This window comes from Tistrella arctica, from assembly GCF_039630945.1.
In the GTDB taxonomy this organism is placed as follows: Bacteria; Pseudomonadota; Alphaproteobacteria; order Tistrellales; family Tistrellaceae; genus Tistrella; species Tistrella bauzanensis.
This window is the reverse complement of the sequence record NZ_JBBKTV010000021.1, coordinates 1-45,339: the sequence shown is the minus strand read 5'-3', so window position 1 is coordinate 45,339 and position 45,339 is coordinate 1. Positions and strand designations below refer to the sequence as shown.

The following is a 45,339-nucleotide window of genomic DNA, read 5'->3' as shown; positions in this document are numbered from 1 at the left end:
GCGTGTGTCCCCAAACCGCGCCCGGCCGCCCGCCCCCCCCCCGGCGCGCGCCGGGGCCGGGGGGGGGGCGGCCCCCCCCGCCGGGCCCCGGGCCGCTTTCCAGGACATCAACCAGAGAGGCGACCATCATGGGCGTGATGATCGACGGCGTCTGGCACGATCGCTGGTACGATACCGCGAAATCCGGCGGTCGTTTCGAACGCGAGGCCAGCCGCTTCCGCGACCGGCTGGCATTGACCCCGGATGACGACGGCCTGCCGGCGGTGCCCGGCCGCTATCATCTGTATGTGTCGCTGGCCTGCCCCTGGGCGCATCGCACGCTGATCTGGCGCAAGCTGAAGCGGCTGGAGGATGCGATTTCGGTCAGCGTCGTCGACCCGCGCATGGGCGGCGCCGGCTGGACCTTCGGCGCGCCGGTGGAGGCAGGGCCCGATGCGCCGGCCTTCGCGGGCGCGACCGGCGACCATCTGGCCAGCCACGCGGCGATGCATCAGGTTTATGCCGCGGCCAACCCCACCTATACCGGCCGGGTGACGGTGCCGGTGCTGTGGGACCGCGAGCGCGCCACGATCGTGAACAACGAGAGCGCCGAGCTGGTGCGGATGCTGGACCGAGCCTTCGACCATCTGGCGCCGGCCCATGGCAATCCGGATCTGGTGTTGTGCCCGGATGACCTGCGGGACGAGATCGACGCGGTCAACGCGGTGGTTTATGACGCGATCAACAACGGCGTCTACAAGGCCGGCTTCGCCACCACCCAGGCGGCCTATGAGGACGCGGTCGAGCCGTTGTTCGCGGCCCTCGACCAGATGGAGGCACGCCTGGCGGCCGGCGCCGGCTGGCTGGTCGGCGGGCGGATGACCGAGGCCGATCTCAGGCTGTTCACCACCCTGATCCGCTTCGACCCGGTCTATCATGGCCATTTCAAATGCAACCGCCGGCGGATTGCGGATTACCGCATGCTGCGCGCGCTGACCGCCCGTATCGCGGCCGTCCCGGCCGTGGCCGCGACCATCGATGACACCCATATCCGCTGGCATTATTACTGGAGCCACACCACCATCAACCCGACCCGGGTGGTGCCGGTGGGGCCAGACGACCCGCTGGTGGTGAACCCGGCGTTTCCGGCGCCGACGCCGCCGGGGTTGTGAGGCCGGAGATGCGGTCGTCGGGGCCCTCGCCCATCACGCGTGCGTCCCAACCAGAGGCGTCCTGATGGTATACCACATGAAGCGCGGGCGTGTGTTCCACTGGCGTTGACGGTTGTATCGCTGCTGGCATAGGCTCGATGGAAATCCGCGGGCAGGAGAGGGGCCAAGGGTCACCGGCATCTTGGGGGAGATGCTGCCGAGGTCAGTGCCGGCGGAGCGATTTCCGGAGGGAGACTTCATGTACAAGGCTCTGATGGGTGCGGCGGCTGCCGTGGCCCTGCTCGGTGCGGTTGGTGCCGCCGAGGCGAAGACGATGGTGTACTGCTCGGAGGGGAGCCCCGAGGGGTTCAACCCGCAGCTCTTCACCTCAGGCACGACCTTCGATGCCAGTTCGCGCAACGTCTACAACCGGCTGGTGGAATTCGAGCGCGGCACGACGACGGTGAAGCCGGGCCTGGCCGAGCGCTATGACGTCTCGGATGACGGCCTGACCTACACCTTCCACCTGCGCAAGGGTGTGAAGTTCCAGTCGACCAAGGGGTTCACCCCCAGCCGCGACTTCAACGCCGATGATGTGGTCTACAGCTTCGAGCGTCAGTTGAACCCCGAGCACCCGTACCACAAGGTGTCGGGGGGCACGTATGAATACTTCCAGGGCATGAGCATGCCGTCGCTGCTCAAAGCGGTCGAGAAGGTCGACGACCAGACCGTCCGCTTTGTGCTGAATCGCCCGGAAGCACCGTTCATCGCCAATATGGCGATGGATTTCGCCTCGATCCTGTCGGCCGAATATGCCGACAAGATGCAGGTGGCCGGCACGCCCGAGAAAGTCGATCTTGAGCCGGTGGGCACCGGCCCGTTCCAACTGGTCAATTACCAGAAGGACGCGGTGATCCGCTATAAGGCGCATCCCGATTACTGGCGCGGCAAGGGCGATATCGACACGCTGGTCTTCGCGATCACGCCCGACGCCTCGGTGCGCTATGCCAAGATCAAGGCCGGCGAATGTCATGTGATGCCGTTCCCCAACCCGGCCGATCTGGCGCAGATGCGCAGCGACCCCGACGTCAACCTGATGTCGCAGGAAGGGCTGAACATCGGCTATCTGGCGTTCAACGTGCGCAAGAAGCCGTTCGATGACGTCAAGGTCCGCCAGGCGCTGAACCTGGCGACCAACAAGGCGGCGATCATCGAGGCGATCTATCAGGGTGCCGGCAAGGTCGCCAAGAACCCGATCCCCCCGACCATCTGGTCGTATAACGACAAGGTCGAGGATTACCCCTACGACCCCGAGCAGGCCAAGGCGCTGCTGAAGGAAGCCGGCCTTGAGGGCGGGTTCGAGACCGATATCTGGGCGATGCCGGTGCAGCGGCCCTATAACCCCGGCGCGCGGCGCATGGCCGAGATGATCCAGGCCGACTGGGCCGCGATCGGCGTGAAGGCCAATATCGTCTCCTATGAGTGGGGCGAGTATCTGAAGCGCGCCCAGGCCGGAGAGCACCAGACCCTGCTGCTGGGCTGGACCGGCGACAATGGCGATCCCGACAACTTCCTGGCGGTGCTGCTTGGCTGCGACGCGGCCAATGGCGGCTCCAACTATGCCGGCTGGTGCTACAAGCCGTTCGACGACCTGATCATGAAGGCCAAGACCGTCGCCGATCAGGGCGAGCGGACCAAGCTGTATGAAGAGGCGCAGGTCGTGTTCAAGGAACAGGCGCCCTGGATCACCATCGCCCATTCGGTGGTGTATCAGCCGATCCGGCCCGAGGTGCAGGATTGGCGGATCGATCCGCTCGGTGGCCATTACTTCTATGGCCCGAGCCTCAAGGACTGAGGCGCAGGCCCGCTGAGACCGCGGGTGCGGCGGGTGGTGACGGGCGGTTTTCGGGCCGCGCGCCGCCATCCGCCCACCGCTTGAGGCGCCCATCCCGATCTGACATCTGCCCCCGACGGATTTGCCCTGGCTCCCGCGGACGATGCCGGCCCGTGCCGCTTGCGCGGTCGTTCCTGAATGTTCGCTTTTGTGTTCCGACGCCTGGGCCTGGTCATTCCGACCTTCCTTGGCGTCACCCTGTTCGCCTTTATCCTGATCCGGCTGATCCCCGGTGACCCGGTGGCCATGCTCGCCGGTGAACGCGGCATGTCGCCCGAACGCCACGCCCAGATGATGGCGCAGCTCGGCCTCGACCGTCCGATGATCGAGCAATACGTGATGTATCTGTGGTCCCTGCTGCACGGGGATTTCGGGCGCTCGCTGGTCACTCGCACGCCGGTGCTGGACGAGTTCATGACCCTGTTTCCGGCCACGTTGGAACTCAGCGTCACCGCCATGCTGTTTGCGCTGATCATCGGCCTGCCCGCCGGGATCATCGCCGCCGTGCGCCGTGGAACCGCACTCGATCACACCGTGATGGCCGGCGCCCTGACCGGCTATTCGATGCCGATCTTCTGGTGGGGCCTGCTGCTGATCCTGCTGTTTTCGGTGACGCTGGGCTGGACGCCGGTCTCGGGCCGGATCAGCGTGCTCTATTACGTGGAGCCGGTGACCGGGTTCATGCTGATCGACACGCTGCTGTCGGACGAACCCGAGGCTTTCTGGTCGGCGCTGCATCATCTGGTGCTGCCGGCCATCGTGCTGGGCACCATTCCGCTGGCGGTGGTTGCCCGGATGACCCGGTCGTCGATGCTGGAGGTTCTGGGCGAGGACTATGTCCGCACCGCCCGCGCCAAGGGGCTGAACCCGGTGCGCGTGGTGCTGGTGCATGCCCTGCGCAATGCGCTGATCCCGGTGATCACCGTGATCGGGTTGCAGGTGGGCCTGCTGCTGGCCGGGGCGATCCTGACCGAGACCATCTTCGCCTGGCCGGGGATCGGCAAATGGCTGATCGAGTCGATCGGCCGGCGGGATTACCCCTCGGTGCAGGGCGGCATCCTGCTGGTGTCCTGCGTCGTGATCGTGGTCAACCTGATCGTCGATCTTCTCTATGGCATCATCAATCCGCGGATCCGACATGCACGCTGACAGCAACCTGCCGCCGCCGGCCGGTCTGCCGGCGGCGGCCCCGGCCGGCACCGGCGCACCGGTGCCGCCCCGGGCCATCCTGGCCTTCTGGGCCGATTTCAAACGCAATCCCGGCGCCGTCGCCGGCCTGGCGATCATCCTGGTGATCGCGTTTCTGGCGGTGTTCGCCGATCTGGTGGCGCCGCACAGCCCGAACGCCCAGTTCCGCGACGCCCTGCTGCTGCCGCCGGCCTTCGTCGAGGGCGGCAACTGGGTCTATCCGCTCGGCACCGACGATGTCGGACGCGACATGCTCTCGCGCCTGATCCACGGTGCCCGGCTCAGCCTGCTGATCGGCATCATCGTCGTCACCCTGTCGCTGGCCGCCGGCATCCTGCTGGGTCTGGTGGCCGGCTTCTTCGGCGGCGTGGTCGACACGCTGATCATGCGGCTGATGGATGTCATGCTGGCCCTGCCCAGCCTGCTGCTGGCGATCGCGATCGTGGCGATCCTGGGCCCCGGTCTTGCCAATGCCATGTTCGCGATCGCGATCGTGGTGCTGCCGCATTATGTGCGTCTGACCCGGGCGGCCGCGATGGGCGAGGTCAACAAGGAATATGTCACTGCCTCGCGCCTTGCCGGCGCGCGGCCGCTGCGGCTGATGTTCCAGGCGATCCTGCCCAATTGCATGGCGCCCTTGATCGTGCAGGCGACGCTGGGCTTCTCCACCGCGATCCTGGATGCGGCGGCGCTGGGCTTCCTGGGCCTGGGCGCCCAGCCGCCGACCCCTGAATGGGGCACGATGCTGGCCGGCGTGCTGCAATACATCCAGCGCGCCTGGTGGGTGGTGACCCTGCCGGGGTTGGCGATCCTGATCACCGTGCTGGCCTTCAACCTGCTCGGCGACGGATTGCGCGATGCCCTCGATCCCAGGATGAAACGCTGATGTCTCTGCTCGAAATCGACGGGCTGACCGTCACCTTCGGCGCGGGCAGACGGGCCTTCCGTGCCGTCGACGACATCTCGCTCAGCGTCGATGCGGGCGAGGTGCTGGGGATCGTCGGCGAAAGCGGGTCCGGCAAGAGCGTCAGCTCGCTGGCCATCATGGGCCTGCTGCCCGCGACCGCCACCGTCACCGCCCGCACCGCCCGATTCGACGGTACCGACCTGCTGACCCTGTCGCCCCGCGCCCGCCGCCGCCTCACCGGCCGCGATGTGGCGATGGTGTTCCAGGATCCCCTGACCAGCCTGAACCCCTGCTTCACCGTCGGCTTCCAGATCATCGAGGCGCTGAAGGTGCATGAGGGCGGCAACCGCCGGCAATTGCGCGACCGGGCGATCGACCTGCTGGCGCAGGTCGGCATCCCCGACGCGAAATCGCGCATCGACGCCTATCCGCACCAGTTGTCGGGGGGCATGAACCAGCGGGTGGTGATCGCCATGGCGATCGCCTGCAATCCGCGCCTGCTGATCGCCGATGAACCCACCACGGCGCTGGATGTCACCATCCAGGCCCAGATCCTGGATCTGCTGCTCAGCCTGCAGCGCGATCGGGGCATGGCGCTGATCCTGATCACCCATGATCTGGCGGTGGTCGCCGAAACCGCGAAACGGGTGGCGGTGATGTATGCGGGCCAGGTGGTGGAGGTGGGGGATGTGCCGCAGATCTTCCGCCACCCCCGCCATCCCTATACCGCCGCCCTGCTGGAGGCGCTGCCGGAACGGGCGGCGGGCAAACGGCGGCTGAACGCCATTCCCGGCGTCGTGCCCGGCCAATATGACCGGCCCACCGGCTGTCTGCTGAACCCGCGCTGCCCGCATGCGACCGCAGATTGCGTGGCGGTGCAGCCGGCACTCCGGCCCTGGCCACAGGACGCGGCGGGAATCGGTACGGGTGTGTCGGCGGCGATGGTCCGCTGCCATACGCCGCTCGACGATGCCGGCCGCCCGACCCGCGTCGCCGATACCGCCGAGGTGATCCATGGCTGATCCGATCCTGATCGCGGATGATCTGGCCCGCCATTACGACGTGCCGCTGGGTTTCCTGAAGGGCCATGCGGTCCTGAAGGCGCTGGATGGCGTCAGCTTCCAGGTCGAGCCCGGCCGGACGCTGGCGGTGGTGGGCGAAAGCGGTTGCGGCAAGTCGACGCTCGCCCGCCAATTGGTGATGATCGAGAAGCCGACCACCGGCCGGCTCTCGATCGGCGGCACCGATGTCGCCAGCGCGAATGCGGCCACGGTGCGCGCCATGCGCCGGCGGGTGCAGATGGTGTTCCAGAACCCTTATGCCTCGCTGAACCCGCGCAAGACCGTGGCCCAGACGCTCGATGAGCCGCTGGCGATCAACACCGACCTGGACCGCGCGGCCCGCGCGGCGCGGGTGGCCGAGATGATGGCCAAGGTGGGCCTGCGGCCGGAACAGGCGGGGCGCTATCCGCATATGTTCTCGGGCGGGCAGCGCCAGCGGGTGGCGATCGCCCGGGCGCTGATGCTCGACCCGGCGGTGGTGGTGGCCGATGAACCGGTCTCGGCGCTGGATGTCTCGATCCAGGCCCAGGTGCTGAACCTGCTGATCGATCTGCAGCGCGAATTCGGTGTCGCCTATGTGTTCATCAGCCATGACCTGTCGGTGGTGCGCCACATCGCCGACGAGGTGATGGTGATGTATCTGGGCCGGGCGGTGGAACAGGCGCCGCGCGACCTGCTGTTCCAGAAGGCGGCGCATCCCTACACCCGGGCGCTGCTGGCCTCCACCCCGCGCATCGACCCCGATGAACGCGCGGCGAAGGTGCCGATCGGCGGCGAATTGCCGTCGCCGCTGGCGCCGCCGCCGGGGTGTACCTTCCACCGCCGCTGCCCGATGATGATCGATCGCTGTGCCGTGGAGCGCCCGGAGCTTCGGCCCGTGGCCGGTCGCATGGTCGCCTGCCACCGTGCCGAGGAGGTGCTGGCGCTCGATTGACCCGAAGCGCAGCGGTTTCCGCACACTCTTGCCCCTTGAACGCCCCGACTGTGCCGCGATCCGGTCACAGAAGGGGCGTTTCAGGTGATGGTGACGGGTCATGCGCCGCTCAACGGTCATCGACCGGCCCTGCAACAGCCGCTGGCGCGTGGGCTCGCTGTGGGCTAAAGTCCGATGATCCAAGGCATTTTACGCGACCTTAACCTGTCGTTCAGCCACCCGGAACCGGAGCCCGCGCCGTCATGGCCGTCCTCGATCCCATCCGCCGCACCGATGCGGCCCGCCCGTTGCAGGGCTGGGCCGGCGGTGCCGTGCGGCCGCAGGGCGGCGACAGAGAGGGCTGGGCTGAGAGTATCCGGGCGATCGACCCGGTCGCCGCCTATGGCAGCGATGCTGATGGCAGCTTCGATCAGGGCAGTTTCGACGATCAACTGCGCGATCAGGAGCGGCGGCAGAACGGCCAGCGCGGCTTCGCGCGGCCGCTCAGCACCGGCACCCTGGCAGCCTTGATCGATCTGGCGGGCAACCCCGATTTCGCGGCGGCCAACATCAATACCCGCGCGCCCACCACCCAGGCCCAGGCGGCCGACCGTTATGCGGCAACCGCCGCCGCGGCCGACCCACGAGGGCCGGATGCCGGCGCCACCCGTGCCGCCAGCGCCGCTGCATCGACAGCCGCCGCCAACACCAGCACCAGCGCCGCCACCACCGGCCTGTTTGGCCTGTTCACCGATTTCCTGGCCAACCGGCCGGAAGCCTCGGCGGTGGTTGCCGCTTATCGCTCGGTCCAGGCAGTCCGCGCCGACCAGCTTGGCCGTGATCTGGCGATCAGCCGGGTGGGGTGACGACCGGGTGGGGGTGAAGGGCCGGCTCTGCCTTGCCCGTCGCTATGGCAGCCATTTTTTGCAGAAACAGAAAGTCGCGCGCGGTCAAGATCTGCGTCCTGTCGAGATCATCTGGAGACAGAGAGCGAGCGTCGACCGATGGCCCGTCGATCCGCGCATCGGCGCCGGCATTCAGGTTTCCGGAGCCCGCCATCCTCCGCGCCCGCCATCCTCCGCGGACGTGGGGCCTGTGCGGATCCGGCCGCGCAGACGCGACCGTTCACAACACAGATCAGCAAAACGTCATACATATGAGCCTTGCAGACCCGCAGGGTCTTCGGTTGTCTTTTCGGCGATGCATGAAGGAGACGACGATGAAAATGCTGCCGGCCTTGATCTTTGCGGCGATCGCCGCAGTGGTGCCGTCTGTGGTCGCAGCCGAAGAAGATCCGCGATGTGTGCTCGATGCCTATTATGCGGCGATTGACCGGAAAGATTACCGCGCGGCCTATCTGCTGTGGGATCGGCAGGGTCAGGCGAGCGGCCAGAGTTTCACGGCCTTTCGAGACGGCTTCGACGCCACGGCGCAGTCGCGCGTGGTCACCGGCAGGCCGGTCAACGGCGATGCCGGCATGAGCCAGCGATGGGTCGATGTGCCGGTCGACGTCCATGCGGTTCTGACCGATGGCCGCCGCCAGCATTTCCGTGGCCATTATACGCTGCATCGGGTCGTGCCGGGTGTCGGTGCGTCCGCCGAGGCCGAGCGATGGCATCTCTTTTCAGCCCGGCTTGCTCCGGTGGATGTTCAGCCGTAAGGGCTGGTCTGACGTCGGCAGGGGATCAGTGCGGACCGTCGCCCGGTGGTGTCTGGGCGGCGATGCGGGCCAGCATGTCGCTCATCGCGGTGTCGGCGCTGCCGCGCTTGCGCGGCTGGGGCTGGCCGGCGGCGGCCTTCCAGCCCGCCATGTGGATGATGTCGAGCGTGGCGGTGACGCGGCCATCTGGTCGGCTGAAGCGCTGCTGATAAATCTCGGCGGCGCGCATCAGCACCGCCCGCTTCAACGGGCTGCGGCGGCGATCGGCCAATGCATTGGTGCCGCCGATCATGCGCAGTTCCGCCATCAGCTTCAGCGGATGCGGATAGGCCAGCGTGATGGTATCGACATCGATCACCGGCAACTGGAACCCTGCCCGCTGCATCAGCCCGGCCGCATCGATCAACTGGGCGAAGGGCGACACCCGCGGCGACAGCCCGCCATCGATCTCGATTTCGGCCTGGGTCAGCGCCTGACGCAGTTCGGTCAGGCTGTTGCCACCGGCGATCGCGCCCAGAAACAGCCCGTCGGGCACCAGCGCGCGCTCGATCTGGATCAGCGCGCCGGGCAGGTCGTTGGTCCAGTGCAGCGAGAACTGGCCGATCGCCAGATCGACCGAATTGTCGGCGACCGGCAGCCGTTCCTCGTCGGCCACCACCACCGGGCCCGGATCGCGCGCGGCCATGGCCTCGGACAATTCCACCCCGACCAGGGCCTCGATCCCGCGCCGGCCCTGGAACAGCGGTCGGGTGGCGCCATCGCGCGATCCGATCAGCAGGGCGCGGGGAAAGCTGCGCAGCACGTCGTCCAGCCTGTCGGCCAGCCGTTCCGCCACTTCCCGGACCATGAAGCCGTGATCGCCGCCGGCGCGGGCGGCGCGGTCGCGCCGGCGGCGCAGAAGCGCACGGTCGAACACCTGGATGATATCGCTCATGGCACCGGTATATGGCACATGGCGCCGCGCGTCCAGATGCCGGGCGCCATGTGCTTGCCTTGGCATGACGGGATGACGCATGATCGTATGGCGCACGTGATGGGTGGATATCTGCATCAGAGGTTATGGCATGACGCTGGTCGATGATCAGGCACCGGTCGCGCCGCGCCGGTTGGCGGCGGCACGCGGCCTGCTGGCACGGCTGGCGCGGGCGGTGCTGGATGCGGCCCTGCCGCCGCTTTGCGGGCTGTGCCGGGCGCCGGTCGATCAGCCGGGGCTGTGCGCGGCGTGCTGGTCGGGGCTGGGCTTCGTGACCGGCCCGGTTTGCGATTGCTGCGGCGTGCCGCTGCCGGTCGATCCGGGCGGCCCCGCGATCTGTGGTGGCTGTGCCGCCCATCCGCCGGCCTTCAGCGCCGCCCGTGCGCCGCTGATCTATGATGGCGCGTCGAAACGGCTGGTGCTGGCGTTGAAACATGGCGATGCCGGGCATCTGGCACCGCTGCTGGCCGGGCTGATGGCGCCGGTGGCGGCGGGGCTGGGGCCCGTGGATATGGTGGTGCCGGTGCCCCTGCACTGGCGCCGGCGGTTGCGGCGCCGCGACAATCAGGCGGCGCTGATCGCCCGCGATCTGGCGGCGCGGCTGGGCTGCCGCCATCAGCCGGGCATGCTGCGCCGGCGCCGCGCAACCCCGATCCAGGGCAACAAGGGCAGGGCCGCGCGGGCGCGCAATGTCAGCGGCGCGATGGCGGTGCCGGCATCGGCGGATATCCGCGCCCGGCTGTCGGGCGCGCGGGTGCTGCTGGTCGATGACGTGATGACCACCGGCGCCACCGCCGATGCCTGCGCGCGGGCATTGCTGCGGGCCGGCGCCGCCTCGGTGGTGGTGGTGGCCGCGGCCCGGGTGCCGGCACCGGGCGACGGCATCCGTCATATGGCCGATCCGACCGTCCTTGCGGTATGAACCGCGTCGAAGGGCATGGCTGCGTCACGCCGGGGCTTTGAGCGCGGGCGATCGCCCCTATATCATTGCCAACACGCCTTGCGGCCGATACAGGCCGTCCCGTTCACGGAAGGAAGTCGAGGGTATCGTGGCCGACGTTATTATCTATTCCACGCCGATCTGCCCCTATTGCGCGCGCGCCAAGTCGCTGCTTGATCGCAAGGGCGTCAGCTACACCGATATCGATGTCTATGGCGATCGGGCCTTGCGCGCCCAGATGGTCGAAAAGGCCGGCGGCCGGACCTCGGTGCCGCAGATCTTCATCGACGGCCAGCATGTCGGCGGGTCCGACGAACTGCATGCGCTGGAGCGGGCGGGCAAGCTGGACCCGCTGCTTGCCGGCAGCCCGGCCTGACCGCTGATGACCCGGAACACTGCCACGCGCTCAGCCGCCGCCGCCGACCCCGTGCCGGCGGGGGTGGTGCGTGTCGCCTGCATCCAGACCACCGCGACGCCGGACATGGCGGGCGGGCTGGACCGGATCGATGAGGCCGTCGGCCGGGCGGCGGCAGGCGGCGCCGCGCTGGCCATGCTGCCCGAAATGTCGGCGATGCTGGCCCCCGGGCCCGAACAGCGCGCGGCGGCGGTGATCGAAGACGACCACCCCGCCGTCGGCCGCTTCGCCGCGATCGCCCGCCACCATGGCATCTGGCTGCATTGCGGATCACTGGCGGTGGCAACCGGCGATGCGGAGGATGACCGGCTGGCCAACCGCACGCTGGTGTTCGACGGCCAGGGGCGGATCGCCGCCCGATACGACAAGATCCATCTGTTCGATGTCGGCGATCTGGCCGATGGCCAGAGCTATCGCGAAAGCGACCGCTATCGCCCCGGCGGCCGTGCGGTGGTGATCGATACCCCCGCCGGCCGGATGGGGCTGTCGATCTGCTATGACCTTCGGTTTCCGGCGCTGTATCAGGCACTGGCCACGGCCGGGGCCACGATCATCGCCATCCCCTCGGCGTTCACCGTGCCCACCGGCCGCGCCCACTGGCATGCGTTGATCCGTGCCCGCGCCATCGAATGCGGCGCCTGGGTGATGGCCCCGGCACAGACCGGCGAGCATTACCCCGGCCGGCGGACCTATGGCCACAGCCTGATCGTCGACCCCTGGGGCCGGGTGGTGGCGGAGGCGGCGGACGAGACCGGCGAGACGGTGATCTTCGCCGATATCGACCCGGCGGCGGTGACCGACGCCCGCGCCAAGGTGCCGTCGCTGTCGAACCGGCGGGATTTTCTGGCGCCGTGACGGGGAAACCGCAGGTCAGGCGCTCATCACCGCCGCCAGAACCGGTGCCATCAGCACGTTGAACAACCCGGCCAGAACCATCACCAGCCCGGCGATGGAGCCTTCCTCGGTACCGATCTGATGGGCCTTGGCGACGCCGGCGCCATGGGCGCCCATGCCGAACAGCGCGCCACGGGCCAGCGCCGAGCGCAGCGGCAGCCAGTTGAGCATCACCTCGCCGATCGCGGCACCGCAGACACCGGTCAGGATCACGAACACCGCGGTCAGGTCGGGCAGGCCGCCGATATCGTCCGACACCGCCATGGCGAAGGGCATGGTCACCGAGCGCGGCATCAGGCTGCGTGCCAACTGGTCGGACAGGCCCAGAAGATCGGCCATCACCCAGGCGCTGGCCATGGCGATGCTGCTGCCGATGGCCACACCCAGTGCCAGAACCGGCCAATGGCGGCGGATCACGGCGCGGCGTTCATAGATCGGCAGGGCGAAGGCGACCGTGGCCGGGCCGATCATCAGGGTCAGCCAGTGGCTGCCGCGGCTGTAATCGCCATAACCGGCGCGGAGCAGGGTGGCGAGGCCGATCAACAGCGCCGGCGTCACCAGAAGCGGCGAGGTGTACCATGCCGGGTGCAGCCGGTTCAGCGCCCGGGCGCCGATATAGAAGCCGATGGTGGCGGCGGGCCAGAACAGCAGTGTCGCGGGATCGTCAGGCAGGGTCATGACGCGTCCTCAACCGGAAGAACAGTTCCACGGTCAGCGCGGTGGACGCCATCACCATCAGCGTGCCGGTCAGGATCACCGCCAGCAGCTTCAGGCCCAGCGCGCCGATGAATTCGTGGTGGTCGAGCAGGGCCATCACGGCAGGCACGAAGAACAGCAGCATTTCGGCCAGCAGCCATTTCGCGCCCCGGCCCAGCGTGTCGGGCCGGATGCGGTGGGTGGCCAGCAGCACCAGAACCACGGCCATGCCGATGATCCCGCCCGGCACCGGCAGGTGCAGTTGGCGGACCAGCGCTTCGCCACAGGCCCAGAAACCGGCCAGCAGCGCGATCTGCATCAGGCGGTTGCGGTGGAGCGTATGACGGATGGCGGCGGCAAGCCTCTGGCGGCGCATGGGTCTGATCCTCTAAGGTTCTGAAATCAGTGTATGCTGCATCGCGGCATGTCGAAAATGAATTGATTGCATTCTGAGAATGCGATCGTGGAATACATAGGCGACGGATCGGAACGGGATCGATGAAACCGGGACAGGGTTGATGGAACTGCGCACGTTGAGGGCCTTTGTCGAGGTGGTCCGCCAGGGGGGCTTCTCGCAGGCGGCCAAGGTGGTGAACACCACCCAGCCCACAATCAGCAAGGCGGTGAAACAACTGGAAGACCAGTTGGGCACGCCGCTGCTCGACCGTGTGGGGCATCGCAGCGAGTTGACCGAGGCCGGACGCATCGTCTATCGCCGGGCGCTGGCGATGCTGGCCGAACGCGACGACATGATCGCCGAGATGGACGAGTTGCGCGGGCTGAAACGCGGCACGCTGACCCTGGGCCTGCCGCCGCTGGGATCGGCCACCCTGTTCGCGCCGCTATTCGCCATGTTCCGCAGCCGCTATCCGGGGATCGAGATCGGTCTGGTGGAACATGGCAGCAAACGGCTGGAAGAGGTGCTGCTGGCGGGCGAGATCGACATGGCGGCATCGCTGCTGCCGGTGGCGGAGGATTTCGATGTCCAGGCGGTGCGGGCCGAGCCGCTGGTCGCCCTGCTCAGCCTGAACCATCCGCTGGCCGGGGCCATGCGGATCGACATGCCGATGCTGGAGCATGAACCGCTGGTGATGTTCGAAAGCGGCTTCGCGCTGAACAAGATCATCAACGATGCCTGCCGCCGCCACGGCTTCAGGCCCACGGTGGCCGCGCGCAGCGGCCAGATCGATTTCATCGTGGAACTGGCCGCCGCCGGGCTGGGCATCGCCTTCCTGCCGCGGATGATCGCCGAACAGCGCCGGCATCCGGCGGTGCGGCTGGTGGCGCTGGACGATGCCGAGATGCATTGGCACATGGCGCTGATCTGGCGGCGGGGCGGTTATCTGTCTCATGCCGCGCGGGCCTGGCTGGCCTTGACCCGCGAGGTGCATGGCCAGGGCTGACCGCCGCATGCCGGCCCGGCATGGGCCATATGCGATCAAGTCATTTTGGCCGGGCGTTGTTGCGGTGCAATATCGGGGGCTGGGCCGTGCGCCATCCGCAGCGCGCGACCGCGATCCGTGTTCCGGAGATCCGGCCCCCATGTCTTCCCCGTCATCGCCCTCCCCGTCATCGCCCTCCCCGTCATCGTCTTCCCCATCATCGCCCCGGTCACGACCGGCCCGCCTGCCGCTGCCGCTGGTGGCGATCGCGCTGGCCTCGTTCGGCATCGGCACCACCGAATTCGTCATCATGGGCCTGCTGCCCGATGTGGCGCGGGATCTGGGCGTCGACATTCCGGCGGCGGGCCTGCTGGTCACCGGCTATGCGCTGGGTGTGACCTTCGGTGCGCCGGTGCTGGCGGTGCTGACTGCGGCGATGAACCGGCGCAGCGCTCTGCTGTTGCTGATGGCGATCTTCATCCTGGGCAATCTGCTGTGCGCGGTGGCGCCCGATTACCGGATGCTGATGGCGGCCCGGGTGGTGACCGCCTTCTGCCATGGCGCCTTTTTCGGCCTGGGGGCCGTGGTCGCGGCCCAGGTGGTGGCACCGGAAAAGCGCGGTCAGGCGATCGCGATCATGTTCTCAGGGTTGACGCTGGCCAATGTGCTGGGGGTGCCGTTCGGAACCGCGCTCGGCCAGGAACTGGGCTGGCGGTCGACCTTCTGGGCGGTGGTGATGATCGGCATCGTGGCGGCGGGCGCGCTCTGGGCCTGGCTGCCGCGGACCCTGCATGCCGGCACGGCCGGGCTGCTGGGCGAGCTGCGCAGCCTGGGCCGCAGGCAGGTGCTGCTGGCCATGCTGATCAGCGTGCTGTCATCGGCCAGCCTGTTCAGTGTGTTCACCTATATCGTGCCCATGCTTCAGGACGTCACCGGCATCGCGCCGGGGCGGGTGACGCTGGTTCTGCTGCTGCTGGGCGTGGGGCTGACCATCGGCAATCTGATCGGCGGCCGGCTGGGCGACTGGCGGCTGATGCCGGCGGTGATCGGCCTGTTCGTGGCGGTGATGCTGGTGCTGGCGGCCTTCACCCAGACGCTCCATGCGGTCTGGCCGGCGGTGCTGACGGTGTGCCTGTGGGGGATGGTGGCGTTCGCGCTGGTCTCGCCGCTTCAGATGCGGGTGGTGACCGAGGCTCGGGGCGCGCCCAATCTGGCCTCCACGCTCAACCAGGGGGCCTTCAATCTGGGCAATGCCGCCGGCGCCTGGATCGGTGGCCTTGCGATCGGCCAGGGCCTTCCCTATGACCGCATCCCCTGGATCGGGGCGGCGCTCGCGGCCATCGGGCTGGCTTTCAGCCTGCTGTCCCACCGGCTGGACCGGCGCTGCCCGCGGCCGGTGGTGCCCCATCCAGCAGGCCGGCCAGCGCGGCCTTGAACACGGGCGAGCGGGCGATGGCGTTGAAGCCGTGGCCGGCGTCGGGGATCTCGACAAAGCTGCCGGCGATACCGGCCGCTTCCAGGGCCTGGCGGTAATCGCGGCCCAGGCTGGGCGGGGTGTTGTCGTCGTTCTGGCCGGTGACCACCACCACCCGGGTCGGGGCGTCGCCGGTGCGGCGTGGAATGGTCTTCACCTGATCGATGGCCGACAGGCTGTTCGGCCAGGGCCCGCGGCCGCGATCCTGGCGCCAGCGGGCGACGTCGCAGGGGCATGAGACCAGCATCGCCCGATCGATCAGCCCGGGCGTGCGGCCCAGAATGACACCGGCCAGATTGGCGCCGCCGGAATGGCCCAGCACCACCAGTCGCATGGCGCCGGTGCGGCTGCGCAGGGTGCGCAGTGCCTCGGCGATCGCATTGGCGGCATCATGGGTGTAATGGTCGCGCCGTTCATTGGTGGCGCCGTCCGAGATATGGCCGGCGCCATCGCCATAGCCGGGGCGCATCAGCACGGCGGTTGCCAGCCCCTGGCGGCTTGCGGCCAGATCGCGCGCCAGATCCTGCAAATAGTCGACCGGCCCGCCGCTGGACAGGTCGCCATGCAACAAGACCAGCAGGGTATCGGCATTGGTGGGGCCGAAACGGTTGACCGCCAGGCACCCGAGCTTGCCGGCCGGCACGAAATACTGCAGATCGCGGTCATTGCAGGCAGCGGCACGCGCCGGTGCCGTCGCGGCCACCATCCCCGCCAGAACAGCGACCGCCATCATCAGCACCAGACCGCGGATGCGGGCGATAGTCACGGGGGCATCCCTCCATTATTGTCTTGGGCATCATCGTGTCATGACTGGCGGCAACATAAAACGCCCCGGCGAAAAAATGCCGCCGACGGCAGAGGCGCCGGCGGCGGCAAGGCACGGTGCGGTCTTCACGCGGAACGGCGACTGGCCGGCTGGCCGGCCAGTCGATCAACGCGCCATCCGGTCGTCAGGCAGGCTGGGCCTGCCTCAGATATCCGGCTGGGGCGTGATGCGCAGATAGGGCTTCAGGCGCCTGAAGCCCTTGGGAAAGCGGGCCACGGCCTCGGCATCGGTCACCGCCGGCACGATGATGACGTCATCGCCCCGGCGCCAGTTGACCGGGGTTGCGACCGCGAAGCCGTCGGTCAGTTGCAGGCTGTCGATCACCCGCAGGATTTCCGCGAAGTCACGACCGGTGCTGGCGGGATAGGTGAGGGTCAGCCGCAGCTTGCGCGTGGGGTCGATCACGAACACCGACCGCACGGTCAGGGTGTTGCTGGCATTGGGGTGGATCATGCCATACAGGCCCGCGACCACCCGCTCCGGGTCGGCGATCAGCGGATAGGTCACCGTCTGGCCCTGGGTTTCGGCGATATCGCCCAGCCAGCGGTGGTGATCTTCAACCCGGTCGACCGACAGCGCGATGACCTTCACACCACGCGCGGCGAAGGCGTCGTGCAGGCGCGCGACCTCGCCCAGTTCGGTGGTGCAGACGGGCGTGAAATCCTTCGGGTGCGAGAACAGAACCACCCAGTTCTCGCCGGCCCAGTCGTGAAAATCGATCCGGCCGTGGGTGGTGTCGGCGGTGAAGTTCGGCACCACGTCGCCAAGTTGCAGAGCCATCGTCAACCCCTCCTCCCCTAACCGGCCCCCATCGGCCCTGTCCGGGGGGCGGCGGTCCGATTGTCCATATCGCTTGGAAAATCATGCGGGGATTCCTTGGATCGTTCAATATGAATCTGTAAATACTTTCTATATAACAAATTTATAAAGTTATTTATTGACGGAGGCGGCGCTTGCGATGGACGGGGCGGCGTGCCATCTACTAGTGAATAACGAACAGCTTCAAGACCGTCGGCTGACGGGCCAGATGCGGGTTTGCGGGGATCATGATCGTCTTCGACCTCAAATGCGGCGCCGACCATCGCTTCGAAGCGTGGTTCAAGGACAGCGACAGCTTCACGGCCCAGGCCGCGAGCGGCGAGATCGGCTGCCCGGTGTGCGGGGACGACAGGATCGTGAAGGCGATGATGGCGCCCCGGCTGAATATTCGCTCCCATGGCCGCGAGCCGTCGCGGCCCGACCCTGATGCCAACGCTGATGCCGGCCGTGATGTCATGGCCACCGGTGGTGAAGTGCCCGCGGCTCCGGCAGCCACGCCCGACCCGGCCACCGCGCGGTTGATGGCGGTACAGGGCGAGGTGATGAAGCGCCTGCGCGAGATCCGGCGCGAGGTCGAGGCGTCGTGCGATTTCGTCGGCGACCGCTTTGCCGAGGAAGCCCGCAGCATGCATCTGGGCGAAACCGAGGCGCGTCCGATCTATGGCCAGACCACCGAGGAAGAGGCCGAGAGCCTGCGCGAGGACGGCATCCCCTTCGCGGCGGTTCCCTGGCTGCCCCGTGACGACGGCTGATCGCGGTTCCTATCTTATATCAGACAGTCAGGCAGCCGCAGGCGGAGACATGCCGGTGGACCCGGCCCGCGCCGATGCCGGGCGGGTCTGGACGCTTGCCCGGCGTGCCACGGCGCCACACCCGGCGCCATGCCCTGCGCCGGACGCCGGCGGCGCGCCCCTCGACGATGCCAGTTCGCATCTGATGGTGGCGCTGGCGGAACGGCACAGGTTGCCGGGGCTGCTGGCGGCCGGATTGTCGGGCATGGATGTGCGGTTGTCGGCGGCCGCGGCCGCCGCTCTCAGGTCTTTGGCGCTGCGGGACGCGATGATCACCACGCGACTGGCCGCGCGCATGTTCAGCCTGCTCGATGCCTTTGCGGCCGAGGGCATTTCCGCGCGCGTGATGAAGGGCCTGCCGGTTGCGGCGCTGGCTTACGGCCGGCTGGGGCTCCGTCATGTCCGCGATGTCGACTTTCTGGTGCCCGAGGACGACTTTGTCGCAGCCCATGAGGTGATCCTGGCTCATGGCTTCACCCCGATGGTCGATCTGGGCCGGGTGGCGGTGGCCGATCTGCCGCGCTATGCCCATGAACTGCCTTACAGCGACGACCAGGGCAGCATCGTCGAGCTTCATGCGGCCCGCTCAGCCCATCGCGGGGGCCGGGATCATGCCGCCGCACCACTCGCCACCGTGCAGGTGATGGGGCGGGCCGTCCCTGTCGATCCGTTCCCCGACATCTTCGTTCATCTCTGCCGGCACGGCGCCTCGCATGCCTGGTGCCTGCTGAAATGGCTGGCCGACATCTCGCACCTGATCGCGTCGCCGAGCGCCCGTTTCGACTGGGAGGCGGTGGCCGAGACGACCCGGCGATCGGGGTCGGCCAGGCATGTCGGTCTGGCGCTGGCGCTGGCGGGCGCGGTGCACGATGTGACGCCGCCGCCGGCACTGGCGGGCTTCGTCGGCACGGTGCCGTCCGGGCTGGTTCACCGGATCGTCGCGATGCTTGCCGATCCGATGTCCGGCGGCCCGACGCCGATGGCGATGGCGCGTCTTGAGGTCGGGCTTGCCAGCGGCCCGGGCGCCAAAGCCGCGGCGCTGCGCGATTTCATGCTCACGCCGACGCTTCAGGACGCGCGCGACTGGCCGTTGCCCCATGGCCTGCTCTGGGCCGCGCGGCCCGTGCTCTATGCCGCCCGCCGCCTGCGTCGCGCCTCGGCAGGCGTGACATGATCCCAACCGCGCTTCCACCCTATCGAAGCCGGATCTGCGACTGGATCGTGGCCTCGTCGCTGCCATTGGCGGGTGTCGACGTCGCCGCGGACACGGTCCCCGATATCGTCATCCGCGAGGCGCCGGTGCCGGGGGCGGCCGATGCGCGCGCGGGTGGGGCAAATCGCACGATCGTCGGTGCCTGCGGCAATGCCCGGATGGATCTGTATGGTGTCTGCGCGGTGCTGATGACCAGCGCCTGCGAGGTGATCGTCGAGCGCGTGCCCGGCATCGCGGATGCGCTGATCGCCAGCACCATGACCGGTGCCGTGCTCGACCTGATCTGCCTGCGGCGCGGGCTGGTGCCGCTGCATGCGGCGGCCGTCGCGACGCCGGCGGGGGCGGTGCTGATCACCGGTGCCAGCGGTGCCGGCAAATCGACCACGCTGGCCGGGCTTGCCGCCCGCGGCCATGCGGTCCTGACCGATGACACAGCCGTGATCGACCCCGCGACCCTTGAGGTCGTGCCCTCGACGGCGGGGATGAAGCTGACGGATGACGCGGCCCGGCGGTTGGGGCTGGATGCGGCGAGGCTGCTCCGCCTCAACGGCGACGCCGGCAAGCTGATCCTGATGCCCGACCGGGTCTCGACCAGGCGCCAGCTCCCCTTGGCCATCGTGGTGCTTGAGGCTGGCGACGGCGAGACGATCGACCGGCTTCCGTCCGGGGCGGCGGTGGCCGCGATCCTCGGGCAGATCCGTGGCGGCCACCTGTTGGCTGCATTCGGCCGGCCCGGCATCGGCTTTCAGGTCGCCACCCGCCTTGTGGCGGCGGTGCCGGTGTGGCGCGTCACCCGGCCCCGCGCGGGCGATCTGTCGCGCCTGCTGGACCGATTGACCCCGATATTCGCGGCCGGTCAGGGGCTGCCATCAGATTAATGGTGGCACATGTCGCCGCATCGCTGCACAGTTCCCATTCGAGCAGGGACGGGCGACACGATGTGCCTCCGGCCCCGCGCCTCCACCTCATCCCGGAAAGGACAGCCTATGCAGAACGACACCACACCCATGCCCCCCATGCCGCAGTGGCACAAGCCGCAGCTGGATGTTCTCGACATCGACGAGACCCGTCTTGCCGGCGGCAGCGGAGCGGATGGCGGCATTTATTCTTCGTCTCCGCCGCCCTGAGCCTGGCTTGCGGCACGAAGCCGGATCTTGCGGCACTGCATGTCGTTTGGATGCGGTGCCGCTTCGCGTTTCAGCGGGGTTTCGGCGTCGCCACCAACTCGTCGGCGCCTGGTGTCCCGTCGGCGACAGCCGCATCGGGGGCGGTCGCCCGCTTCAACCGCCGGCCCAGCACCAGCGGCAGCACCGCGACCAGAGCGGCCGCGATCCAGAGCACGATCGAAATGGTGCTGTCGAACAGGATGCCGACATCGCCGCCGCTGATCGCGAGCGCGTTGCGCAGGTTCACCTCCATCACCCGGCCCAGAACGAAGCCCAGGATGATCGGCGCCATGTCGAAGCCGGTCTTGCGCAGCAGCCAGCCGACCATGCCGATGCCGAGCATCAGCAACACCGAGAAGGCGGAGGCGTGGGTGGAATAGACACCCACGATCGACAGAACCAGGATGCCGGGCACCAGCACCCAGTTCGGGACGGTGAGCACCCGGGCGAAGATCCGGACCAGCGGCAGGTTCAGCGCCAGCAGCAGGATGTTGCCGATGAACAGCGAGGCGATCAGCCCGCCGACGATTTCCGGCCGGTCGGTCATCAGCGTCGGGCCGGGCTGGATGTTGTAGAGCATCAGCGCGCCCAGCATCACCGCGGTCGTGCCCGAACCGGGCACGCCCAGGGTCAGCATCGGCACGAAGGCGCCGCATGAGGTGGCGTTGTTGGCGGCTTCCGGTGCCACCAGCCCGCGCGGATCGCCCTTGCCGAAACTGCCCTCGCGATCCGAGATCCGCTTCTCGGTCATATAGGCGATGGCGCTGGAGACCGAGGCGCCGGTGCCCGGCAGCACGCCGACCACGAAGCCGATGCCGCTGGAGCGCAGCGCCGTGCCGATGCTGCGGCGGATGTCGGACAGTCGTGCCGTCATCCGCCCGAGGCCGCGGATGATCTCGGTGCCGGCCGCCTGCTTCTCCAGCAGGATCAGCGCTTCCGAGATCGAGAACAGGCCGATCACCAGCACGACGAATTCGATGCCGTCGCCGAGTTCGGGCTCGCCGAAGGTGAAGCGATAGGCGCCGGAGGTGGCATCCAGTCCGACGGTTGCCAGCATCAGGCCCAGCACGCAGCCGATCAGGGTCTTCACCGGCCGCGCACCCATCATCGAGCCGAGGGTGGCGAAGGCGAAGACCATCAGCACGAAGTATTCGGCCGGACCGAAGCCGGTGGCGAGGCCGGCCAGCACCGGCGCGAACAGGGCGAGGCCGGTGGCGCCGATCATGCCGCCGGTGAACGAGGCGAGGCCGCTCAACATCAACGCCTCGCCGGCCCGGCCCTGACGGGCCATGGGATAGCCGTCGAGCGCGGTCATCACCGCACCGGCATCGCCCGGGACGTTGAGCAGGATCGACGAGATGCGCCCGCCATATTCGGCACCGCAATAGATCGCGGCCAGCAGGATCATGGTGCTTTCAGGCGGCAGGCCCATGGTATAGGCGATGGGCAGCAGCAGGGCGATGCCATTGATCGGGCCGATCGCCGGCAGGGCGCCGATCATGGTGCCGAGGAAGCAGCCGATCAGGCCGATCAGGAGATTCTGGGCGCTGAGCGCGACCGAGAACCCTTCCCAGAGATAATCGAAGGACATGCGACGAACTCCCCGTCAGCCGAAGACCGTGCCGGTCGGCAGGTAAACCTCAAGCGCTGCGACGAACACGGCCCACCAGAGTGCCGCATGCAGCGCACCGCCGAGGGCGGCCCTCGGCCAGCCGGCGCCGAACACGCGGGCGACACCGGTGGTGAGGACGAAGATCGCGATCGGGAAGCCGAGCGGTTCCATCAGCAGCACCGCCGAGACCGCGAGCGCCGGGATGGCGAGGGTGCGGCCGAGCAGGGGGCCCTTGGGCAGATCCTCGGCCCCGTCGGGCCGGCGCGCGAAGAGCAGGGCGAACACCGCGAGCGCGATCGCCAGTGCCACGGGGAAGACCCTGGGCCCCAGCGGATCCGACGCGAAGGCATAGTCGATCCGGGCGCCGACGAGGCCATAGGCGATGGCGAAGAGAAAGAGGCAGGCCGCGGCGGCCTTGCCGGTGGCGCGCTGGTGGCGGCCGGAGCGGTGATCCTGGTGACCGCCGCCTGGTATTATGCCAGGGCGGCGGCCGACGATGCCTATGATCAGCTGCTGGTCGGCGCGGTGCTGCAGATGACCGAGGGCCTGGCGGTGGAGGAGGGGGAACTCACGGTGTCGCTGCCGGTCTCGGCCTTCGAACTGCTCGGGCTGGCGGGGCAGGACCGGATCTTCTATCGGGTCATCGACACCGCCGGCCGCACGCTCACCGGCTATGACGATCTGGCGCTGCCGACTGAGGCCGGCGCTGCGGGCGACCGGCCGCTGGTCACCGGCGGCCGGCATGGCGGCGAAGCGGTGCGCATGGCGGTGGCGTCGCGCCGGTTGACGGACGCAGCGATCAGCGGCACCGCCCGGGTGGTGGTGGCCCAGACCGAACGGGCGCGCCGCGATCTTGCCCGCGAACTCACGCTGTGGGTGGTCGGGCTGGTGGCGGTGATGGCGGCGGTCGCGGTGACCGGAACCATGCTTGCCATCCGCTATGCGCTGCGCCCGGTCCGGGGCATGGGCGAGGCGCTGGGGCGGCGCGATCCTCAGGATCTGACGCCGCTGTCGACCGATGTTCCGCGCGAACTCGCCCCCTTCGTGGGCTCGATCAATCATTTCATGGGCCGGCTGGATCAGCGGGTGGGCGGGTTGCAGCGCTTCATCGCCGATGCCGCTCACCAGATCCGCACCCCGTTGACCGCGCTTTCAGCCCAGATCGATCTGCTGGAGCCCGCCGTTTCGGGCGACGAGGGGTTGCGCCATCTGACGCGGGTGCAGGACCGGCTGCGGGAACTGGCCCGGCTGACCAATCAGCTGCTGAGCCATGCCATGGTCACTCACCGGGCCGATGTGGTGCAGTTGACGGCGGTGGATCTGGTCGACGTGACCCGCCGTGCCTTCCGATCGGCGATCCCGATCACCATCGATCACGACACGCTGGTCTCGTTCGATGCACCGCCCCGGCCGGTCATGGTTCTGGGCGATCCGGTCAGCCTGCGCGAGGCGGTGGCCAACTGCATCGACAATGCGCTGACCCATGGCGTGATGTCGCGGCTGGAGGTGCGGGTGGTGGTGCGGGAGGGCCGGGCCGTGATCGAAGGTCGAGGATGATGGTCCCGGCATTCCGGCCGAGGACTGGCCGCATATGCTGCAGCGCTTCGCCACCACCCGCGCGGGCGATGGCGGCACCGGCCTGGGCTTCGCCATCGCCGCCGAGGTCATGGCCGCCCATGGCGGGGAGCTTGGCTTCCGTATGGTCGAACAGGGCGGTTTCGTGGTGGTCGCCACCATGCCGCTGGCATCGACGATGGGAGGCACGGGATGATCCGCCGGTTGCTGGCGACGGCGCTGTTCGCGGCGGCTCTGGCCCATGGCGCCCCGGCCTTGGCCCGCGAAGGCGAGACCGTGGTCTTCGCGGCGCCGGCCGTCGAGACCGAGCGGCTGGCCATCCATGCCGCGACCGACGTCGCGGCGATGGCGCCGTTGATCCGCGATTTCCAGACCCGCGATCCCGGCGTCACGGTCGACTATGTCGAATATGTCAGCAACGACCTTCAGGCGGCCGCGATCTCGGCCTGTGCGGCGGGCAAGGCGCCGGGCGATCTGCTGATCTCGCCCTCGGTCGATCAACTGCTCAAGCTCGCCAATGACGGCTGTGCGCTTGCCCATCTCTCGCCCGAGACCGAAACGGTGCCGGACTGGGCCAACTGGCGCAACGAAGTCTTCGGCTTCTCGATCGAGCCGGCGGTGTTCGTCTACAACGCCCGGGTGGTGCCCGAGGCGGAGGCGCCGCATACCCATGTCGAACTGGCCGACCTGCTGCGCCGGCAGATCGACCGCTATGCCGGCCGGGTCGGCACCTATGACATCCGGGTCTCGGGCATCGGCTATCTGTTCGCTTTCAACGATGCCCGCCAGACCACCACGATCTTCGGCCGGCTGCTGGAGAACCTGGGCCGTGCCGCCGTCGTGGTGCGCTGCTGTACGTCGGATGTCGTGGCCGAGGTGGCGGCGGGCCGGCTGCTGATCGGCTATAACATGCTGGGCTCTTATGCCTATGCCGCGGCGCGGGCCGATCCGGCGCTCCGGGTTGTGGTGCCTGCGGATTACGCGCTGGTGCTGGCCCGCGGCGCGCTGATCCCCACCCATGGCGCCAGCCCCGATCTTGCCCGGCGCTTCCTCGACTATCTGCTCTCCGCCCGCGGCCAGCAGGTGGTGCGGGACGAGGCGTTCTTCTTCTCGGAAGATGGCCCGATGCCGGCGGGCGTCGCCGGGCCGCGCGCGCTCGACGAGGGCGGCATCGCGCGGCCGATCCGGATCGGCCCGGCACTGCTGGCGGTTCAGGATGCCGCCCAGCGTCGCCGCTTCATCCGCGACTGGAGCCGGTCGATGGTGGATATGGGAGTGCCGCCTGCACCGTGATGCAGCCCTCGGGGCCCCGGTTTCACACAGCCTCGCATGGCTGCCGCGCTCAGGCCGGTTTGCGATCGGCCGGCTTGCGCTCGGCCGGTTTGCGATCAGGCCGGCTTGCGGGCCGCGATCAGATAGTTGATGCCCAGCGACCCGCCGGTGTGCCAGCGGCCGGTGGCAAGGTCGCGGTTCAGCCCCACGGCCTGGAACGGGCGGAGCCCCGCATCGCGCAGGCCACGGGCGAGTTCCGACGGCTTCAGGAATTTGCGCCAGTCATGAGTGCCGCGCGGCACCCAGCGCAGCAGGTATTCCGCGCCGACGATGGCCCCCAGAAAGCTGGCCGGCGTGCGGTTGAGCGTGGAGGCGATCAGCACCCCGCCGGGCTTGAGCAGCCGGGCGGCGCTGTCGAGGAACAGCGCCGGGTCGGCGACATGTTCGACAATCTCCAGCGTCAGGACCGCGTCGAAGGCGGCCGTCTCGCCCGCCGCCACCAGATCTTCCGCCGCCTCTGCGCGATAGCGGATATCGAGGCCGGCGTCGCGGGCATGGGCTGCCGCCACCGCGATATTGCGCGCGCCGGCATCCAGCCCGGTCATGCCGGCGCCCAGACGGGCGAGCGGTTCGCAGACCAGCCCGCCGCCGCAGCCGATATCGATGATGTCGAGCCCGGCGAGCGGCCGGTCGGCCAGAGGGTCGCGGCCGGCATGGCCGCAGATCGTGTCGCGGATATAGCCGATGCGGGCCGGGTTCAGGGCATGCAGCGGCGCGAACGGCCCCGCCGGATCCCACCATTCCTCGGCAATTCGGGTGAAATTGTCGATTTCGCGGGCATCGACGGTTCCGGATGCGGCAGCATGGGGTCCGGCGGCAGGGCTCATGGGGATTTGCGTCCTTCGGGCTTGATCTCCGGTGCGCATCCTTGCACGGTCCGGCAGGTGAGAGTATGAATATGCGCCCCGCGAGCGACAAGGGCTTGACGGCAGCATCAATTGCGTAAACGGCCAGTAAAATCGACCCGGGTCGCCTGCCACAGTGGCGCGCAGGCCAGGTCGAGACGACGGAGCGGACCCAGACATGGCGCGCATCGTGATGAAGTTCGGCGGCACATCTGTCGGCGACATCGAACGGATCAAGACCGTCGCCAGGCGGGTCAAAGCCGAGGTGGAGGCAGGTCACGAGGTGGCGGTGGTGGTGTCGGCAATGTCGGGCACCACCAACCAGCTGGTGGCCTGGTGCCGCGAGGCCGATCTCGTCCACGACGCCCGTGAATATGATACGGTCGTTGCCTCGGGCGAACAGGTGACCGTGGGCCTGCTGGCCATCGCCTTGCAGGCGATCGGCGTGCCCGCCCGGTCGTGGCTGGGCTGGCAGATCCCGTTCCGCACCGACGACGCCCACGGCCGCGCCCGGATCGAGGGCATCGAGGGCGCCGAGCTGCTGACCCGCATGGGGCGCGGTGAGGTGCCGGTGGTGGCCGGGTTCCAGGGCGTGTCGCCCACCGGCCGGATCACCACCCTTGGCCGTGGCGGGTCCGACACCTCGGCCGTGGCCCTGGCCGCGGCACTGCATGCCGACCGCTGCGACATCTATACCGATGTCGACGGCGTCTATACCACCGACCCGCGCATCGTTGCGAAGGCGCGGAAGCTTGATAAGATCACGTTCGAGGAAATGCTTGAGATGGCATCTCTCGGAGCGAAGGTCCTGCAGACCCGCTCGGTCGAGATGGCGATGAAGCATGGTGTACGCGTACAGGTTCGCTCCACCTTCTCGGACGCGCCCGGCACCCTGGTCGTTGACGAGGACGAGATCATGGAACAGAAGCTGGTGAGTGGCATCGCGTACAGCCGCGACGAGGCCAAGATCACCCTGGTGCGCGTGCCCGACCATCCGGGAATTGCCGCCCATGTGTTCGGGCCCCTTGCCCAGGCCGGCGTCAATGTCGACATGATCGTGCAGAACGTGTCGGAAGACGGCCGTGCCACCGACCTGACCTTCACGGTCGGCAAGGCGGATATGGAACGGGCGCTGGCGGTGCTCGACGGTGCCCGCGCCCAGATCGGCTGCGAGCGGGTCGACGCCGATCCGAACGTCGCCAAGGTTTCGGCGATCGGCGTCGGCATGCGCAGCCATGCCGGCATCGCCTCTCAGATGTTCGACGCGCTGGCGCGCAAGGGCATCAATATCATGGTGATCTCGACCTCCGAGATCAAAATCAGCGTGCTGGTGGCCGAGGAATATACCGAGCTGGCGGTGCGCGCCCTGCATGCGGAGTATGGCCTGGATGCCGCTTGACCGGCCGACCGCGCGTTCCGGCGCGGAAGACCCCGATGCGGGGAATACGGGTGCTGCATGGCTCGATCACATGTGGCACCGGGGCACCGCCCTGCTCGGAACCCGCTATGCGATCCTGGGCGGCGCCATGTCATGGGTGTCGGAGCGCCATCTGGTGTCGGCCATCTCGAATGCCGGCGGCTTCGGTGTCATCGCCTGCGGGTCGATGGGGCCGGATCTGCTGCGCGCCGAGATCCGTGGCACCCGGGCACTGACCGCCAAACCCTTCGGCGTGAACCTGATCACCATGCATCCGGAACTGGATGCGCTGATCCGGGTCTGCGCCGAGGAAGAGGTCGGCCATGTGGTGCTGGCGGGCGGTCTGCCACCGACGCCGGCGATCCAGGCGGTGAAGGCATCCGGCGCCAAGGTACTGTGCTTTGCGCCGGCGCTGGCGCTGGCGCGCAAGCTGGTGCGCATGGGCATCGACGGGCTGGTGATCGAGGGCGCCGAGGCCGGCGGCCATATCGGTCCGGTGTCGCTGAACGTGCTGATGCAGGAGATCCTGCCCGAAATCTCGGAGGTGCCGGTGTTCGTGGCCGGCGGCATCGGCCGGGGCGAGGCGATTGCGGCGTTCCTGGACATGGGCGCCGCCGGTGTCCAGATCGGCACCCGCTTCGTCTGCGCCACCGAGTCCATCGCGCATGAGAACTTCAAGAAGGCGTTCATCCGCGCCGCCGCCCGTGACGCCCAGCCGACGACCCAGGTCGACCCGACCTTCCCGGTCATCCCCGTGCGTGCGCTGGGCAATGCCGGCACCCGGCGGTTCGTCGAGCATCAGCACGATGTCATCCGCCGCTATCGTGCGGGTGAGCTGGACATGAAGGCTGCTCAGCTGGATATCGAGCATTTCTGGGCCGGCGCGCTCAGGCGGGCGGTGATCGATGGCGATGTCGAGAACGGCTCGCTGATGGCCGGGCAGAGCGTCGGCATGGTCCGCAAGGTCCAGCCGGTGGCCGAGATCGTCGAGGAGCTGGTCAACGAGGCGGCGGCACGGTTCGCCAGCCTGCGTGGCGACCGGTTGCCGCCGGAGACCGGCGCGGGGACGCAACCCAAGGACGGCCAGTCCGCGCCTCAGGGCGAAACATGAGCGTCGGGGCGCAGGCCATTCCGGGACCGCGCCGCCTTCTCAGGCGGTTGCGCGACGTCATGGCCGCGCCCGGCACCGCGCAGTCGCGCCTGAACCAGGTGGTGCTGGTCATTGCCGCCGACATGGTGGCCGAGGTCTGCTCGATCTATGTCCGGCGCGCCGGCGACGTGCTGGAACTGTTCGCCACCGAAGGTCTGAACCCCGAAGCGGTCCACAAGACCCGCCTCAGGGTGGGCGAGGGTCTGGTCGGCCATGTCGCCGCCCAGGCGACCGCCCTGTCGCTGTCGGACGCCCAGTCGCATCCCGATTTCGCCTATCGCCCGGAAACCGGTGAAGAGGTCTATCACTCGCTGATGGGCGTGCCGATTCTGCGGTCGGGGCGGGTGGTGGGTGTGCTGGTGGTGCAGAACCGCACCCGGCGCAATTACACCGAAGAGGAGCTGGAAGCGCTCCAGACCGTCGCCATGGTGCTGGCCGAGCTGATCGGCGCCGGCGATCTGGTCAATCCGTCGGAATTCTATGAGGCCGAGGGCAACGCCACCCTGCCGCAGCGCGCCGAGGGTGTGCGGCTCGCCGATGGCGTGGCCATGGGCGTCGCGGTGCTGCACCGTCAGGCGATCGAGATCCGCCAACTGGTGGCCGAAGACCCTGAGGTGGAGGCGCGGCGCCTGTCGGACGCGCTGGACCTGCTGCGGGCCCAGGTCGACCGCATGCTGGCCCGGCCCGATATCGCAAGCGGCGGCGAGCATCGTGAGGTGCTGGAAACCTATCGGATGTTCGCCCATGACCGGGGCTGGATTTCGAAGATCAACGATGCGATCCGCAACGGCCTGACCGCGGAAGCCTCGGTCAAGCGCGTGCTGGACGATATGCGCGTCCGGCTGAACGCGGCGAGCGACCCTTATCTGCGCGAACGCGTGCTGGATCTTGAGGATCTGGCCGGGCGGCTGCTGGGCCTGCTGACCGGCGGCCCTGAACCCGCCGCGCGGGAACTGCCCGATGACATGGTGGTGATCGCCCGCGCCATGGGCCCGGCGGAGCTGCTGGATTACGACCGCACGAAGCTGCGGGCGCTGGTGCTGGAGGAAGGCTCGGCCACGGCCCATGTGGCGATCGTGGCCCGCGCGCTCGACATACCGGTTCTGGGGCGGGTCGATGGCGCGTTGGCCAAGATCGCGGCCGGCGACCCGGTGATCGTGGATGCCGACAACAACCAGTTGATCATCCGCCCGGGCGAGGATGTGGTCGAGGCGGTGCAACTGACCCTGGCCGCCCGCGCCGAGCGCAAGGCGGCCTTCGCGGCCTTGCGCCACATGCCGTCGATCACCCGCGATGATGTGCGGGTGAACCTGCTGATGAATGCCGGCCTGCTGGCCGACATGACCATGCTGGGCGAAAGCGGCGCCGAGGGGATCGGGCTCTATCGGACCGAGCTGTTCTTCATGGTCCGCTCGCAGATCCCCGATGTCGAGGCCCAGGCCGATCTCTATGCCCGCGTGCTCGACCAGTCGAGCGAGCGGCCGGTCTATTTCCGGACCCTCGATGTCGGTTCCGACAAGCAGCTCCCCTATTTCAATCATCGTCCGGAAGAGAATCCGGCGATGGGCTGGCGGTCGCTGCGGCTGACGCTGGACCGGCCGGTGATGCTGCGCCGGCAGGTGCGGGCGCTGCTGATGGCCAGCGCCGGCCGGCAGTTGAACATCATGTTCCCGATGGTGGCCGAGGTCGCGGAATTCGATACCGCCCGCAAGCTGGTGAACATGGAGGTGGCGCGGGCGCGCCGGCTGCGTCAGCGGCTGCCCTCGCAGGTGCGGGTCGGCACCATGCTGGAGGTGCCGGCACTGGCCTGGCAGTTGCCGGCGCTGCTCGACCGGGTGGATTTCGTCTCGGTGGGGTCGAACGACCTGTTGCAGTTCCTGTTCGCCTGCGACCGGGGCAATCCGGACCTGTCGGACCGCTATGACCTGCTGTCGCCGGCGGTGTTGGCCTTCCTCAGCCATCTGGTCGACGCCTGTGCCCGGGCCGATGTGGAACTGTCGCTGTGCGGCGAAATGGCCAGCCGGCCGCTGGAGGCCATGGCGCTGATCGGCCTTGGCTTCCGCCGCATGTCGATGCCGGCCGGTGCCATCGGGCCGGTGAAGGCCATGGTGCGCAGCCTTGATCGCGGGCAGTTGAGCAGCTATATGCGCAGTCTGTTGAACGTGCCGGACCATTCGGTACGCGACCGTCTGCTGGCCTATGCGCACGACCACGGTATCGCTATCTGACCGGCCCGGTGCCGGACGTCGTGGCCGCGGCACGGCGTTATGGCGACGGCCGGTTCAAAGTGAGTGCCCGTCTGGGTTAAGCCATGGGCGAGACTGGCGGATTTCGCAGCCCAGCCCCCGGCTGCTGCGGGCTTGCGCTTGACCCGGACCAAGAGTACGGTCGACGTCATTCGGCACCGCACAACGGCGACCGCGTTCGTATCGCATCCATGACGCCCGTATCGGACCGTAAATGGCCGGTTCCGGCGGGGTGCTGCGGCGCAGCTTTGCGCAATCCGACGATGCGCAATCCGATGACCGGCTGCCTGTGGCCGGTTCGATGCCGGCCCGTCCGCCGGCCCGTCCCGCCTGCCGGCTCGTGAACCAGGCTTCTGCCTGTTCGCGGCCAGATGTTTTCTGCCCCTTGCGACCGGAGCGATCGATCCCCGATGGCGCGCCCGACTTCGAACAGCCGCCTGCAACTTTACGATGTCAATGCCGGTGAAACCGGCGGTTCCGCTGGTGGCCCCTCCGGGGGGTCGTCCGGCGGCGAGTATGCCGGTGTGGGCGCGCTGCTGAAGCGCGAACGTCTGCGCCAGGGCCACGACATCGCCCAGGTCGCCGACCAGCTCCGCATCCGGCAGGTGTATCTGGAAGCGTTGGAAGAGGGGCATTATGCCCAGTTGCCGGCGCCTGCCTATGTGATGGGCTTCCTGCGGTCGTATGGTGGCTTTCTGGGCCTGGACGTGCCGGAGCTGCTGCGGCGCTATAAGTCCGAAGGCCAGCATGTGCCGGCCACCAACAGGCTCGATTTCCCGACGCCGGCCGAGGAAGGCCAGATGCCGCGCTTCACGGTGATCGTGGTGGCGCTGGTGCTGGCGGTGATCGCCTATGGCGGCTGGCGCTATTTCGGCGAGACACCGAACCAGTTGGCCGACAGCGTGGCCGAAGTACCGGCCTATCTGTTGCAGTCGGGGGGTGAAGGCAGCGATGCGGCCCAGGTCGGCGCCGGCAGCCAGGCCGGCAGCGTGACCGAAAGCGACGACCGTGCCGCCGCCGAAAGCACGCGCGAGCTGGCCCCCGATACTGCTGAGACCACCGCCACGTCGCCGGCCGTCACCTCCGCGCCGACCACCTCTGCACCCGCCACAACTTCTGCCCCGACCACATCGCCCGCACCGGCCACGTCAGCGGCACCGGCCACGTCAGCAGCACCGGCCACCTCGGCGTCGCCATCGACATCGGGCGGCCAGCCTGCGGCCCCGTCGGCGCAGACCCCGGCCAATCAGACCACGGCCAATCAGGCGCCAGCCCCTCAGGCTCCGGCCGCTGGCGCTCAGCCGACCCCGTCGGCGCCCCAGGCCCCGGCCGGTGGCAGCGGCATCCGCATCGCCGCCAATGCCGATAGTTGGCTGCAGATCCGCGGCCCCGGCGGCAATACGGTGTTCAGCCGCATTCTGAAGGCGGGTGAAACCTATGATGTGCCGCCTGAAGCGGTGGGTGGCAGCATGATCACCGGCAATGCCGGCGGCATCGTGGTCGTGCTCGACGGGCAGGGTCTGCCGGCGCTCGGCGGCTCCGGCGTCGTCCGCCGCGGGATCGTGCTGGAGCGCGAGGCGCTGCGCGCATTGGGCGGCTGAGCCGCCTGCCGCCTCCACATGCCCTTGCCGGCGGTGTCGGCGGCTGCTAAGTCCTGTCCGTGCAGCCCATCCTGTCCGCCCATTCCGGCGACCCGTCACCCCCGGCGGGTCACGTTTAGCGACGGAAGCGACCATGACCGTCAGAGCCTATCGCCATATCGAACGGCGGCTCAGCCGCAAGATCCGCGTGGGATCGGTCGAGGTCGGCGGTGATGCGCCGATTTCGGTGCAGACCATGACCAACACCCAGACCCCCGACATCGCCGGCACATTGGACCAGATCCGCCGCGCGGCCGAGGCCGGGGTCGATATCGTGCGGGTGTCGTGCCCGGACGAGGACTCGACCGCGGCGTTGCGCCAGATCGTGCGCGAAAGCCCGGTGCCGATCGTGGCCGATATCCATTTCCATTATCGCCGCGCCATCGAGGCCGCAGAGGCGGGCGCCGCCTGCCTGCGGATCAACCCGGGCAATATCGGCGCCGCATCGCGTGTGCGCGAGGTGGTGAAAGCGGCCAGGGATCATGGCTGTTCGATCCGCATCGGCGTGAATGCCGGCAGCCTTGAGCGCGACTTGCTGGAACGATATGGCGAGCCCTGCCCCGAGGCGATGGTGGAAAGCGCGCTGAACCATATCCGGATCCTGGAAGACAACGACTTCTTCGAGACCAAGATCAGCGTCAAGGCGTCGGATGTGTTCCTGGCCGTCGCCGCCTATCAGGGGCTGGCGGAAGCCTGCGACTATCCGCTGCATCTGGGCATCACCGAGGCGGGCGGCCTGCGCGCCGGCACGGTGAAATCGGCCGTGGGCCTTGGCATGCTGCTCTGGGCCGGTATCGGCGACACGGTGCGGGTGTCGCTGTCGGCCGATCCGGTGGAAGAGGTCAAGGTCGGCTATGACATCCTGAAAAGCCTGGGCCTGCGCCGGCGCGGCGTGACCATCGTCTCCTGCCCGTCCTGTGCCCGGCAGCGCTTTCAGGTGATCGACACCGTGACGCGGCTGGAAGACCGGCTGTCGCACATCACCGTGCCGATTTCGCTGTCGGTGATCGGCTGCGTGGTCAACGGCCCCGGCGAGGCGCGCGAGACCGAGATCGGCGTCACCGGCGGTGGCGGCCACCACCTGGTCTATATCAACGGCAGCCCCGACCATAAGGTCGACGACGACCGGCTGGTCGACCACATCGTCGAACTGGTCGAGGCGCGGGCCGCCGCGATCGCGGCCGGCGACACGACCATGACCACGCTGAAGCGCACGGTTGCAGCCGGGAGCTGAACCGCCCCGCTCAACCTTGCCTGCCTCGGCATGCCCCCTGATCCGAGACCACGCCTTACGGAGACCAAAGCCTTGGCCAAGTTGCAGTCGGTGCGCGGCACCCACGACATCCTGCCCGACGAGATGCCGCGCTATCGCAATGTCTTCGACGCGGTGGCCGAAATCGGCACCACCTATGGCTATGGCGAGATCGCGACCCCGATCTTCGAGTTCACCGAGGTCTTCAAGCGCACGCTGGGCGACACGTCCGACGTGGTGTCGAAGGAGATGTACACCTTCAACGACCGCGGCGGCGAGGGCCTGACCCTGCGTCCCGAGGGCACGGCCGGTGTCGCCCGGGCGGTGATGTCGGCGGGTCTGCTGCAATCGGTGCCGCTGAAATATTTCTACCGCGGCCCGATGTTCCGTTATGAGCGGCCGCAGAAGGGCCGGATGCGCCAGTTCCACCAGATCGGCGTGGAATTGCTGGGCGTGGCCGAGCCCGCCGGCGATATCGAGGTGATCACGCTGGGCGCCGATCTGCTCGACCGGCTGGGGGTGATGGGCGATACGGTGCTGGAGATCAACACCATCGGCGACATGGACAGCCGCAACGCCTATCGCGACGCCCTGGTCGCCTATCTGGAAGCCCATATCGACCAGCTTTCCGACGACAGCCGCGAACGCCTGCACCGCAACCCGTTGCGGGTGCTGGACAGCAAGGATGCCGGCGACCGGGCGGTGGTGGCCGATGCACCGCGCTTCGACGACTATCTCACCCCCCATGCCGCCGATTTCTTCGCGACCGTGCTGGCGGGCCTCGACCGGCTGGGCATTGGCTATCGCCGTAACCCGTTCCTGGTGCGCGGGCTGGATTATTACTGCCACACCACCTTCGAATTCGTGACCGGGCGGCTGGGATCGCAGGGCACGGTTCTGGCCGGCGGCCGCTATGACGGGTTGATCGGCCAGATGGGTGGCGCGGAAACCCCCGGGGTCGGCTGGGCGGCCGGCGTCGAGCGGCTGTCGATGCTGGCCGAGCCGCGGTCGGTTGCCCCGCGTGCCGTGGCGCTGGTGCCGCTGGGCGACGCCGCCGAGGCCGAGGCGCTGGTTCTGGCCCGCAGCCTGCGGCGTGCGGGCGTGGTGGTCGATCTGGGTTATGGCGGCAATCTGAAGAAGCGGATGAAGCGGGCCGACAAGATCGGCGCCGCGCGGGCGGTGATCTTTGGCGATGATGAACTGGCCCGCGGCGTCGCCCAGGTGAAGGATCTGGACGAGGGCGGCCAGACCGAGGTGGCGCTGGCCGATCTGGTCGACCGGCTGGCCGTGCGGCGCGGATGAGCATCGACGCCAAACTCGATCAGGTGTTGCGTCGGCACGAGGAACTGGCGGCGCGGCTGGCCGATCCGGCCCTGGCGGGATCGGCCGATTTCGTGCGCCTGAGCCGCGAATTCTCCAGTCTGGACGACCTGGCCGGTGCCGTCCGCCGCCGCCAGGCCCTGACCCGCGAGCTGGACGATGCCCGCAGGCTGGCGCGCGAGGCCGGTCAGGACGCCGAGATGCGGGCGCTGGCCGAAGACGAGATCGCGGTGCTGGCCAGTGAAGCGGCCGCCCTGGACCGCGCCGTCCGGCTGATGCTGCTGCCGCGCGACGAGGCCGACGACCGCAGCGCCATTCTGGAAATCCGCGCCGGCACCGGCGGCGACGAAGCGGCGCTGTTCGCCGCCGATCTGTACCGCATGTATCAACGCTTCGCCCAGGAGATGGGCTGGCGGATGACCCTGATGCAGGCCAGCGACAGCGATCTTGGCGGCTTCCGCGAGGTCGTGGCGGAAATCGAGGGCGCCGGCGTCTATGGCCGGATGAAATTCGAAAGCGGCGTGCACCGGGTGCAGCGCGTGCCGGAAACCGAAGCGCAGGGCCGGATCCATACCTCGGCGGCGACCGTGGCGGTTCTGCCCGAGGCGGAAGAGGTCGATGTCGCCATCGATACCGGCGATCTGAAGATCGATGTCTTCCGGGCCAGCGGCGCCGGCGGCCAGCATGTCAACACCACCGACAGTGCCGTGCGCATCACCCATCTGCCGACCGGGCTGGTGGTGGTGCAGCAGGATGAACGGTCGCAGCACAAGAACCGCGCCAAGGCCCTGAAGATCCTGCGTGCGCGGCTGTTCGAGCAGGCCCGCGACCAGGCGTCGGAAGCTCGTGCCGCCGAGCGTCGCGGGCTGGTCGGCTCCGGCGACCGGTCGGAGCGGATCCGCACCTATAATTTCCCGCAAAACCGGGTGACCGACCACCGCATCGGCCTGACCCTTTACAAGCTGGACAAGGTGATCGCCGGCGAGGCGGTGGGCGAGCTGATCGAGGCGCTGATCACCGAAGATCAGGCGGCACGGCTGGCGATGCTCGACGACGAGGCCGCGGCATGACCACCACCGGTCCTGGTGGTGATGCGCAGGTGATGCCCTGTGATGCCGAGGGCTTGCGCCGGCAACTGGTGGCGGCCCTGGGGCCGGTGGCGGGTGAGGATGCGCCGCTTGAGGCGCGGATGATCGTCGAGGCGGCAACCGGGCTCGATCGGACGGCGCTGCGGTTGCATGGCGCCGTGGCGGTGCAGACGGCACAACTGGCGGCGGCACAGACGATGCTGGCCCGCCGGCTGGCCCGCGAACCGCTGTCGCAGATCCTGGGCAGCCGGGGGTTCTGGACCCTGGATATCGATGTCACCGCCGACGTGCTCACCCCCCGCCCCGACACCGAAACCCTGATCGAGGCGATGCTGGACTTCGTCGATGCCGACGGTCGCGGTCGCGGTTATCCGTGGCGGGTGCTGGATCTGGGCACCGGATCGGGCTGCCTGCCGGCGGCCCTGTTGTCGGAACTGCCCGAGGCGCGGGCGATCGCCATCGACCGTTCCCCCGCCGCCGCCCGTGTCGCCCGCCGCAATCTGGACCGCATCGCCCCCGGGCGGGCGCTGGTGGTGGTGTCGGATTGGGCATCCTGTCTGGCGGCGACGGGATGTGAGGCCGGCGCATTCGACTTGATCCTGTCCAATCCGCCTTATATACCTAGCGGAGAAATCCGGACCCTTGATCCGGAGGTTGCGCGGCACGAGCCGCATCTTGCGCTGGATGGCGGAGATGACGGGCTCGTGGCATACCGGGTGCTGGCACCCGGGATTGCCCGCCTGCTGCGCCCCGATGGGTTCGCAAGCATCGAGATCGGGTTGGGACAGGCGCTGGATGTGGAGCGTCTTCTGGCCGATCAGGGACTGACGACTTCTGTACGGAACGACCTTGGCCATATCGCGCGCTGCGTTACGGCGCGGCATGCTGTGAGCCTGGCGGCCTGAATGGCTCTGTGTAACCCAGGCGATCCCTGTGTGACCGGAGCGGCGCTGCGAGATGATCGACCATGAGGCGACTCCGCCCGCAATCGGCCGGAGCGTCGCTGACACCGGCCGACTTGCCTGCGCCGCCCCTGCGGCCGTCCCCCGGACATGATGCCATACCGCCCGCCGACGCCCGGCGTGGACAGCACCGAACTGCCGGCTTGGCCGGTCTCGAACACTGCCGGCATGGCCGGCCTTGAACAGATAGGACGGCTTGGACTGACATGAGGAACGGCCCGAATTCCAAGCGGACACGCATGGGGCGCCAGCAGAGTGGCGGTGGCAGCGGTGGTGGCGGACGTCCGCGGCCGCAACAGCCGGTCAATCGCAACCGGATATTCGAAAGCAACGGCCCGGCCGGCAAGTTCAAGGGCAATCTGTCCCAGATCATCGACCGTTATCTGGCGGCGGCGCGCGATGCCTCGTCGTCGGGGGACCGGGTGCTGGCGGAGAGCTTCCTGCAGCATGCCGAACACTATCTGCGCCTGCTGAATGGCACTCAGGATGCCGATCGGGTTCCCGAGACCCGTCCGGTCCCCGACCGGTTCAGCCGCGGCGGGCCTGATGGCGAGTCCGATGACGACGACAATGATGGCGACCAGAGCGACGGCGACGACGATGCCGGCGACCGGGGCCCGGATCGTGGCGGCGATCGCTTCGATCGCGGCGACCGCGCCGGCCGCTTCGATCGCGGCGATCGTCCGGAGCGGGGCGAGCGTTTCGACCGAGGTGATCGCTTCGAGCGTGCCGATCGTGGTGAGCGCGTCGACCGGGGCGATCGGCCCGATCGTGGTGACCGGCCCGAGCGCGTCGACCGCTCCGAGCGCGTCGACCGTTCCGAGCGCGTTGAGCGCGGTGACCGGCCTGAACGGGTTGACCGGCCCGAGCGTGGCGATCGGCCTGAACGCGTGGAGCGGCCCGACCGCAGTGAACGACCCGAGCGCAGTGAACGACCCGAGCGTGCCGAACGGGCGGATCGTCCCGAGCGTGGCGATCGTCCCGACCGGGTCGAGCGGGGCGACGATGACCGCGGTGGCCGCCGGCGGCGTGGACGCCGGGGCAATCGCGGCGAAGGCCGTGACGAGCGCGAGGGTGGTGAGGTCGCGGCCCGGCCCGACACCGGCGGCGATCTGTTCACCGGTGATGCGCCACGGGTGGAGCGGCGGCCCGCGGGCGACATGATCGACCCGGCCCCGGCGCCTGTTCCGACCCAGCCCGCGGCGCCGGCACCGGTTCCCACACCGGCCCCCGCACCTGCTCCGGCTCCCACGCCGGCTCCGGCTCCGGCACCCGCCCCGGCCCCGACCCCGGCTCCCGCCCCGACCCCGGCCCCGGCTCCGACGCCCGCCCCGGCTCCGACGCCCGCTCCGATTCCCACGCCGGCTCCGGCTCCGGCCCCGGCGGAGGCTGTGCCGGCGGAACCGCCGGTACGGACCCGTGCGCCACGCCGCAGCGCCGCCGCTGTGGCGGCCGAGGGTGAGGGCGAGGCCGCGGCGCCGAAGCCCCGCGCGCCCCGTCGTCGTCGTACCGCAGCCGAGATCGCTGAAGCCGCGGCGGCGGCGGAAGCGGCACCGGCGGTCGAGGGCGCTGAGGACAAGCCGGCGCCGCGCAAGCGCGTGACGCGCCCCCGGCGGACCAAGGCCGATGATGCCGCCGATGGCGGGACTGCGTGACCGGCTGAGGGCCTGATGCCGGCCCTGCCGGGCCCGACGACGAACGGCGCCATCGGATATCCGGTGGCGCCGTTTTTTTGGCGTGGCGTCTGCGGGCGCGGGTGGGCGCGGGATGCTGATCAGTCGATGGTCACCGCCATGCCGCGGCTGATCTCCCCGCCCTCGATCACCACTGTGAACACGCCGAATTCCTTGTGGCCATAGTGATCGGTCAGCGCCTGAACGATCTTCAGATCGCGCCGGTCGGTGCCCGGATGAATTTCGGTGGCGGCGCAGCGGATGACCTGGGCCACGACCTCCAGCACCGTATCGCCGATCCGCAACCGGCGGCCGATCAGATCACGCTCCATCCAGGCGGTGCCCAGATCGATCAGAAGGTTGTTGCGGAAGCGCAGCGGATCGACCTCCGGCAGGTCCATGTCGCGGGCAAGCCTGCGGGCGCTGGCCAGATTGCTGACCGAGATCATCTGGCGCTGCTTGTCGGTCAAGGCGCTCTCGGCCATCCGCACCAGCATCGGCGCCCTGGCCGGCGCCAGCCCCAGATGGCGTGCCACCAGATGGCCGGCGCGGATCGCGAAATCCGGATCGGTGCCCTGGCCGGCCATGGCCTCGCCATCGGGCAGGGTGATCGCCAGCCGGTCGGCGGTCTCGTCATAGCGGCAGCCGATCGACCCCATGCGCGCCTCGGTGACCATCACATGAAAGGCGGCCTTCGGGCGCCATTCCGGCTGGAACGGATTGGGCTGGGTGCCGATTTTGGCAAAGGCGAAGCGGCGATCCGCCGGCAGCGCGGCACCAGGCGTCAGCCTGCACGTCTCAAGCCGGTCGACCGACAGGCTCTTGACCGGAAAGCGGTTGATGTCGATCAAGGCACCATCGGCCATGGATCGGTTCTCCTGATATGGGGCAGGGGCTCCGGTCGTGCGGCTGCGCCGGCAAGACAACGATGTGCGGGCGCGCGCCCAGCCATCATACCGATGACGGCGGATCGATCGAGACGATCTTGCACGACTGTTGCCGGTTCACCACATTGACGGTGGGTCGGGGATAACCGGCCCGCCGGCCGCCGTCGCCGCATCATGCGGGACGCGCGATGGCCGGTTTGTCGGTCGGCCAGCCGTTGCCAGAAGGGCGCGGCCCGGGCGCTGTTGCAGCGGCGGGCCAAGCCTCCGGGATGGTGGTGCCTTTCCATCGGACGATCGCCACGAGGACGTCGAGGCCATGAATATCGAGAGCTATACCGACCGCGCGAAGGGGTTCCTTCAGGCTGCCCAGCAGTTGGCCCAGGGGCGTGGGCATCAGCAGTTCACGCCGCAGCATCTGCTGAAGGTGCTGGTCGATGACGAGCAGGGCATGGGGCTTGGTCTGGCGCAGGCGGCGGGCGGCGACCCGGCGCGGCTGCGCGAGACCGCCGAGCGTGCGCTGGGGCGGCTGCCCAAGGTTGAAGGCAGCGGTGCGGGGCAGTTGTATCTGGCGCCCGATACCGCGCGCGTGTTCACCGAGGCCGAGGCCCTGGCCAAGCGGCTGGACGATGATTATGTCGCCGCCGAGACCCTGTTGCTGGCCCTGGCGCTGGTCGACAAGACCGATGCCCAGACGGCGCTGGCCGAGGCCGGTGTGAAGCCGCAGGCGCTGGAGGCTGCCATCCGCGATATGCGCAAGGGGCGCAAGGTGGAAAGCGCGCAGGCCGAGCAGGGCTATGACGCGCTGAAGAAATATGCCCGCGATCTGACCCAGGCCGCGCGCGACGGCAAGCTCGACCCGGTGATCGGGCGCGACGAGGAAATCCGCCGCACCATTCAGGTGCTCAGCCGCCGGACCAAGAACAACCCGGTGCTGATCGGCGAGCCCGGCGTCGGCAAGACCGCGATCGTCGAGGGCCTGGCCTTGCGCATCGTCAATGGCGACGTGCCGGAAAGCCTGCGCAGCAAGAAGGTGCTGGCGCTGGATCTGGGCGCGCTGGTCGCCGGTGCCAAATATCGTGGCGAGTTCGAGGAACGGCTGCGTGCCGTGCTGCAGGAGATCGATGCGGCGGCGGGCGAGGTGGTGCTGTTCATCGACGAGTTGCACACGCTGGTGGGTGCCGGTGCCGCCGAGGGCTCGATGGATGCGTCGAACCTGCTGAAGCCGAAGCTTGCCCGCGGCGAGCTGCGCTGCATCGGGGCGACCACGCTGAATGAATACCGCAAGCATATCGAGAAGGACGCGGCCCTTGCCCGCCGGTTCCAGCCGGTGGTGGTGCCCGAGCCTTCGGTCCCTGAGACCATCTCGATCCTGCGCGGCTTGAAGGAACGCTATGAGCTGCATCATGGGGTGCGGATCACCGATGCGGCGGTGGTGGCGGCGGCGACGCTGTCGAATCGCTATATCACCGACCGCTTTCTGCCCGACAAGGCCATCGACCTGATCGACGAGGCCGCAAGCCGGCTGCGGATCGAGATCGACAGCAAGCCCGAGGCGATCGACGAACTGGACCGCAAGCTGATCCAGTTGAAGATCGAGCGCGAGGCCCTGAAGCGCGAGAGCGATGCCGCGTCGAAGGACCGTCTGGTCAAGCTTGAGGACGAGATCACCGCGCTTGAGAAGCAGTCCGCCGACATGACCGCATCCTGGCAGGCCGAGAAGGGCCGGCTGGAAGGCGTGCAGAAGGTGAAGGAACAGCTCGATCAGGCGCGCATCGAACTGGCCAATGCCCAGCGGCGTGGCGATCTGGCGCGGGCCGGTGAGCTTGCCTATGGTGTGGTGCCCGATCTGGAGCGCAAGCTGAAGGCGACCGAGGAGCAGGTGAAGAGCCGGCTGCTCGACGAGGCGGTGTCCGACAACCATATCGCGGCGATCGTCTCGCGCTGGACCGGCGTGCCGGTGGACAAGATGCTGGAAGGTGAGCGGGCCAAGCTGTTGCGGATGGAACAGGTGCTTGGCGGCCGGGTCATCGGTCAGGCGGAAGCGGTGGCGGCGGTGTCGGAAGCGGTGCGCCGGGCGCGGGCCGGACTTCAGGATCCCCGTCGGCCGATCGGCTCCTTCCTGTTCCTGGGCCCGACCGGCGTCGGCAAGACCGAGTTGTCGAAGGCGCTGGCGCAGTTCCTGTTCGACGATGATGCGGCCCTGCTCAGGGTCGATATGTCGGAGTTCATGGAAAAGCACGCGGTGTCGCGGCTGGTCGGCGCGCCTCCGGGCTATGTCGGCTATGACGAGGGCGGTGTGCTGACCGAAGCGGTGCGCCGCCGGCCCTATCAGGTGATCCTGTTCGACGAGGTGGAGAAGGCCCATCCGGATGTGTTCAACATCCTGCTTCAGGTGCTGGATGACGGGCGGCTGACCGATGGTCAGGGGCGGACGGTCGATTTCACCAATACGGTGATCATCCTGACCAGCAATCTCGGTGCCGAGATTCTGGCTGGTCAGGCACCGGGGACGCCGGCCGAGGATGCCCGTGCCCAGGTCATGGCAGTGGTGCGGGCGTCGTTCCGGCCGGAGTTCCTCAACCGACTGGACGAGGTGATCCTGTTCCACCGGCTGGGGCGCGAGCATATGGGCGGGATCGTCGATATTCAGATCGCCGATCTGGTCAAGCGGCTTGGCGACCGGCGTGTGGGGCTCTCGCTCAGCGAGGCGGCTCGCAACTGGCTGGCAGAGGCCGGTTACGACCCGGTCTATGGCGCCCGGCCGCTGAAGCGCACCATTCAGCGCGAGGTGCAGAACCCGCTGGCGCGGATGGTACTGGAAGGCCGCCTGCCCGAAGGTGCCGAGGTGCGGGTCGATGTCCGCGACGGCGCGCTCACCTTCGAAACCGCGGCCCCCAAGGCCGAGGCGGCGTGAGAGATGGCGACGGCATGAGGGGGGTGGCTTCGGCCGCCCCCATCGTCACCGCTCCGCCACCAACGAAACCCCACCACCAACGAAACCCCACCACCAACGAAACAAGGCCCCGCTTCGTCATGAGCGGGGCCTTGTTCATGGGAGGCCGGGTGCTGTCGGGTCAGATCACTCGGTGGAGCGGCCCGGGGTCGCCGACCGGCTGCTGGCCAGGGTCGCCGACGAGCTGCGCAGGCTGGCGACCTGCTTCTCGACCTGGGCCACGGTCTGGCGGAATTTCTTCATCTCGGCGGCCGCCAGCGTGCGGCCGACCGGCAGCTTGATGCTCTTCGGGTTCACCTGCACCTTGTTGACCAGCACTTCATAATGCAGATGCGGTCCGGTCGAGTTGCCGGTGGTGCCGACGGCGCCGATCACCTGGCCCTGCTTCACCTTCTGGCCGGCCTTGACGTTGATCCGGCTCATATGGGCATAGGCGGTGGAATAGGTGCCGTTGTGGCGGATGCGGACATATCTGCCATAGCCGCTGAACCATTCGGCCTTCTCGACCACACCTTCACCGGCGGCCATGATCGGCGTGCCGGTGGGGGCGCCGAAATCCACGCCCTTGTGCATCTTGGTATAGCCGAGCAGCGGATGGCGGCGGGCACCGAAGCCCGAGGTCAGACGCGCGCCCTCGATCGGGGTCTGGAGCAGAGCCTTGCGGACGCTCTTGCCCTTCGGATCGAACCAGTCGTCGTCGAAGCGATACAGGGTCAGCGACCGGCCGCCGACCACCAGGGTCGCCGCCAGCATCGCTCCGGTGCGGATCACCCGGCCGCCCTCGTCGACCATGCTTTCATACAGCACCTCGAAGCGGTCGCCCGGCTGAATGTCGCGCTGGAAGTCGACATCATAGGAGAACGGCTTGATCAGCTCCGACACCATCGATACCGGCAGATTGGCGGCGGCGGCGGCTTCGTAAAGGCTGGAACGGATCTCGCCCGAGGCGAGCGTCAGTTGACGGTTGAGTTCCTTGCGAACCTCGACCGCGGTGAAATTGGTCTGGATGCCGCTGCGCTCGACCCGGACGTGGCGTTCGGCATCGATCGGCAGGTCGAGCGTCGAGAGCGGGCCCGGATTGCCGTCGGCCCGGCGGCGCGGGAAGGTCAGGGAGACTTCCTGGCCGACCTTCAGCGAGCGGGGGTTGAACACCTTGCGCATCGACGAGATCAGCGCATAGGCGTCTTCCTGGGCAACGCCGTTGCGGACCAGAAGGTCGATCATGGTGTCGCCGCGCTCCACTTTGGCGCTGCGCACGATCGGGCCCAGATCGGCCGACGAGGTCGATGGCGTCAGGGTGCGGAGTTCGAGGCGCTCGTCCAGCAGGCGGCGGGTGAGCATCTCAGGGCCGGCAGCGCCCGAGGCGCTGCGCAGGGTCATGTCGAAGGGGTCGAAGCTGTTGACCAGCGGGTCGGCGAAGGCAACGTACTCGGCGGCGACGGAAGGAGAGGCTGTGGCCGCGACCGTTATCCCCATCACGGCAGCGACCGCATACGCCATCGTCCTGCCCAACAGAGTTTGTCGCACACCAGACCCGTCGGTGGTGAACCGCATGTAGTCGCCCCTTTGTCCTTGAACTCGTATATACCGCGTGCTCCCGACCCGCCGGCACCGCCTGTGCGGCTTTCCGGTCGAGATGCGTCGCCCGATCACTTTGGACGTGCCCCCACTCTGGACGTGCCCGTTGCTCTAGCCGATCCTTGTCTTCCCGGTCGTGAACGTCGTCTCCATCCGGTCATGCCGGCATCTGATCGCATGATCTTCATGCATGACAGCAGCGCTCTCCAAGTTAATCATACGTCAAAATATGACATATCCTTGAACAGGCAGCCCAAAGAGCGCTGGTCAGTATTCCGCGACAAAGATCAGGTGAGACATCTCCTTGTGGCAGACCCTGTCCAATGCACGCGCCGGTCTGGACAGACCCGTTCGTGCGACCCCCGTTGCCGGAGATCAGTTGGAAAAGGCGACCACAACGTTCACGGCTTTGTTCTGGATTTCGTGTCACTGTGCCGAACCACGGCGGGGGTGTCAACGACATGTTGGGCATTCCGTGCAGGCAAAATCGTCGCAGGCGCGGATGTGATCAGAAAGCCTAAAAAGCGACGTATCGTTAACCACTTGGACACCGACCTTCACGCACTTTCATATGCCGCGCCGCAGCGCTTTTGAAGGGTTTGTTCTTCGCGCGCGCACGCATGTGAGCGTTTTTCCGCCAATTTGCCGTTGAACCGGGCCGCTGATCTGTGCGCGCGGCCACTCAGGTTCAGGCGCTGCGGGTCACAGTATCGTCACAGCCCGCCATTGCCGGTCAGGCGTCCCTGACGGGGGCATCAGACCGCCGTTGTCAGCGCAGATGCCGCCTGGGTGGTGTGGGGCAGGGCGCCGGTCAGGGCGGCCGCAGATTTCTCGCATGGCCCGGGTCCATGTTTTCAAAGGGATGGCGCAAATTTCCGCACCCTGTCGAAAAACCGTCAAAAAAGGTGTTGCCAGTGTGAGCGGGGCCCCTTATAAACCGCCCCACACCAGACGGCAGCGCGGTTGACGCGGCGCCGGACGGGGCCGAAAGGCCAGAGAATACAGGCTCTTAAATGGGCCAACAGCGCCTGAGGGCGCGGCGGATCTTCGGGTTCGCAGGGGTTTTGTAGCCCCGGATCTTTGACATTGTGAAACGGATCGGAAGGGATGCGAGGGCGGCGGTTGTTGGCTTAGTCATCTAAGAACGACAAACCGATGAGCGCCTTGGCATCTTAACTATGACCTTGTGCCTAGAAGAGATGCCGGGACGAGCTTCGGTTGAAGCCTTGGCGGATGAGCGATCATCTGTCGAAGGTTCAACTTGAGAGTTTGATCCTGGCTCAGAACGAACGCTGGCGGCATGCCTAACACATGCAAGTCGAACGGGGTCGGAACTTCGGTTCCGGCTTACGTGGCGCACGGGTGAGTAACACGTGGGAATCTGCCCATCTATGGGGAATAACTGCGGGAAACTGCAGCTAATACCGCATACGCCCTTCGGGGGAAAGGCTTCGGCCGTAGATGGAT

Annotated in this window: 40 protein-coding genes and 1 rRNA gene; 31 read left to right on the top strand and 10 right to left on the bottom strand. The window is 68.1% G+C overall.

What is annotated here, in order from left to right; all coding sequences use genetic code 11:
- The first annotated feature begins 128 nt into the window (after positions 1–128).
- From WG924_RS27060 to WG924_RS27025, 8 genes are all read left to right on the top strand, one after another.
- Positions 129–1,151, top strand: a complete 1,023-nt coding sequence (locus tag WG924_RS27060; protein WP_345936145.1) for a glutathione S-transferase family protein — start codon at positions 129–131, stop codon at positions 1,149–1,151.
- Positions 1,152–1,389: 238 nt separating this feature from the next.
- The gene (locus WG924_RS27055) at positions 1,390–2,985 is read left to right on the top strand and encodes an ABC transporter substrate-binding protein (RefSeq protein WP_372044893.1); all 1,596 of its coding nucleotides are present in this window, start codon (positions 1,390–1,392) and stop codon (positions 2,983–2,985) included.
- A 177-nt stretch (positions 2,986–3,162) separates the two neighbouring features.
- Complete coding sequence (locus WG924_RS27050) at positions 3,163–4,173, top strand: ABC transporter permease subunit (protein WP_345936144.1); 1,011 nt, start codon at positions 3,163–3,165, stop codon at positions 4,171–4,173.
- Positions 4,163–5,098: an ABC transporter permease subunit gene (locus WG924_RS27045; RefSeq protein WP_345936143.1), complete on the top strand. Its 936-nt coding sequence runs from the start codon at positions 4,163–4,165 to the stop codon at positions 5,096–5,098. Before WG924_RS27050 ends, WG924_RS27045 begins: the two co-directional genes overlap by 11 nt.
- Positions 5,098–6,141, top strand: coding sequence for an oligopeptide/dipeptide ABC transporter ATP-binding protein (locus tag WG924_RS27040; protein ID WP_345936142.1), 1,044 nt, complete (start codon positions 5,098–5,100; stop codon positions 6,139–6,141). The genes WG924_RS27045 and WG924_RS27040 overlap by 1 nt, the downstream gene beginning before the upstream one ends.
- The gene (locus tag WG924_RS27035; RefSeq protein ID WP_345936141.1) at positions 6,134–7,114 is read left to right on the top strand and encodes a dipeptide ABC transporter ATP-binding protein; all 981 of its coding nucleotides are present in this window, start codon (positions 6,134–6,136) and stop codon (positions 7,112–7,114) included. Before WG924_RS27040 ends, WG924_RS27035 begins: the two co-directional genes overlap by 8 nt.
- Positions 7,115–7,356: 242 nt before the next feature.
- Positions 7,357–7,959 carry a hypothetical protein gene (locus WG924_RS27030; protein ID WP_345936140.1) on the top strand — a complete coding sequence of 201 codons (603 nt, stop codon included), beginning with the start codon at positions 7,357–7,359 and terminating at the stop codon, positions 7,957–7,959.
- A 32-nt stretch (positions 7,960–7,991) separates the two neighbouring features.
- On the top strand, positions 7,992–8,753 hold the full coding sequence (locus WG924_RS27025; protein WP_345936139.1) for a hypothetical protein: 762 nt from the start codon (positions 7,992–7,994) through the stop codon (positions 8,751–8,753).
- A gap of 25 nt (positions 8,754–8,778) precedes the next feature.
- On the opposite strand, the gene WG924_RS27020 is transcribed toward WG924_RS27025, so the two are convergent.
- Positions 8,779–9,687, bottom strand: a complete 909-nt coding sequence (locus tag WG924_RS27020; RefSeq protein ID WP_345936138.1) for a methyltransferase domain-containing protein — start codon at positions 9,685–9,687, stop codon at positions 8,779–8,781.
- A gap of 130 nt (positions 9,688–9,817) precedes the next feature.
- Between WG924_RS27020 and WG924_RS27015 the strand changes: the two genes are divergently transcribed.
- The 3 genes from WG924_RS27015 to WG924_RS27005 all read left to right on the top strand — a co-directional run bounded on the left by WG924_RS27015 (position 9,818) and on the right by WG924_RS27005 (position 11,936).
- The gene (locus WG924_RS27015; RefSeq protein ID WP_345936137.1) at positions 9,818–10,648 is read left to right on the top strand and encodes a double zinc ribbon domain-containing protein; all 831 of its coding nucleotides are present in this window, start codon (positions 9,818–9,820) and stop codon (positions 10,646–10,648) included.
- Between the two features lie 127 nt (positions 10,649–10,775).
- Positions 10,776–11,042 (top strand): glutaredoxin 3, encoded by a 267-nt coding sequence (gene grxC, locus WG924_RS27010; RefSeq protein ID WP_345936136.1) that lies wholly within the window; start codon positions 10,776–10,778, stop codon positions 11,040–11,042.
- A 6-nt stretch (positions 11,043–11,048) separates the two neighbouring features.
- Entirely contained in the window at positions 11,049–11,936 is an 888-nt protein-coding gene (locus tag WG924_RS27005; RefSeq protein WP_345936135.1) for a carbon-nitrogen hydrolase family protein, read from the top strand.
- A gap of 15 nt (positions 11,937–11,951) precedes the next feature.
- Here WG924_RS27005 and WG924_RS27000 read toward each other — a convergent pair whose 3' ends face one another.
- Together WG924_RS27000 and WG924_RS26995 are read right to left on the bottom strand one after the other, a co-directional pair.
- The gene (locus WG924_RS27000; RefSeq protein ID WP_345936134.1) at positions 11,952–12,653 is read right to left on the bottom strand and encodes an LrgB family protein; all 702 of its coding nucleotides are present in this window, start codon (positions 12,651–12,653) and stop codon (positions 11,952–11,954) included.
- Positions 12,640–13,047, bottom strand: a complete 408-nt coding sequence (locus WG924_RS26995) for a CidA/LrgA family protein (protein WP_345936132.1) — start codon at positions 13,045–13,047, stop codon at positions 12,640–12,642. Before WG924_RS26995 ends, WG924_RS27000 begins: the two co-directional genes overlap by 14 nt.
- Before the next feature lie 142 nt (positions 13,048–13,189).
- On the opposite strand from WG924_RS26995, the gene WG924_RS26990 reads away from it, so the two are divergent.
- Positions 13,190–14,074, top strand: a complete 885-nt coding sequence (locus tag WG924_RS26990) for a LysR family transcriptional regulator (RefSeq protein WP_345936131.1) — start codon at positions 13,190–13,192, stop codon at positions 14,072–14,074.
- A gap of 223 nt (positions 14,075–14,297) precedes the next feature.
- Positions 14,298–15,488 (top strand): MFS transporter, encoded by a 1,191-nt coding sequence (locus WG924_RS26985; protein WP_345936149.1) that lies wholly within the window; start codon positions 14,298–14,300, stop codon positions 15,486–15,488.
- Here WG924_RS26985 and WG924_RS26980 read toward each other — a convergent pair.
- A complete protein-coding gene (locus WG924_RS26980; RefSeq protein ID WP_345936130.1) occupies positions 15,406–16,293 on the bottom strand; it encodes an alpha/beta hydrolase family protein in 888 nt (295 codons plus the stop codon). The two genes, WG924_RS26985 and WG924_RS26980, sit on opposite strands and share 83 nt — an antisense overlap.
- A gap of 204 nt (positions 16,294–16,497) precedes the next feature.
- The gene (locus WG924_RS26975) at positions 16,498–17,133 is read right to left on the bottom strand and encodes a peroxiredoxin (RefSeq protein ID WP_345936129.1); all 636 of its coding nucleotides are present in this window, start codon (positions 17,131–17,133) and stop codon (positions 16,498–16,500) included.
- Between the two features lie 266 nt (positions 17,134–17,399).
- Between WG924_RS26975 and WG924_RS26970 the strand changes: the two genes are divergently transcribed.
- The 4 genes from WG924_RS26970 (at position 17,400) to WG924_RS26955 (ending at position 20,303) form a co-directional block, all read left to right on the top strand.
- Positions 17,400–17,924: a DUF1178 family protein gene (locus WG924_RS26970; RefSeq protein ID WP_345936128.1), complete on the top strand. Its 525-nt coding sequence runs from the start codon at positions 17,400–17,402 to the stop codon at positions 17,922–17,924.
- A gap of 55 nt (positions 17,925–17,979) precedes the next feature.
- A complete protein-coding gene (locus WG924_RS26965) occupies positions 17,980–19,137 on the top strand; it encodes a nucleotidyltransferase family protein (protein WP_345936127.1) in 1,158 nt (385 codons plus the stop codon).
- On the top strand, positions 19,134–20,054 hold the full coding sequence (locus WG924_RS26960) for a hypothetical protein (protein ID WP_345936126.1): 921 nt from the start codon (positions 19,134–19,136) through the stop codon (positions 20,052–20,054). Before WG924_RS26965 ends, WG924_RS26960 begins: the two co-directional genes overlap by 4 nt.
- A 108-nt stretch (positions 20,055–20,162) precedes the next feature.
- A complete protein-coding gene (locus WG924_RS26955) occupies positions 20,163–20,303 on the top strand; it encodes a hypothetical protein (RefSeq protein WP_345936125.1) in 141 nt (46 codons plus the stop codon).
- 70 nt (positions 20,304–20,373) lie between these two features.
- On the opposite strand, the gene WG924_RS26950 is transcribed toward WG924_RS26955, so the two are convergent.
- Both WG924_RS26950 and WG924_RS26945 read right to left on the bottom strand, forming a co-directional pair.
- Entirely contained in the window at positions 20,374–21,933 is a 1,560-nt protein-coding gene (locus tag WG924_RS26950) for a tripartite tricarboxylate transporter permease (protein ID WP_345936124.1), read from the bottom strand.
- Positions 21,934–21,948: 15 nt separating this feature from the next.
- Entirely contained in the window at positions 21,949–22,428 is a 480-nt protein-coding gene (locus tag WG924_RS26945; RefSeq protein ID WP_345936148.1) for a tripartite tricarboxylate transporter TctB family protein, read from the bottom strand.
- On the opposite strand from WG924_RS26945, the gene WG924_RS26940 reads away from it, so the two are divergent.
- Genes WG924_RS26940 through WG924_RS26930 form a run of 3 tightly spaced genes read left to right on the top strand, consistent with a single transcriptional unit; the run spans position 22,387 to position 24,822 of the window.
- Positions 22,387–23,511, top strand: coding sequence for a sensor histidine kinase (locus WG924_RS26940; protein WP_345936147.1), 1,125 nt, complete (start codon positions 22,387–22,389; stop codon positions 23,509–23,511). The genes WG924_RS26945 and WG924_RS26940 overlap by 42 nt on opposite strands.
- A 34-nt stretch (positions 23,512–23,545) precedes the next feature.
- Positions 23,546–23,725, top strand: coding sequence for an ATP-binding protein (locus tag WG924_RS26935; protein ID WP_345936123.1), 180 nt, complete (start codon positions 23,546–23,548; stop codon positions 23,723–23,725).
- Positions 23,722–24,822 (top strand): ABC transporter substrate-binding protein, encoded by a 1,101-nt coding sequence (locus WG924_RS26930; RefSeq protein ID WP_345936122.1) that lies wholly within the window; start codon positions 23,722–23,724, stop codon positions 24,820–24,822. Before WG924_RS26935 ends, WG924_RS26930 begins: the two co-directional genes overlap by 4 nt.
- A 95-nt stretch (positions 24,823–24,917) precedes the next feature.
- Here the strand turns inward: WG924_RS26930 and ubiG are convergent, their stop codons facing one another.
- A complete protein-coding gene (gene ubiG / locus WG924_RS26925; RefSeq protein WP_345936121.1) occupies positions 24,918–25,688 on the bottom strand; it encodes a bifunctional 2-polyprenyl-6-hydroxyphenol methylase/3-demethylubiquinol 3-O-methyltransferase UbiG in 771 nt (256 codons plus the stop codon).
- A 196-nt stretch (positions 25,689–25,884) separates the two neighbouring features.
- Here ubiG and WG924_RS26920 point away from each other — a divergent pair, with 196 nt between their 5' ends.
- From WG924_RS26920 to WG924_RS26880, 9 genes are all read left to right on the top strand, one after another.
- The gene (locus tag WG924_RS26920; RefSeq protein ID WP_345936120.1) at positions 25,885–27,105 is read left to right on the top strand and encodes an aspartate kinase; all 1,221 of its coding nucleotides are present in this window, start codon (positions 25,885–25,887) and stop codon (positions 27,103–27,105) included.
- Positions 27,095–28,234: an NAD(P)H-dependent flavin oxidoreductase gene (locus WG924_RS26915; RefSeq protein ID WP_372044895.1), complete on the top strand. Its 1,140-nt coding sequence runs from the start codon at positions 27,095–27,097 to the stop codon at positions 28,232–28,234. The genes WG924_RS26920 and WG924_RS26915 overlap by 11 nt, the downstream gene beginning before the upstream one ends.
- Positions 28,231–30,501 carry a phosphoenolpyruvate--protein phosphotransferase gene (gene ptsP / locus WG924_RS26910; RefSeq protein ID WP_345936119.1) on the top strand — a complete coding sequence of 757 codons (2,271 nt, stop codon included), beginning with the start codon at positions 28,231–28,233 and terminating at the stop codon, positions 30,499–30,501. The genes WG924_RS26915 and ptsP overlap by 4 nt, the downstream gene beginning before the upstream one ends.
- Positions 30,502–30,929: 428 nt before the next feature.
- Positions 30,930–32,120, top strand: a complete 1,191-nt coding sequence (locus WG924_RS26905; RefSeq protein ID WP_345936118.1) for a helix-turn-helix domain-containing protein — start codon at positions 30,930–30,932, stop codon at positions 32,118–32,120.
- A 133-nt stretch (positions 32,121–32,253) separates the two neighbouring features.
- The gene (gene ispG, locus WG924_RS26900) at positions 32,254–33,393 is read left to right on the top strand and encodes a flavodoxin-dependent (E)-4-hydroxy-3-methylbut-2-enyl-diphosphate synthase (RefSeq protein ID WP_345936117.1); all 1,140 of its coding nucleotides are present in this window, start codon (positions 32,254–32,256) and stop codon (positions 33,391–33,393) included.
- Between the two features lie 72 nt (positions 33,394–33,465).
- On the top strand, positions 33,466–34,713 hold the full coding sequence (gene hisS / locus WG924_RS26895; RefSeq protein WP_345936116.1) for a histidine--tRNA ligase: 1,248 nt from the start codon (positions 33,466–33,468) through the stop codon (positions 34,711–34,713).
- Entirely contained in the window at positions 34,710–35,801 is a 1,092-nt protein-coding gene (gene prfA, locus WG924_RS26890; protein WP_345936115.1) for a peptide chain release factor 1, read from the top strand. Before hisS ends, prfA begins: the two co-directional genes overlap by 4 nt.
- Entirely contained in the window at positions 35,798–36,724 is a 927-nt protein-coding gene (gene prmC / locus WG924_RS26885) for a peptide chain release factor N(5)-glutamine methyltransferase (RefSeq protein ID WP_345936114.1), read from the top strand. The genes prfA and prmC overlap by 4 nt, the downstream gene beginning before the upstream one ends.
- Before the next feature lie 263 nt (positions 36,725–36,987).
- Positions 36,988–38,436 carry a DUF4167 domain-containing protein gene (locus tag WG924_RS26880; RefSeq protein ID WP_345936113.1) on the top strand — a complete coding sequence of 483 codons (1,449 nt, stop codon included), beginning with the start codon at positions 36,988–36,990 and terminating at the stop codon, positions 38,434–38,436.
- A 119-nt stretch (positions 38,437–38,555) separates the two neighbouring features.
- Here WG924_RS26880 and WG924_RS26875 read toward each other — a convergent pair whose 3' ends face one another.
- On the bottom strand, positions 38,556–39,320 hold the full coding sequence (locus WG924_RS26875) for an MOSC domain-containing protein (protein ID WP_345936112.1): 765 nt from the start codon (positions 39,318–39,320) through the stop codon (positions 38,556–38,558).
- Positions 39,321–39,657: 337 nt separating this feature from the next.
- On the opposite strand from WG924_RS26875, the gene clpB reads away from it, so the two are divergent.
- Positions 39,658–42,255: an ATP-dependent chaperone ClpB gene (clpB, locus tag WG924_RS26870; protein WP_345936111.1), complete on the top strand. Its 2,598-nt coding sequence runs from the start codon at positions 39,658–39,660 to the stop codon at positions 42,253–42,255.
- Between the two features lie 165 nt (positions 42,256–42,420).
- Here clpB and WG924_RS26865 read toward each other — a convergent pair whose 3' ends face one another.
- Complete coding sequence (locus tag WG924_RS26865; RefSeq protein ID WP_345936110.1) at positions 42,421–43,794, bottom strand: M23 family metallopeptidase; 1,374 nt, start codon at positions 43,792–43,794, stop codon at positions 42,421–42,423.
- A gap of 1,335 nt (positions 43,795–45,129) precedes the next feature.
- Between WG924_RS26865 and WG924_RS26860 the strand changes: the two genes are divergently transcribed.
- Positions 45,130–45,339, top strand: a 16S ribosomal RNA gene (locus WG924_RS26860); the annotation flags it as partial.

Excerpts from the sequence above, each read along its gene's own strand:
- WG924_RS27060 (WP_345936145.1), top strand. The coding sequence starts at position 129 with ATGGGCGTGATGATCGACGGCGTCTGGCACGATCGCTGGTACGATACC.
- WG924_RS27055 (WP_372044893.1), top strand. The coding sequence starts at position 1,390 with ATGTACAAGGCTCTGATGGGTGCGGCGGCTGCCGTGGCCCTGCTCGGT.
- WG924_RS27050 (WP_345936144.1), top strand. The coding sequence starts at position 3,163 with ATGTTCGCTTTTGTGTTCCGACGCCTGGGCCTGGTCATTCCGACCTTC.
- WG924_RS27045 (WP_345936143.1), top strand. The coding sequence starts at position 4,163 with ATGCACGCTGACAGCAACCTGCCGCCGCCGGCCGGTCTGCCGGCGGCG.
- WG924_RS27040 (WP_345936142.1), top strand. The coding sequence starts at position 5,098 with ATGTCTCTGCTCGAAATCGACGGGCTGACCGTCACCTTCGGCGCGGGC.
- WG924_RS27035 (WP_345936141.1), top strand. The coding sequence starts at position 6,134 with ATGGCTGATCCGATCCTGATCGCGGATGATCTGGCCCGCCATTACGAC.
- WG924_RS27030 (WP_345936140.1), top strand. The coding sequence starts at position 7,357 with ATGGCCGTCCTCGATCCCATCCGCCGCACCGATGCGGCCCGCCCGTTG.
- WG924_RS27020 (WP_345936138.1), bottom strand. The coding sequence starts at position 9,687 with ATGAGCGATATCATCCAGGTGTTCGACCGTGCGCTTCTGCGCCGCCGG.
- WG924_RS27015 (WP_345936137.1), top strand. The coding sequence starts at position 9,818 with ATGACGCTGGTCGATGATCAGGCACCGGTCGCGCCGCGCCGGTTGGCG.
- WG924_RS27005 (WP_345936135.1), top strand. The coding sequence starts at position 11,049 with ATGACCCGGAACACTGCCACGCGCTCAGCCGCCGCCGCCGACCCCGTG.
- WG924_RS27000 (WP_345936134.1), bottom strand. The coding sequence starts at position 12,653 with ATGACCCTGCCTGACGATCCCGCGACACTGCTGTTCTGGCCCGCCGCC.
- WG924_RS26995 (WP_345936132.1), bottom strand. The coding sequence starts at position 13,047 with ATGCGCCGCCAGAGGCTTGCCGCCGCCATCCGTCATACGCTCCACCGC.
- WG924_RS26990 (WP_345936131.1), top strand. The coding sequence starts at position 13,190 with ATGGAACTGCGCACGTTGAGGGCCTTTGTCGAGGTGGTCCGCCAGGGG.
- WG924_RS26975 (WP_345936129.1), bottom strand. The coding sequence starts at position 17,133 with ATGGCTCTGCAACTTGGCGACGTGGTGCCGAACTTCACCGCCGACACC.
- WG924_RS26970 (WP_345936128.1), top strand. The coding sequence starts at position 17,400 with ATGATCGTCTTCGACCTCAAATGCGGCGCCGACCATCGCTTCGAAGCG.
- WG924_RS26960 (WP_345936126.1), top strand. The coding sequence starts at position 19,134 with ATGATCCCAACCGCGCTTCCACCCTATCGAAGCCGGATCTGCGACTGG.
- WG924_RS26955 (WP_345936125.1), top strand. The coding sequence starts at position 20,163 with ATGCAGAACGACACCACACCCATGCCCCCCATGCCGCAGTGGCACAAG.
- WG924_RS26950 (WP_345936124.1), bottom strand. The coding sequence starts at position 21,933 with ATGTCCTTCGATTATCTCTGGGAAGGGTTCTCGGTCGCGCTCAGCGCC.
- WG924_RS26935 (WP_345936123.1), top strand. The coding sequence starts at position 23,546 with ATGCTGCAGCGCTTCGCCACCACCCGCGCGGGCGATGGCGGCACCGGC.
- WG924_RS26930 (WP_345936122.1), top strand. The coding sequence starts at position 23,722 with ATGATCCGCCGGTTGCTGGCGACGGCGCTGTTCGCGGCGGCTCTGGCC.
- ubiG (WP_345936121.1), bottom strand. The coding sequence starts at position 25,688 with ATGAGCCCTGCCGCCGGACCCCATGCTGCCGCATCCGGAACCGTCGAT.
- WG924_RS26920 (WP_345936120.1), top strand. The coding sequence starts at position 25,885 with ATGGCGCGCATCGTGATGAAGTTCGGCGGCACATCTGTCGGCGACATC.
- WG924_RS26915 (WP_372044895.1), top strand. The coding sequence starts at position 27,095 with ATGCCGCTTGACCGGCCGACCGCGCGTTCCGGCGCGGAAGACCCCGAT.
- ptsP (WP_345936119.1), top strand. The coding sequence starts at position 28,231 with ATGAGCGTCGGGGCGCAGGCCATTCCGGGACCGCGCCGCCTTCTCAGG.
- WG924_RS26905 (WP_345936118.1), top strand. The coding sequence starts at position 30,930 with ATGGCGCGCCCGACTTCGAACAGCCGCCTGCAACTTTACGATGTCAAT.
- ispG (WP_345936117.1), top strand. The coding sequence starts at position 32,254 with ATGACCGTCAGAGCCTATCGCCATATCGAACGGCGGCTCAGCCGCAAG.
- prfA (WP_345936115.1), top strand. The coding sequence starts at position 34,710 with ATGAGCATCGACGCCAAACTCGATCAGGTGTTGCGTCGGCACGAGGAA.
- prmC (WP_345936114.1), top strand. The coding sequence starts at position 35,798 with ATGACCACCACCGGTCCTGGTGGTGATGCGCAGGTGATGCCCTGTGAT.
- WG924_RS26880 (WP_345936113.1), top strand. The coding sequence starts at position 36,988 with ATGAGGAACGGCCCGAATTCCAAGCGGACACGCATGGGGCGCCAGCAG.
- WG924_RS26875 (WP_345936112.1), bottom strand. The coding sequence starts at position 39,320 with ATGGCCGATGGTGCCTTGATCGACATCAACCGCTTTCCGGTCAAGAGC.
- clpB (WP_345936111.1), top strand. The coding sequence starts at position 39,658 with ATGAATATCGAGAGCTATACCGACCGCGCGAAGGGGTTCCTTCAGGCT.
- WG924_RS26865 (WP_345936110.1), bottom strand. The coding sequence starts at position 43,794 with ATGGCGTATGCGGTCGCTGCCGTGATGGGGATAACGGTCGCGGCCACA.